This window comes from Rhodobacter aestuarii (assembly GCF_900156655.1).
Taxonomy (GTDB): domain Bacteria; phylum Pseudomonadota; class Alphaproteobacteria; order Rhodobacterales; family Rhodobacteraceae; genus Rhodobacter; species Rhodobacter aestuarii.
In genome coordinates, this window is sequence record NZ_FTOG01000002.1 from 1 (window position 1) to 54,812 (window position 54,812).

Sequence of the window (54,812 nt, forward strand, 5' to 3'; positions counted from 1 at the left end):
AAGTGGCGGATGACGTCGGTGACGTCCTGATAGTTCCGCCCCAGCCTGTCGACCCAGCGCACCACCAGCACATCGCCCCGGTGTAACATGTCGAAGAGGCGTTTGCCCTCGGGGCGTTCCGCCAGCGGCACCGAGACACCGGAGACGCCATGATCGACCACCACCTTATCGAAGGTGAAGCCTGCGGCCTCGGCCTGGGCCAATTGGTGGCTGCTGTTCTGGTCCTCGGTGGAGACACGGGCGTAAAGAATGGTGCGGGACATAGTGGCCTCAGGCTGTACGGAAAGGTATTGCCCGATAGAAGACCTGTACGAAAGCAAAAGTCAACCCTTACGGACAGACTTTTCGGGCATTTCTGAGGTGTACGCTACGGTATAGCCTAGCGGTCACCGATGCGCTGGGCAGGGAGAGGCCCCCGAAGGATGACAAAGCGGGGCCGTTGGCGGGCACGGCGATGACCACGGCGACCGCCGCCGCCCCTGAGCAAGGCTTTGACCGCCTCGGCCTGGGTCATCCACCCCCACCGGGGGATAGGCGCGGGCAGCAGGTATCTATCTTGAGGTCGCAGATTTTTGCGAAAATCTAAATGGCATATCCATTATTTTCTTCATGCCACTCCGAATGGCATTCCAAATTCGAAGTTATTAAACGTGTCGATAGGTGAGATGCACATTCTGTCAGTCACTAATTTTCACGCGTGTGGTTTCGAATGCCACGCGCCACGGATGTTATGCGTCTAGCGAAAACAAAATGCGACTAAGAACTGATCTTATTCTCTCGGTAGACATGTTAATGCACGCTTCACTGAAAGCGGCCTTGCAATTGTCATCAACACCTCTCGAGTAAAACCAATCGATATTACCCTTGTTCAAACCTGTGATCTTTCGACTTAAAGCTTGGTTGCTTTTTACACCATCCCATATATCACCTTGAATCGTGTCATCCAATGCTAGTCCCGGAATTTTATTTTGGGCATTTAGTATGCTTTCGTACGCTGCTGCAGCTTCATGCGCAGGAAACATGAATTCCATTGGATGAAACGCATTGCTTTCACTCAGATTCCATCTAGCGAGGAATTCCCGATAATCATCGTCTAGTGGCAAAATCCAGGTCCAGACATCTTTCGCGAATTGAACCGGCTCGATAAGTGCCTTGGCATTTTGGTTGCTTATTTTTTCCGCGGCACCTCGACCCGCCTTATCATTATCAAATAAAAAGAAAATTGGGGTGCCGGGAGTGATGCCACCGCCACGCAAGACGGATGTTATTATCGCATGCGCAGTTTTCGGCGTCCCTCCTAACGTGGAAACATTTACTGCATCCTTCTTATTCATGGCGTCGAGGATTTTCTCAACCACATATTTATCATGTATTCCCTCTGTGTAGAGCGTTGGACGCTCGAGATTTTCAATCTGCGCCTTCATAGCCGTAATTTCTTCTGCAAGCGCTTCGGTGCGAGCTTGCTCGCTGGCAATCATTTCGTTAAGTTCAGCAACGTGTTTGATGATGTAAGGAAGTCGGAGCAAGCCCGCGCCTTCCATGACTTTCTCAGTTTGCATGATGTCATCTATCGGCGTTATGGCATCTTCAGGGTACACGTTTCCGTCGTCATTGGACTCCTGCTTTGTAACAAAAAATCTCTTTACGCTTTCCCCATGGAGCTCGTCTGCTTCTGCGAGATAAAATGCGGGCGAATGGCTTGTGATGAAAACCTGAGTATCCTCTCTAGTGGAGAACGCTTTAAATCTTCTAGCCTCTGATGATGCGGCCTCCAAGTCCAGTGAATTCTCGGGCTCCTCAAACCCCCAAACGAATAACTTTTTCCTGCTTTCCGACTCATTTATGAAGCGTAGAATTTCAGGAATATATCGTGCCTTTATGCCATCACCCTTTTGGCGAAGCAGAGAATGCTGCCCAATGCCAACAGAAAAGTCGAGATTTCGGAAAAGCCTCTCCATATCAGTTGGAGGAGATAGCACGGCATTTCCCGGAATGACATTTGATATGCTGTTGGTTAAATTTGCAGCCTCCTCCCCTATCGCGGAAATAAAATGGTTTGTTTTCTGGATGAACTTTGCATTTTGCGAGATGGCGCCGTACATTCGCTCAATTAGACGTGCAAATGAGTCCCGATCTTTGATGGCCGGAATGTACGCGAAATCTATGTCATTGAGAAACCGAGTCAATTGCGTCTTTTTGCTAGAAGTGAAGTCCGCTTTTCCTATCAACTCTTTTCCATTTATTATCCAGGCTTCATCCGGTATCTTGCCTGTAGAGTTCCACTGACGTTTTATTACCACCTTTTCTCCGAGGGTGCCTGCATATTTGGGAGGGGTATTGAAGGTGACCTTGATCCAAACAAATTTTTTGGCTGATGTTTTTCTGGCGTCTGATAAGTTCATTGAGAAATCAAAGTGAGTTCGGTATTCGGCATCGCCATCATCAACTTTGTTGTTGAAAAATAAATTTAGCGCTTTTAGTAAATTTGACTTCCCGCTATCATTGCGCCCGAATATTATATTGAGATCTTTTGTTTGATCTAGCTGCGCAGAAAATAGAGATCTAAAATAGTGAACTTCAATCTTATCTATTATGCGCATGGCAACCTCAAACGATAACGAAATTCGTGTTGACCTATAAATGCACCCAATGTGTTCATTGGGCAATAGCGATCTAACCTACGGCGAAGACGTGCGCTGAGGTATCGTTGTCAACTCGCACGGATTGCTAGAGACACATTCAACACCTTCCAGCTTCCAGCTTCCAGCTTCCAATTATAATCACGCTTCGACGAAGACAGTCTACTGCGCTATCGATCATCCCCGTAGTGACAACGCACCGTAAGATCGTTTTATACCGCAAAGTTGTAAATTTCATGCGGCGTGTAAGATGTAGCCAACACATATTTTGTATTTAGAACAGATCAAATCGGAGGCCGTGAAGGAGGGGCAAAGCTACCACTATGCTTTTTCACGAACCCGCAAAGAAGGCGTTCAAAGCAAAACTTTGCCTGTTTGGGAGGCTATCTTCTTCGTACGGTGCCGCACCCAGAGGTAGTTATCACTTGCCCCAGGCACGCCCCACCGAGTTTCTACACAAAGCTTGACGGGCTGAAAATTTTTCCGTTATATATCAACAGCAAAGCCGCAAAAAACTGGAATTCAATCCTCTCTTGCAGCACCATATTTTCTTATTATATGTCAAGAAGTTGACCTCTATCAGAGGCTTAAGTTGAATTCGGTTCTACACCGAGGTTCTATACAATGCTCCTTCCGATGAGTCGTCCGCACAAGAACCCTCAGACTGGGGTCTCATCTCGGCACCCTAGATATCGTCATTAGCGCCGCGCGCTACTCGCGATCATTTGGCGCGGCATTGCTGCCGCGCCGGAAGTTTCCCCTTAAAGCGCGCGGGTGGAGAAATACCAATCGACCGTGTTGTAACCTTCCGAGGCGCGGGCTTCGGCGGCTTCGGGCGTGGCAGGGGGCGGCACGATCACCGCGTCGCCCGGACGCCAATTTTCCGGCATCGCGCATTGATGCTCTTGAGCCGTTTGCAGCGCGATCAGCAGGCGCAGGATTTCGTCGATCTGGCGGCCCGTCACCATCGGATAGTAGAGCATCGCGCGCAGATTGCCCTGCGGGTCGATGATGAAGGTTGCGCGCACCGCCGAGGTGTCGGAGGCGCCGGGCTGGATCATGCCATAGGCCTGCGCCACCTTCATCGACAGATCGGCGATGATCGGGAAGGTGATCTCGACGCCGAATTTCTCCTTGATGTTGCGCATCCAGGCGATGTGCGAATAGTGGCTGTCGATCGAGAGGCCCAGAAGCGCGCAGTTGCGCGCCTCGAATTCGGGCTGAAGCTTCGCGAAGGCGATGAATTCGGTGGTGCAGACCGGTGTGAAATCGGCCGGATGCGAGAACAGGATCAGCCATTTTCCGGCATAATCGGAAAGCTTGCGCTGGCCATGCGTGGTGGGCGCGTCGAAGGCGGGCGCCGGGGCGTTGAGTTGCGGCATCGGCAGGGCGGTGGGGGTGTCGGTCGTCATCGGAGATCCTCCTGGGTTGCGTTGCGGAAGATCTAGCCTCGGGTACATCATAGTTGAAATTGATTGTGCGGCGATCTGTGATAGATAAAGCCAATGTATATGCCGCATCTCACCCTGCGCCAGTTGCGCTTTCTGGTCGCGCTGGCCGATACGCTCAGTTTCTCGCGCGCGGCCGAGATCTGCGCTGTGACGCAGCCGACGCTTTCGACCGCTTTGGCAGAGCTTGAGGCGCGGCTTGGCGTGGCCCTAGCCGAGCGCACCCGGCGCAGCGTGATCCTGACGCCTCTGGGCAGCGAGATCGCGGCGCGGGCGCGGGCTCTGTTGCTGGCGGCGCAGGAGATCGAAGACCTTGCCCGCGCGCAGGCCGCGCCAGAGGGCGGCGATCTGCGGCTTGGCGCCATTCCCACCATCGGTCCCTATCTGATCCCGCGCGCGCTGCCCGGCCTGCGCGCGCGCTTTCCCGATCTGCGGCTGTTCCTGCGCGAGGAAATGACCGAAAGCCTGATTGCCGGGCTGACGGCGGGGCGACTCGATCTGATCTTGTTCGCGCTGCCCTTCGAGGCCGAGGGGATCGAGGTGATGGACCTGTTCGACGACGGCTATCACCTTGCTGCGCCGCCCGGCACTTTAGGACCCGGCTCTTTAGGCGCGGGCGAGGTGCGGGCCGAGGCGCTGGAGGGGGCGCGGCTGATGCTGCTCGAGCGCGGCCACTGCCTGCAACGCCATGCGCTTTCGGCCTTTCCCGACCGCAACATCGCGCAAGACGACAGTTTCGCGGCAACCTCGCTGCCGACCCTGATCGCGATGGTCGGCGAGGGGCTCGGGATCACGCTTCTGCCCGATCTTGCGATCGCGGCCGGGGGGGGGGCGGGGGCAGAGATCGACACCGCGCCGCTGCCCGAGGCCTGCCCGCGCCGGGTGGTGCTGGGCTGGCGCAAGACCTCGGCGAAAGCTCCGCTTTACCGCCGCATCGGGGCGGAGCTGATCGAAGCGCGCAAGATCATGAGCGAAATGCCTTAAAGCATCGTGGCAACCTGGGGCAAAAGCCAAACCCCGTCTTTGGGGGCGGTGTTCATGCAAAGCTGGCAGCGATAGGCGCGCGACAGAAGTGGCGCGGTCATCACCTCGGCGGGCGAACCGGCGGCTGAAATCTTGCCCGCCTCCATCAACACCATCTGTTCGGCATGCATCGCTGTGAGGTTGAGATCATGCATCACGGCAATCACCCCGCCGCCCGCATCGGCAAAGCGGCGCAGCACGGCCATCACCTGTAGTTGGTGACCAATGTCGAGCGCGGCCACCGGCTCATCGACGAAAAGCCAAGCAGGGCGCCCTTCATACACAGGGGCCCAGACCTGTGCGCGGACCCGAGCCAGATGCCCGCGTGCCTGCTCACCGCCGGACATATCATGGAAGAAGCCGTCGATTTTATCTGCAAGACCAACCTCTTCAAGCGCGGCTTCGACCACACCGGGCAGATGCGCGGCATTGCCAGACGCATGGCCCATCGCCACCACTTCGCGCAGCGTGAAAGGAAAGCCGACCGAAACCGATTGCGGCAGCACGGCGCGACGTCGTGCAAGCGCGCGCGCAGAGAGCGTGGTGAGCGAAACACCTTCGAGCCGCACCACCCCCGCGCCCGCCAGATCCCCCGTCAGGCGGCGCAAAAGCGTGGTCTTGCCAGAGCCGTTTGGCCCGACGATGGCGGTGATTTCTCCCGGTCGCGCCCGCAGATGCACCGCCTGCAACACCGCGCGCCCGCCCAAAGTTGCGCCAAGCTGTTCGGCCTCCAGCATCTCAAATCTCCAGATGCGCGCGGCGCGCGAGCAATATCCACAAAAACACCGGCGCGCCGATCAGTGCCATCAAAATGCCAATGGGCAGTTCGGCAGGGGCCACCAAAAGCCGTGCGGCAGTATCCGCCGCGACCAGCAGCGCGGCCCCAAAAAGCGCCGAAAGCGGCAAGAGCAACCGATGCCCCGGCCCAATCGCCAAGCGTAGGATATGCGGCACAACAATGCCAAGAAATCCAATGCCGCCTGAAACCGCGACCGAGGCCCCCGTCATCGCCGCCACGGCAAGGATCGCCCCGCGTTTGACGCGCTCAACCGGCACCCCCATATGCCGCGCGACGGGCTCGCCAAGAGCCATTGCATCCAGCCCGCGCGCCAATAGCGGGGTGCTCAAAAGCCCCAAAATCAAAATCGGCGCGGCGGCAGCAAGCTTGGGCCAATTCGCCCCCGCCAGCGAGCCAAGCCCCCAAAAGGTCAGATCGCGCAACTGCGCATCATCGGCGGCAAAGATCAAAAGCCCCGTCACGGCCCCCGCAAGAGCCCCCAGCACGATACCCGCCAAAAGCATGGTGGCAATCGAGGTTTGGCCGCGCGCGCTGGCGACACGGTAAAGGATCAACGTCGCCGCCCAGCCCCCCGCAAAAGCGAAGATCGGCACCAAATAAATGCCCGTTGCCGCGCGCAGCGCGGCGGGCAGCGCGCCCCCCAAGACGATGGCAATCACCGCGCCAAGCCCCGCGCCAGCACCCACGCCGACAAGACCCGGATCGGCCAAAGGATTGCGAAAGAGCCCCTGCATCAAAGCGCCGGAAACCGCGAGCCCCGCCCCCACCAGCGCGCCCAAAAGCAGGCGCGGGAGCCGGATGTCAAACAAGATCGCCCGCTCCGTTGGTGAAATCTCTCGCCAAAGCGGCTCCCAAGGCAAAAGCCCAGAGGCCCCAAGGCTCAGGCTGGCCACCGTTGCCGCACCAAGCAACACCCCAAGGGCGCCGCCAACCACCGGAACGGGCAGACGATGCGCCGCCATTTTAACGCAGCTCCGGATAAAGCGCGCCATGAAGCGCCGCAATCGCTTGCCCAGTGCGCGGGCCAAAGCCCAAAAGGAACATCCCCTCCATCTGCACCACGCGGCCCGCCTGCCCCGCCGGGGTCGCCGCAATCGCGGGATGGCTCCGATAATCGGTCTTGGCCTGTGGCCCTGCGGCACCACGTTCCATCACCAACAAAACATCGGGGGCGGCGCTCGCAATCGCCTCATCTGTCAGCGCCTTGTACCCAGCAAAGCCCGTCAACGCGTTTTCACCGCCCGCCAGCGCGATGATCGCTTGGGCCGCAGTGTCGGAGCCTGAACCGGTGAGCCGCCCCCCAGAATTGCTTAGAAGAAACAGCACACGCGGTTTTGGCCCCGGCGCTTGGACCGCAGCAGCCCGCGCCGCAGCGATCTCATCTGCCACGCGGGCGGCCAAGATCTCCCCGTCCTGTGCCACGCCCAGCGCCTGCGCAACCGCACGGATTTTCGCAACCACCGCCTCTGGGCTATGCCCTTCTGCCACGGTGACGAGATCCACGCCTGCGCTGCGCAAGGTGGCAAGCGTTTCAGGCGGCCCCGCCCCTTCGGTGAGCAAGATCAGATCGGGGCGCACCGACAGCACGCCCTCGGGCGAAAGCTGGCGCATATAGCCCACATCGGGCAGGTCTGTGACCGTTTCGGGATAGGTTGAGGTGGTGTCGCGCCCAACAAGCCGCGCCTCTTGCCCAAGCGCGACAACGACTTCGGTCAGGCTTCCGCCGATTGAAAGCACGCGCTCCTGCGCGGCAACCGTAAGCGGCGCGAATGCGAGCAAAAGCGCAAGGAAAAGGCGGGTCATTGCGCCGCCTCCACCTGCCGAGCCCCCGGCAAATCGGCCACAAGGCTGTTCCAGCCCGTGACCGCCGCTTCACCCGCACGCAGCACGCCAAAGATTTGCGCGATCAGCCCCCCCTCGGCGTCAAAAAACTCCACCGAATGGGCCGGGCCGCGGGCAGTGTTTTTGACCACCGCATAGGTTTCGGCAATGTGGTCGCGCCGCAAATGCAGATCGAACCCCGGATCAAGCACATTGATCCACGGCCCGGTTTCCACCACGCGCCGGATCGGCCCGGTGTGAATTTCGATGCAGCCCGCATTGCCAACAAAGACCATGATCGGCACCGCTTGCTCTGCGGCTTGGTGCAGCAACTGTTCCACCGCCTCATTGGCCAAGGGTCGCACGAAAGGCGCGCCCGCAAGCCGATAGGCCCCCAGCCGGTTCATTTTCAGCTTGGAACACAGCCGCAGGAATTGATGCGTATCCTCAAGCGCCTCCCAACCCGCCACCAAATCGGCCAGTTTCTCGGGGTTGAGCTTTGCCGCCTCGGTCGGTTTACGAGGCGCAAAAGACAAGACGGGGTCTTGATCGGGCAGGCGCAGCGCATCCACCAGCCCCGCCCACTGCGATACCTCGCTTTCTTCGCGCAAATGGATCTTGTGGATCGCATCGCCTGCCGCGTCGAAGATTTGCACAGAACGTTTCACGCCGCGTTCGGTTTCTTCTTCGAGCGCGAAGCCATACACCCAATGCGCGGGGAAGAGCCGCAGATCAATCTCTTCGTTCACCACCAACGCGGCATGCGCCCCCGAGCGGTAATCGTCATAAACCCCGACCTTCTCGATCACGCAGCTTTCGTTGCGGGTCAGCGCCATCACCGGGCCCAGCGCGGTGAGGCGCGGGATCAGCGCATCGGGCGTGACATTGATGCGGGTCGCCCCCTGCCCAATCCGCGCCGCACAAAGCGCCGCTTCAGGAATACCCAGATCGCGCGCCAACTCCCGCGGGCGCGCTTTGGGGGCGGCCTGTTTCGCGGCGCGGATCTCTTCAATGGAAAGCGTCATAGGATATCCTTTCAGGATCAAAAGCGCAGCGAGGTGCCGATGTGGAGGGTGCGGCCTTGGCCGTTTTCGGTGGCCGAGGCCGAAAGCCACGGCACGTAGACCGTGTCAAAAACGTTGGTGACCTTGGCATAGAGCACCGCATCGTCTGTCAGCGCGTAGCTCGCAAACAGATCGACCAATTCGTAGCTGTCGTCTTTTTGGTAGGCGGTGGTGGTGTAGGTATCGGTGAACAGCCCGCCCGAGACATAGCTATACTGCGCCCCAAGCGTCAGCCGCTCCTCAAGCAAATCCCGCGAGAGCCGCAAAGACAGCGTGTCATCAGGCAGATATTGCCCCGCGCCAAGGCCCGGCATCTGGCTTGGCAGATGCGCGCTGTTGTGGGTGTAGCTCAGCCCAAGATCAAAGCCGGGATGTTCATAGATCAGTTCAACCTCTACCCCTTCGGTGCGCGAGGTCCCCGGCAAATTGGCAAAGGCATAGCCCGTTTGGCCCCAGCTATTGGTGGTGAACCGGGCCACCACGTAATTCTCCACATCCATGTGGTAGTAGTTCACCCGCCCGGTCAGCCGGTCGCCCGTGGCAAACACGCCCTCCCGGTTGAGGTTAAACCCGATCTCATAGCCTTGCTCGGTTTCGGGTTCGAGGTTCGGGTTCGCCACCATCCCAACGCCGCCGCCCGGATGGCTGCCGCCGAGCATGGTTTCTTGCAGCGTCGGCGCGCGCATCCCCTTCGACAGTGTCACATAGGGCTGGAACCAGTCGGTCAGTTGATAGGCAACCGTCAGCTTTGGGTCGAGCGACTGATCCGAGATGTCGATATCGCCCAAGGAGGCCGTGCCTTTCAGGCTGTAGTAATTCGCCCGCAATCCCGCAGTCACTTCCCACGGACCATTGGCAAACACGTTTTCTGAAAAGAGCGCGGCGCGTTTGGCGGTGCCCGTGGTCGGGTTCACCCCGCCCGCCGTGCCGCCCAAACGGTCTTGCGAAGCCTCGATCCCGTTCGCGCTCGTCAGCGTCCAAGCGCCAAGCGCGATGTCCGAGGTATTGGTCACATCAAAACCGGTGGTGCGGGTCGAAAGCGTGCGGCCAACGTAAGCACCGGTGCCAGACACCCAATCGGTCTCGGTCTTTCCGGTATAGACATTTGCCCGCAGATCAATGAGCGCGGAGCCCGGCGTGTAGCGCAGCCCCAATTTCGCAATGTCATTCGTCAGGCTCTGCCCATAGCCCGTGGCGAAGAAATCGCTTTCATAATGCATCAGCGAAAAGCTGATCCGGGTGCTGTCCGACAGGTCATAGCCAAGCTTGAAAAGCTGCGAGGAAATATCCTGATAGGTGTTGGCAACCGTTGCCCCCGCGCCATCGGCATAATCATCACCCGTATGGCGCGACGCAGCAAAAAGCATGTCAAACCGCCCCGCCTGCAGCGCCGCGGCCGCCATGCCAGAGGTCGCATGGCCATTATCGGTCTGCTCAAGCCGCACCATACCGCCTTGCATGGCCCCGTCTTTGAGCACATCGCCCGCCTCAAGCGTGCGGAAATCCGCAGAGCCCGCAAAACCGGAGCCGCCAAGCGCGGTGACCGGGCCGCGTGTCACATCCACCCCCGCCAGCAGGTTTTCATCCACGAAAACATAACCCTGCGCGGCGTGCCCGGTAAGCCTGTAGGTCTGCGGCACGCCATCAACCGACATCGCCACCCGGCCCGAGCCCTCAAAGCCGCGAATGTTCACGGAAACGCCCGGATTGCCGGGATCTTTTTGTGTGAAGACCGACGTTTGCTGCCGCAAAAGCCCATCCAGATCAGTGGTGGAGGCTGCGCCGCGCAGATCATCAGACCCAAGATGGGTCGCGTTTTCCCCCGCAAAGATCGGCGTGCCATCTTCGGCATAGCCAATCACGATCTGCCCAAGATAGGTGATATCGCTCGCGTCTTGTGCCGCAGCCGGCACGGCAAGAGCCGTGGAACAAAGCAAAAAGGCGGCCAAATGCCGCGATGCATGGCGCATAGGTGTCTCCAGAAAAAAGCGGAAATTGGCTTTGCTGGCACGGCGCTGGCATGGCGGTTTTGCCTTCAATTAAAAATCTGACCAATAAAGTCAAGATTTGAAATTCATCTTTTTTCGGCGCAGGATGACGCGGAATCGTCCCTTTCGAAAGCATGCCCATGTTCCTTGCCATGAACCGTTTCACCGTGCCGCTGGAAAATGCCGAAGCCTTTGAGGCGCTTTGGCTGGGGCGCGACTCTCGCCTGCATGAATTGCCCGGATTTGTTGAATTCAACATGCTACGCGGGCCGGAGGCAGAGGATGGCACGCGGCTCTATGCCTCCCACACGGTTTGGGAGAGTGAGGCCGATTTCCGCAACGGGACCACATCGGAACAATTCCGCGCGGCCCATGCCCGTGCCGGTGATACGCGCAAACTGCACGCGGGTAGCCCGCAATTTGAGGCTTTCACCTCGATCCAGCGCAAGACCCCTGCGGGCTGAGCGGCCTATACTTGACTCTTTCACTTTAATCCGAAACACGCCTTGATCGCCAGCCCGTCGCCAGCGCCTTTCCCAGCCCCAGCCTGCGAGGTTTGCCATGACGCCCGGCGACGATCCCTTGATCCTGTTTCTTGACCGCCTTGGGGCGACAGAGCTTGCGCAAACATTGCGCGACGCTGCCGCCTCAGAGGCGCTGACACCGCTTGCCATGTTCATGGCCGCCGATTGGGTTGTGAAAGCGGTGATGCTTGGACTGGTGGCCGCCTCGATTCTGGCTTGGGCGATCTGGGCGGGTAAGCTTTGGCAGCTGTCGCGCGCACAACACCGCTTGCGGCGGGACTATCGCCAGCTTGCCGCACGAGGGCAACTTGGCCCAGAGGAAGACGCGCCGGGGCTGATCGCACGCATGACACAAGCCGCCCGCGCGGAAATCCGTGCCTCTGCGGGCCTGCCGGATGCCGGGGTAAAAGAACGCGTCGCGATTGAGCTGGCACGGATCGAGGCGGGCGCCGCCCGGATCATGCAAGCTGGGGTCACGGTGATTGGCTCAATTGGCGCGACGGCACCGTTCATTGGGCTGTTTGGCACCGTTTGGGGCATTATGAACGCCTTTGTTGGCATTGCGCAAAGTGGATCGTCGAGCCTTGCCGTGGTCGCTCCGGGGATTGCCGAAGCCTTGATGGCCACGGCGCTCGGCTTGGTTGCCGCGATCCCGGCGGTACTGCTTTACAACCATCTGACGCGTGCGTTGGGTGGCTATCGCACCGCTTTGGCCGATGCCGCCGCGCTTGTCGAGCGCACGCTTTCGCGCGACCTTGACCGCGCGCGCCATGCGCCCCCACAGGCTTTGCATCTGGTGGCCGAATAATGGCGGGGCGGCTTTTTGCAGAAGACGACCTCGCCCCCGAGGCCGCGATCAACATCACCCCCTTTATTGATGTGATGCTGGTGCTTTTGATCATCTTCATGGTGGCGGCACCGCTTTCGACCGTGGATGTGCCGGTCGATTTGCCCGTAGCCTCTGCCGCGCCTGAAGCCCGCCCCAAAGACCCGGTGATCGTGACACTTCAGGCCGATGGGGTGCTCCTTTTGGGTCGTGACACGCTCACCGCAGAAGCGCTTGGCCCCGCGCTTGAAAGCGCGACCGAAGGCGACCGTTCGGCACGGATTTTCCTCTCCGCCGATCAAGCCGTGGCCTATGGGGAGATCATGGCGCTCTTTGATCAGATGCGCGCAGCGGGCTATCTGAAAATCGGCCTTGTTGGCGCAGAAAAGGCTGCGCCATGAGCCTTGCTTTTGAGCGTGCGCCCTTGCCGTTCCCTGCGCGGGCCCTTGCTGCGGGGCTCGTGGTTTCGCTTGCGTTGCATGGCGCGGCGTTGGCCCTGATCACACGCGAAGACGGCGGCGGGCCAGAGGTTTCTGCGGGCGATGGCGGGCAAGAGTTGGAAACGCTTGCCGCCATTGAGGCGCAGTTTATCGAGCTTGCGCCCCCCGCCATAACCTTGCCCGCCCCGGAAATGACGCTGCCGCTCAGCGCACCGAAAATAGATATTCCGCAGGTCGCCCTGCCCGATCCGATCTTGCTGCCGCCGGAAATACGCCCCGATCCCCCAGCCCCGAAAACACGCCCGCAGCCGAAACCAGAACCGAAGGCCGCGCGACGTGAGCCCGCGCCAACACCAAGCGAAAGCCGCGCGGCAACGCGGGCTTCTGGTGCTGGGAGGGCCGAGCTTGCTGGGGCCGCGGGCCAAGCCGCGCTCCCTGCCCTCTCGCCCGGCCAAACGCAAAACCTGTTGAACCGTTGGGGCGCGCAAATCCGCAGCCGGATCGAGCGTAGCAAACGCTACCCAGCAAGTGCGGGCCGCGCCTCTGGCACAGCCATCGTCAACCTGACCGTCAGCCAAACGGGCCAGTTGTTGGCAGCCACGGTCGCGCGTTCATCGGGGCATGGGGCGCTGGACAACGCCGCGCTGGCGGCCGTGCGCAAAGCCGGGCGCTTCTCCGCCGCGCCAAAGGGGCTCAATACCCCCTCGCACACCTTTGCCCTCGCGCTGCAATTCCGGCGCTGATCAAGCCTTCGCGTCTAGCTGGCTTTGGCAACCGAAACAGTGCTTTGCTCGCGGATCTGGTGCGCATTGCGGATCCCGAGCTTTTGCTTGATCTCGGCCCAAATATCGAAGGCGCGCGACCGTTTAACCCCAATCACCTCACCCGCCTGCGCCACCGTCGCCCCGGCCCGCACTGCATCGAAAAGGCGCCGCTCTTGCGCGGTCAGGGCGACTTCATGCAGCGGCAACGGGCAAGGGACGCCATCACGTTTCTTGCCAAAGGTCACGATCCAACTCGGGGCACGCTGGTCCCGGTAAAGCGGATCAGGTGAGAAAGGCGTCGCCCAGACATCAAGCGGTTCTTTGGCCTCGATTGTGTCACTCGCCGCCGACGCCAGCCAACTGGCGGCACCGTGCTGTTGCGCGGCACGCGGCACAAGAAGCCGCCGCTTCGGCCCACATGTGCCCACTTGCCCCTCGGACAACAGCACATCAAAAAGTGCGTTGCTGCGCTCCACCTCGCCATTCGGCCCGGTGATACAGGCGGCAATCGACATACGCGCCAATTGATCGAAGGCGGCGTGGCGCGCCTGTTCAACATGCACCATATTCTGCGCTGTCTGCCATGCCTTGCGCAAAAAGCAATAATTGTCAGCGGCATAGTCAAGAGCGGCTTGTTTTTCCGCAGCCGATTGCGGCCCAAGGAACAGATTGCACGCCGTCCAATAGCCCGGCATCCGCTCAAGCTCGAAGACCGCCGTATCCGTGACACCTGCGGCATTTACCCACTCAAAGAAGCTTTGATCCGGCGCGGAGGCGGGGTCGAACACGCGCGACATCAACATCGGCCGCTCCGGATAATGCGTGCATTGCACATCTGCCCAAGTGTCACGCGTGCGAAGGTTTTGCATATAATGGGCGATCGCTTGGATCGAAAAGCCACAAACCAAGGGCGAGTGATACTCGGTAAGCAAGGCTTCATCATCAACGATCTGGCAGGTTTTACCGTCGCGCAAGGTGATGATCGCCGCCTTTGCGCCGGTTGCCGTCATCATATGGGCCAACACTTGCGACCATTTTTGCGAATCGTTGATCGCCTCCATCGCAAGGAGGACCAGTTTCTCGTCCATGTCACGCTCTCATACACTTCGCCGACAATCGGCGCACCACACCCTAACGAAAGCCAAAGGACCGTCATTCACCCAAGCGACGCCTCTAACACGATAGCGACCGAACACAAGACCGGAGTCGAGTCCGTTGAGCGAAGGATTCGGCCCGCCTAAGCCTTTTGCTTAGAAGGTGGGTACAACGACTATGACGGCGCTTGAACATAGCTATTTGACGGCATTCAAACGGGAAGTGGCCCTGCCCCCCAAGCTTGCCGATCTACGCGAATCGCTGATTAAGGCGCGCGATCCTTTTGCCGCCTTTGGTAAGTTTTTGCACAGCCATGAGGTTTTGGGGTTCCATTATCTGCGGCTTTGGCGCCCCGGTGAATTGAAGGAAGCACCGCCCGCAAGCGCGCTTTTTCAGCGCCACAGCTATTGTGCGGACTGGTCATCGCAGATCGCGGAAACGGCAGCTTTCACCTACGATCCGACCGTCACGCTGTTGCGCCGTGGAGAGCGTGCCATCGTTTGGCAATCGCGGATCACAACAACCCCGGAAGCGGCGGCCTATCGTGAACAAGCGCATGAGCTCGGGCTTGTGTCGGGAATCTCTTTGCACCTGTATGAGGGACGCGATGGGGCGGCGGGTCTTGGCCTATGGTGCGCGCCACAGCCAAACGCGGAGAGTTTCGCGACCTATTGGCAGGGTGTCGGCCCCATACTCACGCAGGCGGCGTGGCTTTTGGATCATGTGCTCCGTGACCAGCGGCCCAATGCTTTGATCGGGTTGACGCCCCGCGAAGTCGATTGCCTCGCAGGCCTTATGACCGGGCACCGATCGGGCGAGATTTGTTGGCAGTTGAACCTGTCAGAGCGCACGTTTGAAAAACACATCAGCAGCGCAAAGACAAAACTCAAGGCACGGACCCGCGATCAAGCGCTGGCGAAAGCAATGATGCTCAACCTGCTGCCGATGTAAGGCAAGAACTGGGCGGGGCCGCATAGGCCCCGCGTGTTCACTTAGTCCGCCAGACGCACCCAAACCGAGCCAGCCTGCGCAGACTTCAAGCAAGCCTCCACAAACGACAGCCCCGCCACGCCATCAGGCGCACCGGGCACGGTGCTCGGACCAGTTTCGCCGATAATCGCCTTGGCTGCATCCCGGTAAAGATTGGCGAATGCCTCCAGATAGCCTTCTGGATGGGCCGCAGGCACACGGCTGCCTGAAACGGCGGCGGGCGTGGCCCCGGCGCCATTTCGACGCAGCAGTTGGCGCGGCGCACCAAGGCGGGTGAAATACAACTCCTCGGGGGCCTCTTGGCGCCATTCGAGCCCGGCCTTATCGCCATAGACCCGCAGCGACAGGTTGTTGCCATTGCCCGGAAGGACTTGGCTCGCCAAAATCGAGCCCTTCGCACCGTCTTGGTAGCGCAGCAAGATCGCCGCATCATCATCGACCCGGCGACCCTTCACGAAGGAACTAAGCTCCGCCAAAAGTTCGACCGGCTCCTGCCCCGTCACAAAGGCGGCGAGGTTGTAGGCATGGGTTCCCACATCGCCAATCGCCCCGCCCGCGCCCGCCTTTTTCGGATCGGTGCGCCAAACAGCCCCTTCTGCGCCCGTGTCTTCCACAGCATCGGCAAGCCAATCTTGCAGATATTCCGCCTCGACCCTGCGCAGCGTGCCAATTTCGCCAGCGGCGATCATCTCGCGCATCTGCCGCACCATCGGATAACCGGTGTAGGTATGGGTCAGGAAGAATTGCTTGCCGCTCGACGCCACCAGCGCCGCCAGTTCTTCGGCCTCTTCAAGCGTGACCGTCATCGGCTTTTCACAGATCACATGGATCCCGGCTTCAAGCGCCGCTTTCGCCACCGGAAAATGCAAGAAGTTCGGCGTAACGATGGAAACGGCCTCAATCCCGTCGGGACGCGCCGCCTCTGCCGCGAACATATCCAGATAGCTGTCATAGGCGCGGTCTGCGGCAATCCCAAGCGTCGCGGCAAAGGACCGCCCACGCGCGGCATCGGCATCCAGCGCGCCGGCAACCAAGTCGAACTGGTCGTCGATGCGCATCGCAATACGGTGCACCCCGCCGATAAAGGCGGTTTCGCCCCCGCCGACCATGCCAATACGAATACGAGATTTGCTCATGGTCTTATCCTTAGTTCAGGCCCAGAAGTTTCAGATTTGCCGCGTGATCCACGCCGCTTTGGGCAAAATCATCAAAGGCATGTTCGGTCACGCGAATGATATGGTCGCGGATGAAGGCAGCCCCTTCAGCCGCGCCTTGCTCTGGGTGTTTGAGCGCACATTCCCACTCAAGCACGGCCCAACCATCGAAATCGTATTGCGCGAGTTTCGAGAAGATGCCTTTGAAATCGACCGTGCCATCGCCCAGCGAGCGGAACCGACCGGGGCGATCGACCCAGCCTTGATAACCGCCGTAAACACCCGAGCGGCCCGAGACCTGCAACTCTGCATCCTTCACATGGAAGGCGCGAATACGATCGTGATAGATGTCGATGAATTGCAGATAGTCGAGCGCCTGCAACACAAAATGCGACGGGTCATAAAGGATATTGGCGCGGGCATGGTTGCCTGTGGCCTCCAAGAACCGCTCAAAGGTTACGCCATCATGCAGATCTTCGCCGGGGTGCAGCTCAAAACAAAGATCGACACCGGCCTCTTCATAGGCATCCAAAATCGGTGTCCAGCGTTTCGCCAATTCTTCAAACGCAGTCTCCACCAACCCCGCGGGGCGTTGCGGCCACGGATAGACATAGGGCCAAGCCAAAGCGCCCGAGAAGCTGGCATGCGCCTTTAGCCCCAAATTGCGCGAGGCTTGCGCGGCCAGTTTCAGTTGCTCGGTCGCCCAAGCGGTGCGCGCAGTCGGGTTGCCCCGGACCTCAGCGGGAGCAAAACCGTCAAAAAGCGCGTCATAGGCCGGATGCACGGCAACGAGCTGGCCTTGCAGGTGGGTGGAAAGTTCGGTGATCACCACGCCTTTTTCGGCCAAACGCCCTGTCAGCTCATCGGCATAGGTTTTCGAGGTCGCGGCCTTTTCCAGATCAAAAAGGCCTGCCGTGGTGGGCAGTTGTAGCCCCTTATAACCAAGATCAGCCGCCCAGCTTGCCAACCCATCCAGGTTGTCAAACGGCGCGGTCGTCCCCACGAATTGAGCCAAAAACAGGCCCGGTCCCTTGAGCGTTTTCATCTGGATCCCCTTTCATGGCGAGGGTGTATCGACAGGCCGCGCGCGGGTAGACCCCCGCACCACAAGCTCTGTCGGGAAAATTTGATCGGGTGGGGTCATGGTGCCGTTCAGCCGCGCGATCATCATCTGCATGGCGGCAAAGCCAATATCGCGGCGCGGCTGGTGCACCGTGGTCAGCGCCGGATCGACCATCGAGGCAATCAACGTATCGTCAAAGCCAATCACCGAAACGTCTTTGGGCACCTGCAAGCCGTGCTGGCGCAGCGCGGTGATGGCCCCAATCGCCATCTGGTCGCTCGCGGCAAAAATCGCACTGAATTCTGCGCCGCGCACAAGCAGCCCGTCGATCAGATCACGCCCCGCCACCAAAGAGAAATCGCCCGAGAGAACAAGGCCTGGATCATAGGCGATCCCGGCGGCTTCTAATGCGGCGCGGTAGCCCTCAAGCCGGGCGGTGCCCAGATAATCATCCACCGGCCCCGCAAGATGAATGATCCGGTGATGCCCGCTGGCGATAAGATATTCCACCGCGCCCTGCGCGGCGGCGACGTTGTCCACCTTGACCGTAGGCAGGTCCATTTCTTGGATCGCCTCAGAGGCCACCACAACCGGCGGCAGGCGGGCCGGGTCTTCCAGAAAACGGGCGGGAAGCCGCCCGATCATCAAAATCAACCCATCGGCATGGCGCTCGCGCACCGCATCAATGTAATGGCTGATACGCTCGTCATCATCGCGCGCATCGCCCATCAAAACCTTATACCCTGCGGCAAAGGCCGCCTCTTCGACGCCTTTGTAAATATCGAGGTAGAACGGGTTGGAGATATCGCGCACCAGCAAAATGACGGTTTTGCTTGTTTGGCGACGCAACACCCGCGCCCGGTCATTTGGCACGAACCCGAGCGCCTCAACCGCTTCCATCACCTTTTGGCGGGTATCTTCGCGCACCTTATCGGGTTGCGCCAAGGTGCGCGACACCGTCGCCGTTGACACGCCCGCCCGGCGCGCAACATCGCGGATATTTGGTGACGCGCCGACCATCTTAAACCCGAGGGGCTTGCTGGCGTCCGTACATGCCCAGCAAGACAAGGAGCGTGGCGCCAAAGATCAATTGCCGTCCCCAAACCTCCAGATGCAGCGTGGTCAGCAGGCTTTGCAGCAGCACCAAGGCAATCGCCCCCGCGACCGTGCCCACATAACCACCGCTGCCCCCCGCAAGCGAAGTACCACCGATGACCACGGCGATGATCGTGGGAAGCATGTATTGATCGCCCACCGAGATGAAAGAGTTGCCGGTATAGCCGATCACCATCACCCCAGTCAGGCCTGCAAGCGCACCCGAAAGCCCAAAGACCAACACCCGCACCGTTTTGACCGGAAGCCCAACCAAGCGCGCCGCTTGCTCATTCGCGCCAATCGCATAGATCGCAAAACCAAGCGAGGTGCGGCGCAGCAAAATCACCATGGCGATGCTGAGCGCAAGCCAGGCAAACAAAATCCCCGGCAGGCCAAACAGCATCGGCTTGTTGATGAAGTTCATCAGCGCGGGCGCGGCATTACCCGAGGGGATGCCTTGCGAAAAGACCACCAGACCGCCTTGAACTACCGCCATCATTCCAAGCGTCATCACGATGGGCGGGATACGGATTACCGTCACACCGATCCCGTTCACGCAGCCAAACAGGAAGGTCACGGCGATTGCGGCCAGAATTGCAGGCAAGATCGCGGCATCCGCGCCGTTCATCACATTGCCCGCAACCACCGCGCCGAAAGAGATCAGCGCACCGACGGAAAGGTCGATCCCCGCACCGCCGGACAAGATCACAAGGTTTTGCCCAGCCGCCGCGATGCCCAAAAGCGCAGCCACGGTCAAAAGCCGAACGATTTGATCGCCGCGCGCAAAGCCCGGAGACAGCGCCTCGCCGATACCGAGCATCACGACAATCGCCAACAGCGCCAGTGTCAGCGGATCGCGCAGTAATGTGAGCGCTTTTGTTTGCCAAGGGCGCGCGTTGATATCAGAGGTAAGGCCATCGCTCATCTCACACTCTCCTTACCGACGCGCCAGAACCACGCCGCCCGCGAGGGCCGCCAAAACGATCAAACCCTGCACCAGCGTTTGATATTCATAGGGCAGCCCGGCGAAGTAGATCACATTGCCGATCATCCCCAAAAGCAGCGCCCCAAGGATAGAGCCCATCGCACCGCCAACGCCGCCAGACAAAAGCGTGCCGCCCAGCGCAACAGCGGAGATTGAGCCCATACCAAGGCTTTGCCCCATCAGCGGGTCACCGGTCGCGGTTTCCCCCGTCAGGCATAGTGCGGCCAAGCCGGCGAAGATCGCACTCAGCACGAAAGCCTTGATGCGGATCCCCGTAAGCGGCAGGCCGCTTTGAAACGCGCCAGAGCGGTTTCCGCCCACGGCTTTGAGCCAGCTTTGAAACGGCAACCGCGCCAGCACAAAGACGAACAGCCCGGCGAGCAGCAAAATCCACAGGACCGTTGGCACGTCAAGGATCGCGCCACCATAAGTGCTCCAATAGGCATCTGGCACCACGAGCCCCGCTTGCGGCAACACCCAAAGCGCAAGCGCAGAAAAGATGATCCCGGTGCCAAAGGTCGTCACCATCGGTTGAAGCCGCAGCACTGCGATAAGCAAACCATTAAGGAGCCCGCAAGCAACCGCGACCAAAATTCCCGCGGCCATGCCCGCAGCAATCGCGCCAGCACTTCCGCCCAAAGCGGCCATGACGCTGACGGTGATCACATTCACAAGCGCCGCAACCGCCCCCACCGAAAGATCAATGTCTCCCGCCAAGATCACATAGGTCTGGCCAATCGCCACCAGCACCAGCGGCAAGAAGGTGGTCAGGTTTGATTGCAACACCATAGGCGCAAAGAAGCCCTTCTGCACCAGCCCGTTGATCACCACCAAAACGACAAGCGCGGCAGCGGCCAAAAGCCATGCAGGACGTTCCATTTTCAAAAGAGCGCGCATCATGACTCTCCAAAAGCGGCACGGGTCAGATGGAAGGAATCGAGCGTCGCGCCAGACAATTCGGTGACCACCGCACCGCCATTGAAGACAGCGATCCGGTCACAATTGTCCAGAAGTTCGGATTCCTCTGACGAATAGAGAATGATGCCCACGCCCTTGTCGGCCAGATCGCGGATCAAGGCAAAAAGATCCGCTTTCGCGCCAAGGTCGATGCCTTTGGTCGGGTCATCCAGCAACAAGATACGCGGCTGCGTGGCCAGCCAACGCGCGATAAACACCTTTTGCTGGTTGCCGCCAGAGAGCGTGTTGATCGCATCAGACAGCTGGGCATATTTGGTTTTCAGGCTTGCGGCTTCGGCGCTTAGACGCGGCGCCATCTGACGCGGCGAGAGCCAAAGCTTGCCTTCGCGCATCACCAATGCCGCCAGCAGGTTTTCATAGATCGAGCGCCCCTGCAGAACGGAATCCGAGACCCGGTCGCCCGAAACATAGGCCAGCCCCTCTGCCATCGCTTGCGCGGGGCGGCGCATGCGGCAGGCCCGCCCCTCAAGATGCAATGTGCCCGCAGTGAGCGGCGTGATCCCAAAGAGACCGCGCAAAAGCGCCGATTGCCCCTGCCCTTGCAAGCCGCCAAGGCCAAGAATTTCTCCGGGCGCAAGGCTCAGCGACACATCGTGGAAACGTGCGCCCGTTATGTTCCGCACCTCAAAGATCGGCGTCGCCGTGCCGGTTTTCGCCGCACGTTTTTGCGGGCGGTGAATATCGCCCACCATCATCCGCACGACCTCTTCTTGCGTCGTATCGGCGACCGTCATTTCCGCCACGGTTTCGCCATTGCGCATCACCGTGATCCGGTCGCAAATCGCAAATACCTCAGCCAGCCGATGCGAGATAAAAACGGTCGAGACCCCCTCGCCACGTTTTTCACGCAGGAAATCAAAGAATACCGCCACCTGACGGCTATCCAGCGCTGCCGTCGCCTCATCCATGATCACGATGCGCGGGTTCTTTGCATAGACTTTGAGAATTTCGACGATCTGCCGTTCTCCCGGTTGCAGATCGCTCACCCGTGCTTCGGGGCGCAGCCCCGGCCCGACGGCTTCCCCAAATCGGTCAATCAGCTTTTGCGCCATGGCGCGCATCGCCTTGCGGTCAATCGCGCCCACTGCGGTGCGCGGCTCCCGACCCAAGAAGATATTCGCTTCCACAGAAAGCTGCGGGATCAGGCTCAGCTCCTGATAGAAGAGCGCGACGCCCGCGTCTTCTGCGGCGCGGGGCGAGGCAAAGCTCACCTCTTGCCCATTGATCCGCAGGCTGCCCGAGCTTGGTGCATGGGTGCCCGCGATAATCTTTGACAAGGTGCTCTTGCCGCATCCATTCGCCCCTAAAAGCGCGTGGATTTCCCCTTCGGCGACCCGTAGCCGCCCCTCTGTCAGGGCACGCACCGAGCCAAATGTCTTGGTTAGGCTTTTCGCCTCGATGGCCATATTCATGGCGGCCCCCATTTTGCTGGTCGGATACCCGCGCATTGAAGCGCGGGCACCCCAAGAGCATGGATTATTTGAAGAAAGCGGCCGCTTCTTCCGGCGAAATCGCGGCGGTCACCGACCAATAGCCGGGCTTGCCTTCGGCTTCAGAGAGTTTCTCCGCCAGGTTCTCGTTCGAGACGAACGGGATCGGCAGATAGATCGCATTGCCATAGGTGCCGGTGAAGATATCGTCTTTGAACTCGCGGCCTTGCAGCTTCAGCACCGCCACGTTGAGCGCGCTCGCCATAACGCCGGGCGGGTTCACCGAGGCGCCAGAGGTCAGGTTTTCTTCGCTCCACACGGTCATGAAGTCCTTACGGATTTCCCCTGTGGCGGCGATATCGTCTTTTTTCTCGGCGGCCATGATCGCGCGCCAAGCGCCTGCGGCCATCCCGTCTTGCACCCAAACGCCTTGCAGATCCGGGTAGGTGGCGAGCAGGTTTTGCATCACCTGTTGGCCCTGCGCCTGATCCCAGTTCGCATTGGCTTCATTCAGAACGTGGATATCGGGGTATTCGGCAAACACCTCACGATAGCCCGCAACGCGCATTTCGTTTGCCGGGTGCCCCGCAACACCGTTGATCGCAACGATATTGCCTTTGCCTTCGAGCGTCTCGGCGAGCCATTTCGCCGATTGCATCGCCCATTCTTTATGGTCGATGCCAACATAGATCGCGTCTTGCGAAGACACTTCCGCATCGGTGGCAATCACCAAAATCCCGCGCGCCGCAGCTTGTGCGAAGATCGGGCTAAAGGCGGTCGGGCTGTTGGCGTTGATGATGATCGCGTCCACGCCTTGGTTGATGAAGTTGCGCACCTGACCAATTTGGCCCTGCGCATCGACGTTGGCGCTTTGCACCACCACTTCCACAGTGGTCCCTTCATCCGCCCAAGCGGCGGCGGCGGCTTGCGCCTCTTCAATCATCTGGGTGCGCCATTCGCTCCCGACCCAGCCATTCGAAAGGCCAATCTTGAACGTATCGGCGCAGGCGCCCGTCGCCACTGTGCCCAGTGCCGTTGCCGTCACCGCGGCGATGAACCATTTGGATTGCATTTTTCCTCCTTTTGCCCGGAACAGCCGGACCTTTGACGAGATCGTCAGATGCTGCTGCGCCGGACCCGTCTCCCCCAACGGTGTAAGAACGATCTCCCGCCCTCTGCGTCCAGACTCAGTGTTTAGCACCCTGATTCATTGACGACAGCGTGATGTAATCGGTTACATTTGTCAATTGCCGACGAAGAAGGGGTTCCGCGCCGTCAACGGATGCGCATAGCCAACACGCCGCGAAACTGCGCGTTGCCTCAGAAAAGACAGTGAAAAACGTCTCCGAAGCGGCCTCACATCAGGCCGCGTCAAAGCGCAGACCGCTGCGCCCACCACAGATCGGCTTAACCCGCCCCTAAACCACCGCATGTCGCATGCGGCATCGCGCCGTTTTGACCCCGCGCGGCCAACGCGCAATTTTATAAATTCAATTGAACTAAGGTGTCCGGAATGTCGGAATACGAGCGCCGTCTTGCTGCAGCAAAGGCCGAATTAGACTCAGTCGGCCTGAAGGCACCCCGCATGATTCCGGGGATGCCATTTTTGCTGCGCATGTTGGGCGAGTCGCCGCGCCCTTGGCCCTATCTGCCGCTGCATCTGCGGCTTTTGGCCTATGGCATTCCCTTCGCTTTGATCAATTTCGTGGTCAATGTGCTGTGGCACTGGACCTCGTTCAGGCAAGACCCAACCATTATTTTGGCGATGTCGCTGATTGCGATTCCGCTTTTCACCTTGCTGATGGGCTTTCTGGAGCGGATGCGCTGGTGCCGTAAGGGGCTGAGCCGCTGGGAAGAACTCTGACCCCCTTGCCGAAGCGGGGCGTGCATCCTATCTCTGCCCGTGACGGTTACTGCTCTTCGCGTAAACGGGGCCTTTTTCCAGTGGCCGATAACCATTCCTGAGGGAGCTGGCTCTTCCATGGCCCTGGCCTTGGTACCTGGCGCCCACCTGACTCGTCAGGCTCTCGGGAAATTTCGCCCCCACGGTCGCTGCGGTTTCCGTCACCCCTCCCCCCTCCGCCAACAACTTTGAGCACGGGCCTTCTTCGGCCCGACGTTGCGCGGCAGTCGGCCATAAAAAAGCCGCCCGGGCCAATGACCCGGGCGACAAGTAACCCGAACAGACGCAGGGACGCGATGCCGGGGCCCAACGGCGCGATACACGCCGCCGGAAGCTTGCATCACTCGCCGCGCGCGCGGCGGTCCTCTTGCAGTTCAAACCACATCGCGTTGATCACACCGAACATCACCGCGACCGGCAGACCCAGAAGCCAGGCAAAATACCACATGTTTCAGACCTCTTAGTAAGCGTTGGGGTTGGAGGTGACGTCTTCTTGCGTGACCTTGCCCCAGAGCACTTTGTAGACCCAGGAGGTGTAGGCAAGGATGATCGGCATGAAGATCACCGCGCAAACGAGCATGATGAACAGCGTCATATGCGACGACGAGCTATCCCACACCGTAAGCGAAGCGGTCGGGTTCAGCGACGAGGGCAGGATGAAGGGGAACATCGTCAGACCCACCGTCGAGATGATGCCAAAGATACCCACTTTGCCCGCAACGACCGACCAACCACTCCACAGCCGCATCAAGATCACCTGCGCCGCCATGCCCACGAAGCCCATGATCGGAGCGATCATGATCCACGGGCGGGTGGTGTAGGCGTCAAGCCACGAACCACCGCGCACCACTTCCGACAAAAGCGGGTTCGACGGGCCGAAGTGATCGGGCTCGCTTACGAAGCGATAGCCCTCGACCCCGAAGGCCAACCACACGCCAGCCAGCGCAAAGGTCACGATCGCGGCAAGGCCGGCAAAGGTCCCAAAGCGACGCGCCCGCGCTTGCACAGCGCCTTCGGTCTTGAGAACGAGCCAAGATGCGCCATGGCTGAGGTGCATCGTCAAAGACACCACACCCACAAAAAGCGCGAACGGGTTCAGAAGGCCCAGAAGCTTCATGATGAAGTTGCCCGGATAGACCGAAAGCAGGTTATCTTCGAGCGTGAAAGGCACACCTTGCAACACGTTGCCGACCGCGACACCAAAGATCAGCGCAGGCACAGCCCCACCGATAAAGAGCGCCCAGTCCCAGCGCGTGCGCCACGTGAAGCTGTCGCGCTTGTTGCGATACTTGAAGCCCACAGGCCGCAAGATCAGCGCTGCCAGCACCAAGAACATGGCAAGGTAAAAGCCCGAGAAGCTGACCGCATAAAGCGGCGGCCAAGCGGCGAAGATCGCCCCACCGCCCAAAATCAGCCAGACTTGGTTGCCTTCCCACACAGGGCCAACGGTGTTGATCACCACGCGGCGCTCGGCGTCGCTGGTGCCGACGAAGGGCAAAAGCGCCGCCACGCCCATGTCAAAGCCATCGGTGGCGGCAAGGCCAATAAGCAACACGCCCAGCAAGCCCCACCAGATCACGCGCAGGATTTCGTAGTTTAGAAGTTCATGCAAGATCATGGTCTTACTCCGCAGGTTGGGCGGCGACAGGGGCGTGCTTGGCGTTCCAGGCCGCAACGACCTCGACGTCTTGCACCGGGCCCTTGCGGATCGCGGCCAGCATCAGCTTCATCTCGATGATCAAAAGCGTGGTATAAAGCGCCACGAAACCACCAAGCGTCACCGCCAGATCCCACACCGAAAGGTGCGAAGCCGACAGCGCGGTGGGCAAAAGCCCGTCCACGGTCCAAGGTTGGCGACCGAACTCGGCCACGAACCAGCCCATTTCAGCGGCCAACCACGGCATCGGAATGATGAAGACCGCCGTTTTCAGCGCAAGCTGCGGATAGTTTCCGCCCCGGAAGTTGGTGACGTAGAACATGTAGGTCAGCAGCGCCAACATGAAGAAGCCAAAGCCCACCATCAAACGGAAGGTCCAGAACATCGGCGCCACGCCGGGCACCGTTTTCCACGCCGCCGCCTCGATTTGTTCATCGGTGGCGGTCATCGGATCTTCGACCATCGACGACAGAAGCATCGCATAGCCAAGGTCATCCGAATGCGCTTCAAAGGCCGCCGTCACCTCGGGGGCGACATCGCCTTTATTGGCGCGGATCTGCATCAGCGCGTCATAGGCAATGAGACCATCACGAATGCGCACCTCGGCACCTTCGACCAACTCTTTGATGCCGGGCATTTCTTCGGTCAACGAACGCGTGCCGATCAGACCCATCACGTAAGGGATTTTGATCGCATATTTGGTTTCACGCGCTTCTTGATCGGGGATGCCGAACAGGTTGAAGGAAGCAGGCGCTTCTTCAGTTTCCCACATGCCCTCGATCGCGGCGAGCTTCATTTTTTGGTTGTGGGTCGCTTCATAGCCCGACTCGTCGCCCAGCACGATCACCGAGAGAGAGGCGGCCAGACCAAAGGCCGAAGCCACGGCGATGGAGCGGCGCGCAAGCTCGATATGGCGGCCACGCAGCAGATACCAAGACGACACACCAACCACGAAGATCGCCGCCGTCACATAGCCCGCCGACACGGTGTGCACAAATTTGGCCTGCGCCACCGGATTGAAGAGCACCGCATAGAAATCAACAAGTTCCATGCGCATGGTCATCGGATTGAACTCAGCCCCCACCGGGTTCTGCATCCAGCCATTGGCGATCAAAATCCACAGCGCGGAGAAGTTCGAGCCGATAGCCACACACCAGCCGACAAACATATGCGCGCGCGGGCGCAGCTTTTCCCAGCCAAAGAACCAAAGCCCCACAAAGGTGGCTTCCAAGAAGAAGGCCATCAGGCCCTCAATCGCGAGCGGCGCCCCGAAAATGTCGCCCACGTAGTTGCTGTAATAGCTCCAGTTCATGCCGAACTGGAATTCCATCGTGATCCCCGTCGACACGCCCAGCACAAAGTTAATGCCAAAAAGCGTGCCCCAGAACTTCGTCATTTGCCGCCAGATCGGACGACGGGTCATGACATAGACCGTCTCCATCGTAGCGAGCATGATCGAAAGCCCAAGTGTTAGGGGCACGAATAAGAAGTGATACATTGCTGTCGCTGCAAACTGGAGCCGCGACAGCTCCACAAGTCCGAACTCCATTGTCGTCCTCTCCAACTGGTTCGTCCGCCCTGTCCCGTACAGGCGGTCTTTTGAGCTATGGACCCTGCGGCGGGCTGTCGCGCCTGCGCGGGCTGTCGCACTTGGGCAAAATGTCCCACTTTAAAAATTGACGTAGATCAATTGCTTAGCTGACGACTCACGCGTGTGACTGTGTCACTTTGGCGAGAGAACCCCCTGAAAGATAGTTATTTTATTCAGGTTTTCGCATGCGTTTCGCGCCAAAACCGCACCATCGCGCCAAAAAATATTTTTTAACTCCGCAAATTTGTCGCAGGCGCCTGCGCGGTTTTTCGCGCGTCAAACGACTGCGCCGCGGCACGGGGCCGCGGCGCTAGGCGAGGTGAGTCTCTCGTTTTGGGCGCTTGATTAGTGTGCTTCGGCCCAGCTTGCGCCCTGCCCAGCATCCACGACCAGCGGCAGCGAGAGCTTCACGGCAGGTTCTGCCGCACCCTCCATCACGCTGCGGGCGGCCGCGATCAGCGTATCAACAGCGCCCTCTTCGACCTCAAAGATCAATTCGTCATGCACCTGCAACAGCATCCGCGCGGGCAGATCTGCAATCGCTTGCGGCATACGGATCATCGCGCGGCGAATGATATCGGCCGCCGCCCCTTGGATTGGTGCGTTGATCGCGGCGCGTTTGGCAAAGCCCGCGCCGGGGCCTTTGGCATTGATCTCGGGTGTGTGGATTTTGCGGCCAAAGAGCGTTTGCACAAAGCCATGCTCTTTCGCAAAGGCAACCGTCTCATCCATATAGGTGCGAATGCCGGGGAAACGCTCAAAGTAGCGGTCAATGAAGCCCTGCGCCTCGGCGCGCGGAATGCGCAGATTGCGCGCAAGCCCAAAGCCGGAAATGCCGTAGATGACGCCAAAGTTGATCGCCTTGGCTTGGCGGCGGATCATCGGGTCCATCCCCTCCACCGGCACGCCAAACATTTCCGACGCCGTCATCGCGTGAATGTCGATCCCTTGGCGGAAGGCTTCCTTCATCTCGGGCAGGTCCGCCACATGGGCCAAGATGCGCAACTCGATCTGACTATAATCGAGCGACACGATCTTTTGTCCCTCGGGCGCGATGAATGCTTCGCGGATACGACGGCCTTCATCTGACCGCACGGGAATGTTTTGCAAGTTCGGATCGGTGGAGGCAAGCCGCCCGGTGTTGGCCCCCGCAATGCTATAAGAGGTATGCACGCGGCCCGTATCGGGGTTCACATGGGTTTGCAGAGCGTCGGTATAGGTCGATTTCAGCTTCGAGATTTGCCGCCAATCCAAAACCTTAGACGCCAGTTCCGCCGCCTGCTTGTGATCTTCCATCGTGGTGATGTCTTCCAGCACATCCGCCCCGGTGGCATAGGCGCCGGTTTTGCCCTTTTTGCCGCCTGGCACGCCGAGCACATCAAAGAGCACCTCCCCCAATTGCTTGGGGGACCCCACGTTAAAAGGCTGACCCGCGAGGCTGTGAATCTCTTCCTCCAGCCCCACCATGCGCTGCGCAAACACGTTCGACATGCGCGACAGAACTGAAGTATCGACCTTCACGCCCGCCATTTCCATTTCCGCCAAAACCGGCACCAGCGGGCGTTCCAGCGTTTCGTAAACCGTGGTCACCTGCGCGCGCGACAGTTGCGGCTTGAAGGCGCGCCAAAGCCGCAAGGTGATATCGGCATCTTCGGCAGCGTAAGGCGTGGCTTTATCGAGCGCGACCTTGTCAAAGGTGATTTGCGATTTGCCAGAGCCGATCAGATCTTTGATCGGGATCGGGCGATGGCCAAGATATTCCTCCGACAGCGCATCCATCCCGTGGCCATGCAGGCCCGAAAACATCGCGTAAGACATCAGCATCGTGTCATCAAAAGGCGCGACGCGGATGCCGTAGCGGGCAAAAATCTTCCAGTCATATTTCATGTTCTGGCCGATTTTCAGGATCGCATCATCTTCGAGCACGGACTTAAGGAGCGCGAGCGCCGTGTCAAAGTCCATCTGCCCGGCGACCTTTTCGGCTCCGCCAAAAAGATCATCTCCCCCCGAACTATGGGCCAGCGGAATATAGCAGGCCTTGCCCGGCGCGGTGGCCAGCGACACGCCCACCAAATCTGCCTGCATTTCATCAAGGCCGGTCGTTTCCGTATCTACCGCCACAACGCCCGTCGCGCGTGCCTCGGCAAGCCAAGCCTCCAGCGTTTCGGCATCGCTGATCATCACGTAGCTGGCCGGATCAATCGGCGCATCGGGCACGGCTTGCGGGTCAAGCCGCGGTTGCGGGGCCGCGCCATCGGCCCAAGCGGAGGCGGCTTTATCACTGGAGCCTGGGGCGGGAACAGGTGCTTCGCGCCCGAACTTATCCGCCACCCGCTTCGTCAGCGTGCGGAATTCCATCTCGTTGAGGAAGCTCAGCAGCGTATCCGGGTCGGGATCTTTGACCTCCAGCGTATCAAGCCCAAACTCAAGCGGCACGGTATCGCACAAAGTCACCAACTGCTTCGAGATGCGAATTTGATCGGCGAAATTGATCAGCGTTTCGCGGCGCTTGGGCTGTTTGATCTCGCTTGCGCGCTCCAAAAGCGTTTCAAGGTCGCCATAATCCGCAATCAGTTGCGCGGCAGTTTTGATGCCGATCCCCGGCGCGCCGGGCACGTTATCGACCGAATCCCCCGCCAATGCCTGCACATCCACCACCTTCTCAGGTCGAACGCCGAATTTGGCCTCCACCTCATCGGGGCCGATCACAAGGTTTTTCATCGCGTCGAGCATGCCAACGCCATTGCCGACCAATTGCATCAGGTCTTTGTCAGACGAGATGATGGTCACACGCCCCCCCGCCTCGCGCGCTTGGCGCGCCAAAGTGGCAATGATGTCATCGGCCTCGAACCCTTCGATCTCAAGGCAGGCGAGGTTGAACGCCCTCGTGGCCTCCCGCGTGAGCGGAAATTGCGGGCGCAAATCCTCGGGCGCGGGCGGGCGGTTTTCTTTGTAGGCGGGGTAAATCTCGTTGCGGAAGGTCTTGGAGCTATAGTCAAAGATCACCGCCGCATGGGTGGGCGCATCATCGCCCTTCGCCTCTTCAATGTAGCGGTAGATCATATTGGTGAAGCCCGCGACGGCCCCCACCGGCAGCCCGTCAGACTTGCGCGTCAGCGGCGGCAGCGCGTGATAGGCACGGAAGATGAAAGCCGAGCCGTCGATCAAATGCAGATGGCATCCCTTGCCGAAACCGCCGCCCATATGCTTATCTCCCGTCAGTCCATTTATAGCAGGTATTGCCATGTTACGGCCCCTCATTCCAGCGCTCGCCGCCCTTGGCCTGTTCGCAACCTCGGTTCCCGCGCAAGAGTTGCGCCCGGTCCAGCCCAAACCCGCCGATGATCGCACGGCCGCCACAGAACTCCACGCCCCCTGCGAAATGACCGAGGATAGCGAAAGCTGCTCCCGCGTTCTGGCTTGCGTTGGAGAAAGCGGCCTGTGGTTTGCCGGTCGCGCGATCGGGCGCGGCACAGGCGTTCTGCGCGGCGCCTTATCAAATGGGGTGACCTGCGGCGGAACTTGGACCGAAAGCAATTGGTTTGGCGCAGGACAAGCCGATGTCACCTGTTCAAACGGCGAAACCGGGCGTGTCTATTTTACCTATCAAGATCGCTGGACCGGGACCGCAACGGGCAATGGAAGCATGAGCGGGGGAAACCGGATTGAAATCTGGTCGGGCAATCGCGTTCCAGAATTCCTGCAAAACACCACTGGCCAACCTGCCCTTCCCTGCGGAGGGGCCGCCATCCCGATCAGCTAAACCACGTCGACGGGATGGCCGCTTGATCTCAGTGGTCGTCGTGCGCGTGTTCGCGGTCAATCACGAAGGTTTTGCCGCAATAGGGGCAAACCGTTTGGCCTTCATCTTGCGGGATCGTCAGCCAAACGCGCGGGTGCCCACCTTCGCCCCCATCACAGGCCACTTTCCAGCTGGTCACGGTCTGGGTCTCGGGGGTGTTGGTCATGGCAAGCTCCCTGCATGCTGGGCCGAAATGGGTTGTCCGTGATTTACGCGAAAAGACCGCCGCCGAGCAAGCACTCCTGCGGCGCTCTGCCTCAGTCTTCGGAAAGGATCATCGGGCCAATGTTGCGGCCGGCCAGAATGTGCAGGTGGAAATGCGGCACTTCTTGCACGCCATGCTCCCCCGCATTGGTGATCGCACGGAAGCCTTTGCCGCCCGAATGTGCCTCGGCACCCACCAGTTTCACCACCTCAGCCACAGCACGCGAGAAATCGACGATCTCTTCTGCGCTCGCTGCCGCACAGAAGTGATCATAGGTGACATAGGGCCCCTTCGGGATCACCAGCACATGCGCGGGTGCTTTGGGCGCGATATCGGCGAAGGCCAGCGTATGCTCGGTTTCATAGACCGTTTTATTAGGGATCTCCCCGCGCAGGATGCGGGCAAAGATATTCGTATCGTCATAGACATAGGCCAAAGTCGTGCCTCCTTAATCGACGAACAGATAATCGGTGGCCGCGATCTGCTGCGCAAGCTCTGTCTTGATGCCAAGGAATTGCGCCAAGGCATGGGCGTTTTCCTCGGGGCTAGCCGCCTCGCGCATGCGCGAAAAGTTCGGGAATTGCGCGTCGCGCATTTGATCGCTTTCGTGCTGAAGGTCATAGCGGATCGTCGGCAAGAGTCGGTCCAGCACCTCGCGTGAGGTATGTTCCCCGGCCAAGCCCACCCGCCGGGCGTGACCGATGAGATACTCATCCGAGAAGTCGCATTCGACCTCAAGCACCCGCGTGGTGCATTTGTCCGAAGTGAAATCCTGCATCAGTTCGAGCCCCGCCGGGTCGAGGCAAATCACCAGCCGGTCGCTTTCATAATAGTCAAACAACATCCGCAGCAACGCGCGGCGGTGTCGGTTGCGCTTATCGACCGTGCGCTCGATCCCGCCCAAATCAGGCAAACCGCCCTCTTCGTTGAACAGATATTCGATCACCGGAAGCCCGGCATGATGGCGCACCTGCTCCACGAGCCGTTTGGCGACATGCCACTTCTTGCACACGACCATCATCAGTGTGCGTTCACGCCCAAGGGTGGATTCGCGCTCCCAAAAACGCGGCGCAAACCGCCGCCCGATCCGCCCGCGCCCGGTCAAAAAGGCAAAAAGCGCCCGGCCTTCGTTTGAAATGTCGAAACTCACCCCTTCGGCCTGCCACAACGCGCCGAGCCGTTCCTTCAGTTCAACCGCATCGGGGCTGATTTTGCGGGCAAACAAATAGTCTTGCCCCAAAAGAAGATCATAGTGGTCGTTGTAAAACGTCACCGGCATACCGTAATCGGTGAACATCAAGAAGGTGAGCGTCCGATTGCGGATTTCCTTTTCCGGCACGACATGGCGCACGATGGTCTGGAAAAAGGTCTCGTCCGGGATCCATGTGGTGCGGAAAAACCGCATCACATCGGGGCGTTCGCGGCAGAAATCGAGCACCCATTCAATCGTGCGCCGCCGCAGGCACCACCATTGCGAGCCGATCATCATCTGGATGTCATCGGGGATCTTGCGGGTCAGATTGAACTTCTTTTGCAGATCAAACGCAGCATAGAACCGCTTCGGCTGGGTGCGTTCATTGAACCAGTGCCGATAGACTAGCCGCTCCTCCTTGAAGCCGGTCTTGATCCAGTCTGAGGCGAAGAAATCGAAGCTCTCGATATAATCCACATCCTCGGCATCCAGGAAACGATGCGCGAATTCCGCACTTTTGATCTGCATGCAATCGCCTGACAGCATGTAGAAATGCGTGGCTTTGGGGAAGGCTTCAACCGCTGCCCGCACCGCTTCAAGCGTTGCCCCCACAAGGCTCCATTCGCCCCAACCGCATTTGCGCCGCTTGCGCGCAAAGGTCACCGACGGGTTGGTTTCCAGCGCCGATTTGATGCGCTCAAAGTCTTCTGGCTTGGCGCGTGCATCAAAGTGGATGGAGACATAGTCACCCGCCGAGGTCAGCCGCTCGGCCTGAGCAATGATCCCTTCGGGATCTTTGTGAGTGAGCAGGATGAAGGCGATTTTTGCCATTTGGGAAACAGCTCGTCCGCGGTTTTGGGTTTATCTGTGGTAATAGCGCCAAAGGGCATTGAAAAAACAGAGCTTCTTTGCTTCATGGGAAGGAATTCTCAAAAGATCGGTGCGAAAGGTCATCGCATCGAAGTTGGAGGCTGAGTTTATGGGGTTTCCCGGAACCTGGATGACCGAAAGCGAAAGCGTCGTCTATCGCGTCGTTCCCAAATGCGCCTGCTCGTCGATCGGGCAGATCATGTTCTACTCCGACCATGGCCGCTTCTTTGATGGCGACATCCACGACAGCACCTCGGGGCTGCATAAATGGAGCCAAGACGAGAGCCAAAAGGCGATTGAGCGCAATGTGAAGGGGCACCAAAGCTACGCCTTCACCTGCGTGCGCAACCCCTATGCGCGGATTCTGAGCTCGTTCTTTGACAAGATCGCGGGCATTCAAAGGAACGGCAAACGCTACCGGGGCAACCTTGTACCGCAACTGATCCAGAAATACGGCATCGAGGTCGGCAGCCCGGAAGACAATTTCGATTTCGATCAGGTGAAGTCGTTCCGCCGCTTCTTGCTATTCGCGCGCGATACCATCCGCTGGCGTCGCCCTATGGAACCCGACATCCACTGGTCCGCCATGTCGGGGCATATCTCGACCTTCATCGTCAACGGTGGCCAATACGACCACATCTTCTTCACCGAGAAGTTCAACGAGGGGATGCAAGTCGTGCTCGACAATATCGAGACCGCGCATCCGATCGACCTCGCCACGATCCCGCGCTTCAACGAAAGCGAGGGCCACGGGCCGAAACGCGTGCATAAGGTGAGCGACTATTTCGACGACCTGTCGCGCCATCTGGTGTGGGAAATCTACAAGAAGGATTTCCAGCTGTTCAAATATGACTTCGACGACCCAGACAATAAGATGCCAATCGGCGAGGTTGATCTCGCCGAGGTTCACGCGAAGCTTGGAGATTAAGTAACGGGCGCCCTAGGGCGCCCGTTACAACTTTGAGCGGAAACCCCAAAGCGACACACACGAAAAATGAAACCTAACTATTTTTGCGAGGGCTGATTGCGTCTCTTGATCGGCCCTTCGAACGCCGGAAAATCGACTTGGATTGAACGCACCGCGCCCACGAACGTGTGTTACGCATTTCAATTCGTTTATGGAGGCTTCCCAAGCCAAGACTCGGTGCTTCACTACAACCTGCTGTTTCTTGCGCTCGCCCGGCAAAAGAACAGCCTTTCGCTCGAGTCATGGGATCTTCTTGAGGACCCCTTCTTAGACAGATGCCTCAGCGATGGCTTTACCCATGAAGCGACCGTGATCGTCGCGCCAATTGGCGACCTTCTCTCTCGGGCGAAACGGCGCCGGAGGATCGAGAAGAGCTTGCCCCGAACGGGCGCATATCCAAAAAACACTTGGTTGCCGATCTTGGAGGTCGTCAACATTCACGCGATGTACCAAACGCTCTTCGACATTCTGGAGAGCCGAGCGATCCCATACCAAATTCTGTTCAACGGGAACCGGCGAAAACCGCAGATGCACGAAATCACCCGTTCCGACGTGCCTGCCGCACTTAGCGGGACTTACGTTGGCCTGTCCGATGGTGAAGCGGATGCGGGATGGGACCGACCGCTCAGAACAGTTTGTTGTCGTTCCATGAGCGTTGTTCGCGATGACCTTCGTCAGTTCCTGCTGGCCCCGACAAAGCGACTGTGGCTGAAGGCCGGAGCGCTTTTCTCCAATGTCTCCACGCCCAAACCCTAACATTTCACGCAGACAGCACATCTCACCTAGATTGCTTACCCGACTGCGCCACGCAAAATCTCAGCGCTCCGTTTTTCGACATGCGCTCAAGTGATCGCTTGGCATAAAGACGAAGGGCGCCACAACGGCGCCCTTTCTCATGGATCACCTTATGACGAGGACCGTTACACGAGCCCCTCAGCGCGGAACATGTCCAAGATATCCGCTTCAGGGCGTGCGCCGTAATGGCTGATGACTTCGGCGGCCGCGACGCAGCCCATACGGCCCGCAACCTCAAGCGGTTTCACGGTGGCATAGCCATAAAGGAAGCCCGCCGCGAATTGGTCGCCCGCACCGGTCGCATCTACCGGCACCACGCGGTGCACCGGCACTTCGACCCGCTCCTCACCACGGATCAACACCACATCGGCGCCTGAACGGGTGCAAACCACCAAGCCACATTCCGTCGCCGCTTGTTTCAGCGCGCTCTCGAGATCGGTCTGGTAGAGCGAGGCCCATTCGTGCTCGTTCCCGAGCGCGAAATCCATCTCCTCTTTCACCAAGCGACGGAAGCTGTCGCGGTGGCGATCGACACAGAACGGGTCGGAAAGCGAAATGCCCGCACGCCCGCCGCCCCGATGGCAGCCCTGCGCCGCCTTGAGGAACCCGGCCTTGCCGTGGTCTTTGTCAAAAAGATACCCCTCGAGGAACAGGATCTCGGTGCTTTCCACCACCTCAAGCGGCACGTCCTCGGTGGAGAGCTCTGCCGAAATGCCCAAATAGGTATTCATCGAGCGCTCGCCATCCGGGGTCACGAAGATCATCGACCGCGAGGAGGGCAGATCGGCCCCTTTCACCGGCGGATTCGGAAAATCGGTGCCTTCCGCTTTCAGTGCGGCCTCATAAAAGTGACCAAGCCCATCGTCTGCCACCCGGCCAATGAAGGCGGTTTTCAAACCAAGGTTGCCCAGCCCCGCGATGGTGTTGCCGACAGAGCCGCCGGGCGCCTCGGTCCGCTCTGACATCGCATCATAAAGCGTTTCGGCCCGATCCTGCTCGATCAGTTGCATCACGCCCTTGTCGATGCCGTTCACATCCAAAAACGCGTCTTCACATTGCGCAATCACATCGACAATCGCGTTGCCGATCCCGACAACCTGATATTTCTTCATTCGGTTTTCTCCTCAAAGCCGCACAGATCGCGGATCAGGCAATCGGCGCAGCGGGGTTTGCGGGCGGTGCAAATGTAGCGCCCATGCAAAATCAGCCAGTGATGCGCATGGCGCTGCCACTCCACCGGCACATTGTCTTCAATCGCGCGCTCCACCACATCGACATCTTTGCCGGGGCAAATGCCGCTGCGGTTGCCGACGCGGAAAATATGGGTATCGACCGCCTGTGCCGGATGCCCCCACCACATGTTGAGCACGACATTGGCGGTTTTGCGCCCCACCCCGGGCAAGCTGATCAGCGCCGCACGCGACGAGGGCACCTCGCCACCATATTGCTCGACCAAAATCCGGCTGAGCTTGATCACATTCTTGGCCTTGTTGCGGTAAAGCCCGATCGACTTGATATGCTCGATCAGCCCTTCCTCGCCCAGTTCCAACATCTTTTGCGGGGTATCGGCCACGGGCCACAGCGCGCGGGTCGCTTTGTTCACGCCCACATCGGTCGCTTGGGCAGAAAGCGCCACCGCCACCAAAAGCGTAAAGGCGTTGGTATGCTCCAATTCGCCTTTGGGATGCGGTTCCGCCGCCGAAAATCGACGAAAAACCTCTTGCATGCGGGGATAATCAAGCTGCGCGACCATAGACCTCTTCTGCCCGGCAGATCGAAAACGGGCAAGAGGGCGCGCCACCTCTTAACCAGATTTGGTGAAATGGAGACGTTTCGTCACTGCTGTTAACGCTTCATTTGCCGTGATCAGGGAAAACTGGACGTCGAGTCGGGGTGCAGCACGGCAGGAGGTGTTATGGAATACGGCTATCCGGTTTCGGTTCTCAATTTTGATGCCGAACGCAAGCTGTGGTCGCTTGCCCATGACTTTGATGCCGCCACGATGATGTGGACCGTCTTGCACAGCGAAGAAGGTGCCCAGTTGCATGATGCCTTGGGCGCCACGGTGATGCAGGGCACGATGACCGCCGATGTGCCGCTGATCCTTGAAAAGCCCGAGGGTGGCACACTGCGGCTCGACCGGATCGAGATTGATGGCGTATTGTGCCTTTACATGCCCTCTGATCATCTGACGCCGGGCACCGAATACCCCGAGGCGGAGCCTTTCGCCCTGCCCGCGCGCGCCGCCAGCCCCGAAGAAATTGCCGTGATCCCCTCGCTTGGCACCGGCGCGATGATTGCGACCGCCGAGGGCCCCACCCCCATTGATTGGCTGCGCCCGGGAGACCGCGTGCTAACGCGCGACAATGGCTATCAATCGCTTCTTTGGGTCGGTGTGCATACGATGCCGCGCCGCGCCCCCGAAGAAACCCGCCCGCTGGTTCTGGCCGCCAATTGCTTTGGCGAAGCACTGCCTGAACGCGATGTGCTGCTCTCTCCGGGCACCGGGGTTTTGCTGGCAGGCCATGAATTGGAACTCTGGTTTGGTGAAAGCGAGATGTTCGCAAAGGCCAAACATGCGCTGCCCAAAGCCGAAGCCGGGCCGGGGCGCCAACAGCTTTACTCCATGCTGTTCCCAACGCCAGAGGTGGTGCTCGCAGATGGGATGTGGGTCTCGACCGTGCATGCCGATGCGCCCTACCTGTCCCTTCTGCCTGACCGGATGCGCGGCGCGCTATCGGCCCGTGTGGTGGCTGGGCATAAAGATGCTGCGCGCGCTTGGCTTGAAGATTGGGAAGTGGCCATGTTCCGCCGCGAGCGCATTGCGCGGGCGCGCCGTTTGGCCGCTTAAAGCGCCTCGAAATCACAGCTTTCGGGTCGCTATGCTGTCCCACGCGGGCTAGTCTTCAGGCAAGGAGACCCCCATGCCCGCGCCAGCCCCCACCAACACCTCGCTTGAAGACAGCTATCACTACCGGGTGATAGCCCGCGCGATTGCCGAAATCGATGCCGCACAGGCCGAGGCTTTGGCGGCAGGGCTGCCGGCACAAATCTCCCTCACCGATCTGGCCGCGCGACTTGGCTTTTCGGCGGCGCATTTCCAAAAGCTCTTCACCGCTTGGGCAGGCGTCTCCCCCAAGCGCTACACACAATATTTGTCGCTTTCGCTTGCACGCGACCTCTTGGCTGGGCAGTTGCCGCTTGAGCAGGTGGCCGCCGCTGCAGGGCTTTCCACCGCCTCGCGGCTGCATGATCTGATCCTGCGATGGGAAGCGATGACACCGGGGGAATTTGCCGCTGGGGCGGCGGGGCAAGTGATCCGCTGGGGGCGTTTTGCCTCCCCATTTGGCGAAGCGCTGATCTTTGCAACAGAGCGCGGCATTTGCGGGTTGGCCTTCACCGCGGAACTTGGCTTTGACGCGGCCTTCATCGACATGATCCGCCGGTGGCCCGGGGCTGAATTGCGCGAAGACCCTGTAACGCTCGCCCCCTTGGCCACGGCAGCCCTCGGGGGGCAAGGGGAGGTCGCGCTTTCCCTGATTGGCGCGCCTTTCCAACTCAAGGTCTGGGAGGCCCTCTTGGCGCTGCCGCCCGGCGCCGTCACCACCTATTCGGCGCTGGCAAGCCAAATCAACGCGCCGAAAGCGGCGCGGGCTGTTGGCACGGCCGTTGGCCGCAATCCGATTGCGCTTTTGATCCCCTGCCACCGGGTTTTGCGGCAATCGGGAGGCCTTGGCGGCTACCATTGGGGCTTACCGGTCAAACGCGCGATCTTGGCGCGTGAGGCGGCGCGGCGTGACGCTCAAGCCCCTCTATCACAAACGCTCGCCCAGAAGTGATGCGCGGAAACCTGCCCGAAATCTGCACAGGCATGGAACATAATCCGCTTTCTGGCGTATGGTAAAAGCAATGGCCGAAAGGCTGCGCAAAGACAGGGCAGATCATGACGAAATCACCGCTTCTCCTCGGCTCCGCCGTGGCTCTTCTGGCGCTTGGCGCCTGCACCGATCCTTATAGCCAAGGCTATAATGGGAACGCTGACCCGAATGCCAATACGCGCGGAGGCGCCATCACCGGGGCCTTGATTGGCGGCGCGATTGGGGCCAGCAGCGGCGGCGACGAGCGGCTGACGAAAGCGGCTGCGGGCGCCATTGTCGGCGGGCTGATTGGTGGCGCCATCGGCAACCAACTCGACCGACAAGCGCAAGAGCTGCGCCGCGATCTGGACACCAATGGCGTCTCTGTCGTCAACACCGGCAACCAGCTCGTTGTGACGATGCCGCAAGACGTGCTTTTCGCGACCGATAGTTCCAGCGTGCGGCCTGACCTGCAACGCGATCTCTACACGCTCGCAGGCAGCCTGAACCGCTACCCCGACACGACGGTTGAAGTGATCGGCCATACCGATGCCGATGGCGATGCCTCGTATAACCAGCGCCTGTCTGAGGCGCGCGCGCGCTCGGTTGCCGATATTCTTGTGGGTGCTGGCGTGCCGCGTCAGCGCGTGGTGGCCTATGGCCGGGGCGAAGATCAGCCTGTGGCCTCGAACTACACCCCCGAGGGTAAAGCGCAAAACCGCCGCGTCGAATTTATCATCCGCCCGAACCAATAAGGGCGTAAACCTTCCTTCAAAAGCCGGGCCAGCTACACCGCTGGCCCGGCTTTCTTTTCTTGCCCGCCCTTTGGATTGGTCATAGTTTCTGACCGCGAGGGGGAGAGCATGCCATTTCAGAAGATTGAATCCGAAAAGCTGGCTTCGGCCGTTGTGCGTCAGATCGAAAATCTGATCTTGCAAGGCGTGCTACGCCCCGGCGAACGGCTGCCCTCAGAGCGGGAATTGTCTGAGCGCTTGGCCGTATCGCGCCCCAGCCTGCGCGAAGCGGTGGCCGAGCTGCAAGAAGCGGGGCTGCTGACCACCCGCGCGGGTTCGGGCATCTTCGTTGCCGAAGTGCTGGGCCATGCGTTCTCACCCGCGTTGATCCGGCTTTTTGCTCGCAACGATCAAGCGGTGTTCGACTATCTCACCTTCCGCCGCGACCTCGAAGGCATGGCCGCGGAGCGCGCCGCCAAACTGGGCTCCGACACCGATTTGAAGGTGATCGACACGCTTTTTGCCCGCATGGAAGCGGCGCATAGCAAACGCAATCCCGCCGATGAAGCCAGCCTTGATGCGCAGTTTCATATGGCGATTGTAGAGGCCGGGCATAACATCATCATGCTGCATATGATGCGCTCGATGTTCGACCTGCTGGCCGAAGGCGTTTTCTACAATCGGCAGATCATGTTCCGCAATCGCTCCACCCGCGACGCGCTTTTGGAACAGCACCGCGGCATCAACGCCGCCATTCAGGCACGCGATGGCGTCGCCGCACGCGCCGCGGTGGCCGCGCATATGGAATTCGTGGAAAAGGCCTTGGCCGAGCAACGCAAGACCGAGCGGCATGAGGCGCTGGCGCGTCTACGCCTGCAACACCAAAACGAGAAAAGCGCAAAGCCCGAGGGGTGAGAGCAACCCCCTCCCCGAAACACAAAAAACCCGGCCAATGGCCGGGTTTTTCAATTCTGCCGTCGTTTGGCTTAGTGCAGCCGGGTTTCCACTTCGGCAATCGCCGAGTCGATAAGCCCCGCTTTGTCGGCCGCCGACATTTGCTTCGCCAGAACCTCGCCCGCAGCAGCAACAGCCACTTGCACGGCGCGGTCTTTGACTTCTTTCACCGCCGCAGCTTCCGCCGAGGTGATGCGATCTTCGGCCGCCTTCAGACGGCGCTCAATCGCCACCTTCAGGTCTTCTTTCGCTTGCTCAGCAGCCAGTTGCGCATCGCGCTTGGCAGCCACAACAATCTCTTCGGCCTGGCTCGTCACTTCGCGCGCTTTGCGCTCGTAAGACGCAAGGATCGTCTGCGCTTCTTCACGCAGCGCCCGGGCTTCTTCCAACTCGGCCTTGATGCCTTCGGCACGCTTATCAAGCATACCCATCAGCATCGACGGAACCTTGAACTTCAGCAGCACGCCGATGAAGATCAAGAACGCGACCAAGATCACGAAATGCGCGTTGCGCAGCGAGAAGAACGGGCCCTCCGACGCGAACGCCGGAGAGGCGGAGAGCGTCACGAGCAGGAACATAAGTTTCTTCATCGTGTTACCCTTTCACCCGCGCATCCACAGCCGCAGAGAGCGCGGCCGCATCGGCTTTGCCACCCAGCGCCGCAACGATTTCGGCTGCGGTCTCAGAAGCCACCGTTTGCACGGCTTCCAGAGCACCGGCCCGGATCTCCCCGATCGCGGCTTCCGATTGCGCCAGACGCCCGGCGATTTCCGCATCGGCTTTGGCCGTCGCGGCGTCGAGCTCTTTTTGAATCTCGGCCCGGGTCTCGGCGATGATCTTTTGCGCTTGCGCGCGAGCATCGGCGAGCGCCTTGTCATAGGCGGCCTCGGCTTCTTTCGCCTTCAGCTTGTATTCTTCAGCTGCAGCGATATCACCCGAGATCGTGCCTTGACGATCTGCCAGCACCGAAGCGATGCGCGGAAGCGCAATTCGCGTCAAAAGCCAGTAGATCACGACCAGGGTCACCAGCAACCAGAAGATCTGGTTCGGGAAGGTCGAAAAGTCGAGCTGCGGCATTCCGCCTTTTTCTGCGGCTTCGGCGGCATGACCGGCGACAGCGGCAGCGGCGTCGACCGCGTGTGTTTCGTTTGCCATGTCGTCCCCCTGGACCCCTCAGTTACCGGGTGGGCACGTCGCGCCCACCCGACCGCAAGGATGAGGTAGTGGGATCAGACGGCGAACATCAGCAGAAGCGCGACGAGGAACGAGAAGATCCCCAGCGCTTCGGCGAACGCGATACCGATGAACATGGTGGCGGTTTGCGAAGCAGCCGCCGAGGGGTTGCGCAGCGCGCCCGAGATGAAGTTGCCCACAACGTGGCCCACACCGACGGCAGCGCCGCCCATGCCGGTGCACGCGAGGCCAGCACCGATGTAGGCACCCATTTGAACGATATCGCCTTCCATGATCGACACTCCTTGAGGTTGGAATTGGCTAGATAGGTTGAAGACTTGCGTTTTACGCTGCGGGCCTTAGTGGCCCGGGTGCAGCGCGTCTTTGAGGTAAACGCAGGTCAGGATGGTGAAAACGTAGGCCTGAACGAAGGCCACCAGCATTTCGAGCGCATACATCGCAACGATTGCCAGAACAGAAAGCGGGGTCACGGCAACGCCGATCGCCGACACGAGGATCAGGGGCGCGAAGGCCGCGAACACTTCCATAACCGCGTGGCCAGCCATCATATTGCCCGCAAGCCGGATGGAGTGGCTCACCGGGCGCACGAAGTAGGAAATCACTTCGATCACAGCCAGAAGCGGGCGCAGCGCGAGCGGCGCCGACGAGACCCAGAAAAGACCCAAGAAACCAGCGCCGTTCTTCATGAAGCCCAGCACGGTCACAGAGATAAACACCGCCATCGCCATCAGGCCCGTCACAGCGATATGCGAGGTGGGCGTGAAGGCCATCGGGATCAGGCCAAGGAAGTTGGCGAACACGATGAAGAGGAACAGCGTGAAGATGTAGGGGAAGTATTTCAGGCCGTCTTTGCCAGCCACATCTTCCACCATCTTGTGCACGAAGCCATAGGCGAGTTCCGCCACCGACTGCACGCGGCTCGGAACGATCGCGCGGCCACGGGTGCCGACGATGAACAGAAGCGAGATCGCAAGGATGCCAATGAACATCCACAGCGTCGCGTTGGTGGGGGTGTACCAGTGAATTTCGCCGCCAAACAGCGAGTGAATTTTGAACGGTTCCATCGGGTGGAACACAAGGCCGGTGCCAGCTTCTTCTGCCACGACTATTTCCCCTCTTTGCCGGCTGCCTGCGCAGCCGCCTGTGCCTTTGCCATGTCATTGGCGGACCGGAGCATGACTTTCACGCCCGCCGCCAGACCGAAGAAAACGAAGATCAGCATCAACCAAGGCTTCGTGCCCAGAAGGGCGTCTAGTCCGTAGCCGATACCGAAGCCGATCCCCAGCCCCGCAACCAATTCGATGACCATGCGCCACGCCATATCGGCCATACGCAAATTGCCATCCACCGCAGGTTTGGGCGCCAATTCCTCCTTGCGCAGTTTCGCAAGTCGTTTTTCGAGCGCCGCAAGACGCTCGGGATCGGGTTCTTCCAATGATGGATCCGACATGAGACGCCCCCCGCAGGTTGAGGTTTGTCTAACCATGCTGAGACAATGAGTCAACGCTGTTGGCGCGGCACTTGGCACATCATAAGCCATTGCTTTTACTTGCATTCACTTTTTCAGCGAGCACATTGGCAGCACTGTTAGCGCAAGCCCCACCCCTGCGCGATATTCAACCGATCGGTTGACGTTTTCCCGCGCGGCTTCCAAAGTCGCGCCATGACCACAGCCCCGACCGCCTCGCTTGATGCTATTTTTGCCGCGCTTGCCGACCCGACCCGGCGCGCCATTCTTACAATGCTACTGGAAGACGATATGGCCGTGACCGATGTCGCTGAGCCGTTTCAAATGTCGCTGACCGCGATTTCGAAGCATCTGACGATCTTGGCAGACGCGGGGCTCATCAGCCAAGAGAAACGCGGCCGGGTGAAATGGTGCAAGCTCGAGCCGCTTTCGATGGAAGGGGCGATCACCTGGATCCAAAGCTTCGGCCAATTTGAACCGCTCGACCTCGATGCATTCGAGCGGTTCTTGGAAGTCGAGTTGCGCGATGATTTGGAGGGGGACGAGCCCCCTGCCCTTCACCCGCAGCCATGAGTCCTGTCATAGCGATTTGGCGCGGGCGAAATCCAGCCATCTGGCGTGGCTTGCGGGCGGTAAATTTCGACCTTGAGCGGATAACAAGCCGCCGTGTCTGAGCTATGTTCAGAGGAACAATCCCCACCGGGGCAGGCCGAAAGCGCGCCCAAAAGGTCAATCTCGGCAAAGAACTCAAGGTAGTCGCCGGGGCGCACCGGGCTTGCCTTCATGAAATACTGCCCGGTGTCGCGGGTAAAGCCGGTGCACATGAAGACATTGAGCACATCATGCACCTGCATCTCGGCATCAAGCTTTGTTCGCCCCGTCGCCTGCATCACCGCGCGGGTCAGATTGGAGTGGCAGCAGTGGTGATAATGATCGCCGTGCGAGAGCAAATTATGCGTGTAAGGGTCGCAACGCGTGCCGATCACATCATGAACCGAGCCGCCAAAGGCATCAAAGCCATACCAGTCCAGCGTGTCGTCGGTGATCGTCGCCAATGGGCGCAAATAGGGCAAGCAAGACCAAAGCCTGTCGCCGGTCGAGACATGCGTGCCATGCAGCGCGCGGGTTTTGCCTGAAAAGAACCGCTCTTGCAGATTGCCTTGCGCCCAAAGGTTCAGGTCGCCCACCTGCGGGCCCTCAACAGACACGATGCGAAAAAAGCATCCGGCAGGCACGGTGAAGGCCCCTGCCTCGCGCGGCGGCACAATCAGCTCGTCGATCTTTTCCCACCCTGCCCGCGCAGCGCGATAGGCGGCAAGATCGGGGCGCGGCAGGGTTTCGACGGGATAGCAGATCACCGGCGCCAGCGCCTTGCGCGCCTCGGCATCGGCGGGCGCAGTGTGTTCGGGCAGATCAAGTTTCATGGCGCGGCTCCTACGTGTCGCGCCACTTTGGCTTGGCCCCTTAGCAAACAAAAGCCCTATCAGGCCGCGTAGTAATCGAACATTTGTTCGAGTTCGGTCTCGTGGACCTCTTCGGCCTCACCACGCTCGGGAGTGTAATAGGCCCAAGCGGCTTCGAGGATGCGCAGCGCTTCGGCGGCGGCTTCGCTTTCGGAATTCTTCCGGAAGGTGACGATCTTCGACATGGAACTCTCCTATAGACTCGAGTTCCTCCCTGCCGCGCTTATACGCGACATCCCGCCGCAGATGTCATGCTAATGTTGCAACTGGGACATGCATTTTCTGCACTGCGGCGTTATCGATATCATAACTTCTTTAAGCGCCAAAACAAAAGGCCCCGGCAAACCGAGGCCTTTCGGGAATGTAAGCAGCCTTAGACGTGGCGGCTGACCATGAGCTTTTTGATCTCGGCAATCGCTTTCGCCGGGTTCAGCCCTTTCGGGCAGGTTTTGGTGCAGTTCATGATCGTATGGCAACGATAAAGCTTGAACGGGTCTTCCAGCGCATCCAGACGCTCCGCCGTGGCTTCATCGCGGCTGTCCACGATCCAGCGATAAGCGTGCAACAGCGCCGCCGGGCCAAGATAGCGGTCAGAGTTCCACCAGTAGCTCGGGCACGAGGTCGAGCAGGAGGCGCACATCACGCATTCATAAAGACCATCAAGCTTCTTGCGGTCTTCAATCGTCTGACGCCATTCTTTCTCGGGCTCGTTCGTCGCGGTTTGCAAGAACGGCATGATCGAGGCGTGCTGGGCGTAGAAATGCGTCAGATCGGGCACAAGGTCCTTCACCACCGGCATGTGCGGCAGCGGGTAGATCTTCACATCGCCCTTCACCTCATCCAAGCCGTAGATACAGGCGAGCGTATTGATCCCGTCGATGTTCATCGCGCAGGAGCCGCAAATCCCTTCGCGGCAAGAGCGGCGGAAGGTCAGCGTCGGGTCGATCTCGTTTTTGATCTTGATGAGCGCATCAAGGATCATCGGCCCGCATTTATCCATATCGAGGAAATAGGTATCCACCCGCGGGTTTTCCCCGGTGTCCGGGTCCCAGCGATAGATCATGAACTTGCGGACGTTCTTCGCGCCCTCAGGCCGCGGCCAGGTCTTGCCGACGCGGATCTTCGAATTCTTGGGAAGCGTGAACTGAACCATGGTTTATCCCTTCCAGTCGGTTCGGGCATAGAGCGGCCGCGTCGGCATGCGGCCGGATTTGCGTTTGACACAGGCGTTATAGCGGGCCGAGGGGTCGCCCTGGCCGCCCGAGCCGAGGGTGAAGGTGAGTTCCATCTTCGAGCGGAAGCCCTCAGACGTCACCCCCATCGCCCCTTCCCCCGAAACCGGGGCAACGGGGCGCACCTCGTTCAGGCATTGCCGTTCGGCCACCTCGACGGGCACAGGGCCACAGGCGGCAAGGGTCACCCCGGCCACCGTGAACCCATATGCCCAGCCGCGCGCCATTAGAACGTGCGGGCCTTCGGCGCGATCGTGGAAAGCGCGATCCCGCCTTCGGCCTCGGTGGTCAGCGGATCGGTGATCACCGGGCGATAGCTCAGATCGACCTTGTTGCCATCCACCCGCATAATCGAGTGCTTGCGCCAGTTTTCGTCGTCGCGCGTGGTGTGGTCTTCCGAGGCGTGGGCGCCCCGGCTTTCCTTACGCGCCTCGGCGCCGACGATGGTGGCAAGCGCGTTCGGCATCAGGTTGGTGAGCTCGAGCGTTTCCATCAGGTCGCTGTTCCAAACAAGCGAACGGTCGGTGACTTTGAGATCGCCCATCTTGCCAGCGATCTTGGTCATGTTCTCGACGCCTTCGGCCAGCGTCTTGTCGGTGCGGAACACCGCCGCATCGGCCTGCATGGTGCGCTGCATCTCAAGACGCAGTTCCGCCGTCGGGATACCGCCCTTGGCGTTGCGCAGCGCATCGAAGCGATCAAAGCACTTGTCGACCGAGGCTTTGTTGTATTCCGCCGGACGCGCTTTCGGGTCGACCACTTCACCGGCCCGAATAGCGGCGGCACGGCCAAACACCACAAGGTCAATCAGCGAGTTGGAGCCCAAACGGTTCGCCCCGTGCACCGAAGCACAGCCCGCTTCGCCCACGGCCATCAGGCCCGGCACGATCGCGGTCGGGTTCTCGGCGGTCGGGTTGAGCGCTTCGCCCCAGTAGTTCGTCGGAATACCGCCCATGTTGTAGTGCACGGTCGGCAGCACCGGGATCGGTTCCTTGGTCACATCGACGCCGGCAAAGATTTTTGCCGATTCCGAGATGCCCGGCAGACGTTCGGCCAGCGCTTCTTTGGGAAGGTGCGAGAGGTTGAGGAAGATGTGGTCTTTGTGTTCGCCCACACCACGGCCTTCGCGGATTTCCAGCGTCATGCAGCGCGACACATAATCCCGCGGCGCAAGGTCTTTGTAATGCGGCGCGTAACGTTCCATGAAACGCTCGCCTTCGGCGTTGGTAAGGTAACCACCCTCGCCGCGCACGCCTTCGGTGATCAGACAGCCCGAGCCGTAAATCCCGGTCGGGTGGAACTGCACGAATTCCATGTCTTGCAGCGGCAGGCCTGCGCGCGCTACCATCCCGCCACCGTCGCCGGTGCAGGTATGCGCCGAGGTCGCCGAGAAATAGGCCCGGCCATAGCCGCCCGTCGCCAACACGACCATTTTCGCGTTGAAGACATGCATCGTGCCGTCATCAAGCTTCCAGCAGACCACGCCTTGGCAGACGCCATCATCGGACATGATCAGATCAAGCGCGAAATATTCGATGAAGAATTCCGCGTTGTTCTTGAGCGATTGACCGTAAAGCGTGTGCAAGATCGCGTGGCCGGTGCGGTCGGCGGCAGCACAGGTGCGTTGCACCGGCGGGCCTTCGCCGAATTCGGTGGTGTGGCCACCGAACGGGCGCTGGTAAATTTTGCCTTCTTCGGTGCGCGAGAACGGCACACCGTAATGTTCCAACTCATAGACCGCCGCCGGGGCGGAGCGGGCCAGATATTCCATCGCATCCGTGTCGCCGAGCCAGTCAGAGCCCTTGACGGTGTCATACATATGCCACTGCCAGCTATCGGGGCCCATGTTGCCAAGCGAAGCGGCGATACCGCCTTGGGCGGCAACGGTGTGCGAGCGGGTCGGGAACACCTTGGTCACGCAAGCGGTGCGCAGACCTTGTTCGGCCATGCCCAGCGTGGCGCGCAGGCCCGCGCCACCGGCACCGACCACCACCACGTCATAGTTGTGGGTTTCGTAAGTGTAGGAAGCCATCTGTCCTGCCTCTTATTGGTTCAGCATCTGCGCGGCGGTGTCCATGAACACCATTTTCCCCAGCGCATAGAGCACAATCGCAGTCAACAGATAGGACAGCGAATAGACGAAGATGACGAGCCCTTTGCGCAGGCTGCCAGCGGTGTAATCTTCCAGCATCACCTGCGCGCCTTTGGCGAAGTGGCGCATCCCCACCAGCGTCACAAGCGCGGTCAAGATAGCCGGGAACGGGCGCGCGAAATGGGCAACGACTTCTTCTTGGGTGCCGCCAATGGCGGAGCCGAAGGTGAAGATAAAGGTCGGCACGAGGAAGGCGAGCGCAACCGAGGACATCGTCATCCACCAGAAATGCTCAGTCCCGGAGCCCGAAGCCCCTTTGCCCACGGCGCGTTTGCGATCGGTCAGATAGCGCATGGGAATCCCCTTAGATGATCCAAAGAATGATGAGCGAGACAAACGTCAGCCCGGTGGCGCCAATCAGCGCGCCCCAGCCAAGTTTCTCGGCGATCTCGATGTCGAGGCCTTTGCCCGTATCCCACAGCAGGTGCCGCAGGCCGGTCAGGTAGTGGTACCACATCGACCACAGCATGGCGGTGAAGAACAGCCAGCCGATCCATGAGGTCACGATCCAATCGACGACAGCGAAATAGGAAGGGCTCGACACGGCGGCAATCAGCCACCACGCGCCGAGGAAAAAGCCCGCAATAAGCGCATTGCCCGTGATCCGCGTCAGGATGGAGCTCATCGAGGTCATCTGCGGGCGGTAATAGGGGCCGATCATGAAGGGGGAAAGGGGTCGCTCGACCCGTTTCGTTTCAGCCATTGGAGAAACCCTCTGTGCTGGGCCGCCAGCGCGGAGCCTTGGGAGTGGAAGCGCGGGCGGGTTGGCCGGAATTATGTGTTTTCCTTAAGACGATCCGGCGCTCAAGTCACGCATCCAGATCAAATAATCCTTTCGCAAGTGCAAAAAAATCGGTGAAAGGCGGCTTTGTGATCACAAAACCGGAGGCGCGACACAATGTTACGCGCAAACATTCAAACGCGACCTTTTGCCTTAGCAAGACGACACCCGCCCAAAGCATGGGCGGGTGGCAGGATCGTGGGTCGAAGCGGTTTGAAGCGGCGCCTGAGTCGGATCAGAGCGGCATCAGCGCCCAATAGTCGAGATCAAGCAGCACTTCGGGAGCATATTTGCCATCTTCGCCCTTGAGCGCGAAAGGCGCGGCCCCTTGCTTCACGGCAACCAACCGCAACCGGATTGCGCCGATGCCCGGCGCATCGGTTTCGGCCTTATCCAGCACTTCAGACCATGCCTTGACGGTATCCCCCGCAAAACAGGGGTTCGCATGCGCCCCGCCATTCAGCGCGACAATCATTTGCGCATTCGCCAACCCGTTGAAGGAAAGCGCGCGCGCCATGCTGATGATGTGGCCACCGTAAATCAGGCGCTTGCCATCTTCGCGGAAGGTGGCGTCGAAATGCACTTTGGCGGTGTTTTGCCACAAACGCGTGGCCAGCATATGCTCGGCCTCCTCGATCGTCACGCCATCGACGTGGTCGATCTTCTCGCCAATCTCGTAATCGCCCCAGCGGTGCGGCTCGCCTGCTTGCGTGAAATCATATTCCTCAAAGCTGAGCCCCTCGGGGATCACCAGATCCTCGGCGGGCACCACTTTGCGCAATTCGGGCAGCACGGTTTCCGGCGCAGGGGCATCCAGATCGCGTTTGCGCACCATCACCCAGCGCACATATTCCAGCACGACCTCGTCGTTTTGGTTCAGCCCGCGGGTGCGGACATAAACCACCCCCGATTTGCCGTTGGAGTTTTGCTTGAGCCCGATCACTTCGGAGACCGACCGCAACGTGTCGCCGGGATACACCGGCAAGAGCCAGCGCCCCTCGCCATAGCCAAGGTTCGCCACGGCGTTCAAAGACACATCCGGGACCGTTTTGCCAAAGACCACATGGAAGGCGATCAGATCATCAAGCGGCGAACCATCCAGCCCGCAATCCGCCGCGAAGGCATCGCTCGAATAAAGCGCATGCCGCGCGGGATAAAGCGCATGATAAAGCGCGCGCTCCCCCTCGGCCACGGTACGCGGCACGGCATGGGCGATGACCTGCCCCACCTTGTAATCCTCAAAGAAACGGCCCGGATTCGTCTTCGTCGCCATGTTTACTGCTCTCCCAGTTTCAGATCGGGGTGGTAGTCTCCCTCTACCTCCTTCACGACCGCCTGCGCACAGCGCATCACCCCACGTGCGGCATCAAAGGCATAGGTCGGGTCGCCGTAAAGCGACCACCCCTTTGACAGCGCAAGCGAGACTTTGTGGCAAAAGGCGGAAGTATCATCCTCGGTCAGCAGGCGATAAAGTTGCATCAGTAGCTTCCCAAGAACGGATTGTGGCCCAAGAGGCTGTGGATCCAAGTGATCACACCATAGACCAGCGCCGTGCCGATCAGGTTTTTCAGATCGCCCAAAAGCTTGCCCGGTTTCGGGCGTTTCCACGGGCCAGCGCGGTTAATCAGCACCATCTCCCCCACGGCCCAAAGGCCGAGCGCGCCAAAGAGCACGATTGAGGACAGATCGCCGTTCACCAACAGGTGCGACACCGACCAAATCACCATCCCCCAAAGCATCGGATGGCGGATCTTATCAATCAGAACCGAGCGCGCGCCGCTGACGCCAAACAGGTAGATCGAGATCAACATCAGCGTGTTATTGGCGTGCCCCATACCCGGCAGCGGGCTGTAAATCGGCACCACATCCGCCATGCGATAGCCGATCACCATCAGCACTACGCCCACAAGCACGAAGCCCGCGACCATCGCCTTGATCTGCGGCATCATCATCAGATGGCGGCGCGGTGCGAGGCGTTTGAACAAATGCGGCAGCACCCAAAGCAGGATGCCGAGGATAAGAATTGACATAGCCGGTCCCCTAGTTGGCGAGCGCGGCAATCGCCTCCGCTTTCGCAAGGACCTGCCGCGCGGTCACGATATGCAGGTTTTCGACAATCTTTCCATCCACAACCGCAACGCCAAGCCCCTCGGCTTGCGCCGCGTCAAAAGCGGCAATCTGACGGCGGGCAAGGTCCGTTTCGGCTTCCGAGGGTGCGAAGGCGGCATTGGCCACATCAAGCTGCGCCGGGTGGATCAATGTCTTGCCATCAAAGCCCATATCGCGCCCCTGATCGCATTCGACCTTCAGCCCCTCGTCGTCTTTGAAGGCGTTATAGACGCCATCGACAATGATCCGGCCATAGGTCTTGGCAGCCAAAAGACACAGCCCCAACCCCGTCACCAACGGCAGACGGTCGGCGCGGAACCGGCTTTGCAGTTCCTTCGCCAAGTCATTCGTGCCCATCACCATGCCCTCAAGGCGCGGATGCGCGGCAATCTCGGCGGCGTTGAGCATCCCCATCGCGGTTTCCATCATCGCCCAAAGCGGCATGCCGTTGATCAGGTTTGCGACGGCGTCGAGATCCCCTTTCATCGACACTTTCGGGATCAAGATCGCGTCGATCTTGGCCCCATTATGCACGGCTTCGGCCATCGCCAGCACGTCATCGCGGCCCCATTCGGTATCGAGCCCGTTGATCCGCACAATCCGCGCGCGCGCCCCGTAATCGGCTTCTGTCAGCGCTTTGATCAGCGTGGCGCGGGCGTTGACTTTTTCATCCACAGCCACCGCGTCTTCGAGGTCGAAAATGATCGCGTCGCAGGCCAGCGTGGTGGCTTTTTCCAACGCGCGCTCTTTCGAGCCGGGGATGTAAAGCACCGAGCGATAGGGGCGGGCAGCGGCGTCCGTCATGATTCTCTCCTCGCAACAATCTTGCGCCAAGAAACACATCGCAGACACTTTCAGCAAGCAGAGATTTGCCGCAGCGCAGAATTTAGAAGGGTAACCGCTACAGAAACACGTCCCAAAGCAGCTTGAGCGAAATCAGCAACAGCGCCCAAGTGACGATTTTATAGAAGGTGTCATGCGGGATGATCCGCACCAGTTTCACCCCGCCCCAAACGGCCAGCGCCGCAAAAGGCGCGAGCTTCAACGCCAAGCCAATGCTGGAAAAGTTCAACTGCCCCAGCGCCGCATAGGGCACGAGCTTGATCGCATTGACCCAAGCAAACAAGATCGTAGAGGTGCCCGCAAAAACCGTGCGCGGCATCCCGAGCGGGATCGTGTAAGCCTGATAGGGCGGCCCGCCCGAATGGCTTACAAAGCTCGTGAACCCGGTCAGCGTGCCCCAAAATATCCCCGGTGCTACACGTGCCCGCTGCGACATGCCCAAATGCGGGCGGATCAACGCATTCAGCGCGAAAACCACGCCAATGACCCCCACAAGCGCCGTGACCGCGACCTCGGGCACCACGCTCGCCGTCGCCCAACCCACGCCCACACCAATCGCCGTCGCAGGCACCATGATCTTGAGCACGCGCGCATCAAACTCGCGTCGATAGGCAATCAGCCCGAACACATCAGAAATAATATAGACAGGCAGCAGCAAGCCCGCTGCCGCAACAGGGTTCATCACCCCCGCCAGAAGCGGCACCGAAAGCGACGACGCCATCGGCAAACCGCCCTTGGCAATCCCCACACTGATCGCTGCCGCGATTGCCATTGCCCAGCCAAAGGCATCAAGTTCCATGCGCCGCTCCGAGAATCAGGGGCGGCCCGGCTGCGCCCCGCCTTGCGAGCCCCTCGGATGGACCATCGCCTTCTCGGCTGCAAGGAATTGTTTAGCGCAAACATCCCCCAAATTCGGCATGCCGTTGCATACAATTTATCTGTAGAGCCGATGCGGCGGCGCAGCACTATGGACAGACGCGCCCCAAAACGCTAACCCTTCGGCCAACCATCATAACAGAACGACCTTTGGAGGAACCCATGGCCCGACCCAAGATCGCCCTTATCGGCGCTGGTCAAATCGGTGGCACGCTTGCCCATCTCGCCGCGATCAAAGAACTGGGCGACGTCGTCCTTTTCGACATCGCCGAGGGCACGCCGCAGGGCAAAGCGCTCGACATCGCCGAATCCGGCCCGTCGGAAGGCTTTGACGGCTGCTTCAAAGGCACCAATGACTATGCTGATATCGCGGGCGCCGATGTGTGCATCGTGACCGCTGGCGTGCCGCGCAAGCCGGGCATGTCGCGTGATGACCTTCTGGGCATCAACCTCAAAGTCATGAAATCGGTTGGCGAAGGCATTGCCGCCCACGCGCCGAACGCTTTCGTGATCTGCATCACCAACCCGCTCGACGCGATGGTTTGGGCGCTGCAACAATTCTCCGGCCTGCCGGCCGAAAAAGTTGTGGGCATGGCTGGCGTGCTCGACTCGGCGCGTTTCCGTCACTTCCTGTCGGTTGAATTCGGTGTGTCGATGAAAGACGTCACCGCCTTCGTGCTCGGCGGCCACGGCGACACGATGGTGCCGCTCGCGCGTTACTCGACCGTTGCGGGCATCCCGCTGCCGGATCTGGTGGCGATGGGCTGGACCACGCAAGAAAAACTCGACGGCATCATCCAGCGCACCCGTGACGGCGGCGCTGAGATCGTTGGCCTGTTGAAAACCGGCTCGGCCTTCTATGCCCCGGCCACCTCGGCCATCGAAATGGCGGAAGCCTATTTGAAAGACCAAAAACGCCTGCTGCCCTGCGCGGCTTGGGTGGATGGCGCCTTCGGCCTTGATGGCATGTATGTCGGCGTGCCGACGATCATCGGTGCTGGCGGCATCGAAAAAGTCGTCGACATCAAACTGAACGCCGACGAGCAAGCGATGTTCGACAAGTCGGTTGATGCGGTCAAAGGCCTCGTCACCGCCTGCAAAGGCATCGACCCGACGCTGGCCTAAGACGTGCCATTGTCAAAGTTTTGAAAGGGCGGGGATTTCCCCGCCCTTTTTATTGGCCGCTATGCGGGACGGGATCGAAACCCAGCTTAAGCCGCAAAGCCTCCAAGAGCGCCGCCTCCCGCGCCATTAAATCCGCGTCAAAGGCCACAGGCGTCAAATCCGGCAGATTGGGGATCACCGTCGCAGCCCGCGCGCCAATCTCGGGCGCCCAGCGGCGCAGCAAGATACGCTCGGCCAAGCCCTGCGCCTGCGCGGGCGTGATGGTTTTGGCCGCCATATGGATCAACTCCAGCCGTTCAGGCGCTTGCACATCGTCCAAAACCGCAGAAATCTGCCGCCAGCGCGGCCCCGCATGCGGGTCGGGTTTGCCGAAATGCGGATCGAGCCCGTAACGCAGCATCTTCAGCAGATAATGCAATTCGGTCAGTCCATCGAAATGCAGCACCCGCAACCCTGCTGCGGGCACAAGATTTGGATCGCGCTCCGGGGGATCATAGCGCGTCAGCGCATGATGCACGCCGATACAAAGGCCCCGCCCCGCCCGCACCATCGCCTTGCCCATATGATGCCCGCTCAGGCCATGATGCAGCAATTCCCCCGCCTCGGCGCCATATAGCGCCGCGCCCTCCGTCTCAAACCGCTCCCACGGCAGCCGAAACACGCCCGAAAAGATGTCTTGCACCGGGCGACCGCGCACCCGCACCCGCTCCGCCACCAAGGCCTGCACCCATGTCTTCTCGGGTTCGATACGCGCAAGGATCCTCTCAACCGTTTCGCCCACCGGGGTCGGGAACAGGAATTCATCGGCATCACAATGCAAAAGCCAATCGGCCCGCGTCTGCGCCAAGATGCGGCTCGCATGGTACTTCTGCCGCCCGTTTTGGGTTTTGGGCCGCCGCCCGATGCTACGAAAGGC

General features: G+C 59.8%; 59 protein-coding genes and 1 other RNA gene (1 of these 60 running past the window's edge). 17 read left to right on the forward strand and 43 right to left on the reverse strand.

All coding sequences use genetic code 11. The features are described from left to right. The 3 genes from BW967_RS03175 to BW967_RS03185 all read right to left on the reverse strand — a co-directional run. Nucleotides 1-263 (reverse strand): recombinase family protein (locus BW967_RS03175; protein ID WP_139327785.1); only part of this gene is annotated, 263 nt, incomplete at its 3' end. A 465-nt stretch (nucleotides 264-728) separates the two neighbouring features. Beyond that, entirely contained in the window at nucleotides 729-2,600 is a 1,872-nt protein-coding gene (locus BW967_RS03180) for an ATP-dependent nuclease (RefSeq protein WP_076483617.1), read from the reverse strand. 800 nt (nucleotides 2,601-3,400) lie between these two features. Beyond that, nucleotides 3,401-4,051 (reverse strand): peroxiredoxin, encoded by a 651-nt coding sequence (locus BW967_RS03185; protein ID WP_076483618.1) that lies wholly within the window; start codon nucleotides 4,049-4,051, stop codon nucleotides 3,401-3,403. Between the two features lie 93 nt (nucleotides 4,052-4,144). On the opposite strand from BW967_RS03185, the gene BW967_RS03190 reads away from it, so the two are divergent. Next, nucleotides 4,145-5,071, forward strand: coding sequence for a hydrogen peroxide-inducible genes activator (locus BW967_RS03190; RefSeq protein WP_083951908.1), 927 nt, complete (start codon nucleotides 4,145-4,147; stop codon nucleotides 5,069-5,071). On the opposite strand, the gene BW967_RS03195 is transcribed toward BW967_RS03190, so the two are convergent. From BW967_RS03195 to BW967_RS03215, 5 genes are read right to left on the reverse strand one after another with little or no spacing between them, the layout of a single operon-like run. After that, nucleotides 5,068-5,847, reverse strand: coding sequence for a heme ABC transporter ATP-binding protein (locus BW967_RS03195; protein ID WP_076483619.1), 780 nt, complete (start codon nucleotides 5,845-5,847; stop codon nucleotides 5,068-5,070). The genes BW967_RS03190 and BW967_RS03195 overlap by 4 nt on opposite strands. Nucleotide 5,848: 1 nt before the next feature. Continuing rightward, a complete protein-coding gene (locus BW967_RS03200) occupies nucleotides 5,849-6,871 on the reverse strand; it encodes a FecCD family ABC transporter permease (protein WP_245826418.1) in 1,023 nt (340 codons plus the stop codon). Between the two features lies 1 nt (nucleotide 6,872). Then, nucleotides 6,873-7,712, reverse strand: a complete 840-nt coding sequence (locus BW967_RS03205; protein WP_076483621.1) for a heme/hemin ABC transporter substrate-binding protein — start codon at nucleotides 7,710-7,712, stop codon at nucleotides 6,873-6,875. After that, nucleotides 7,709-8,755, reverse strand: coding sequence for a hemin-degrading factor (locus BW967_RS03210; RefSeq protein WP_076483622.1), 1,047 nt, complete (start codon nucleotides 8,753-8,755; stop codon nucleotides 7,709-7,711). Before BW967_RS03210 ends, BW967_RS03205 begins: the two co-directional genes overlap by 4 nt. 17 nt (nucleotides 8,756-8,772) lie before the next feature. After that, a complete protein-coding gene (locus BW967_RS03215; RefSeq protein WP_076483623.1) occupies nucleotides 8,773-10,764 on the reverse strand; it encodes a TonB-dependent receptor domain-containing protein in 1,992 nt (663 codons plus the stop codon). A 158-nt stretch (nucleotides 10,765-10,922) separates the two neighbouring features. On the opposite strand from BW967_RS03215, the gene BW967_RS03220 reads away from it, so the two are divergent. The 4 genes from BW967_RS03220 to BW967_RS03235 all read left to right on the forward strand — a co-directional run bounded on the left by BW967_RS03220 (nucleotide 10,923) and on the right by BW967_RS03235 (nucleotide 13,315). Then, a complete protein-coding gene (locus BW967_RS03220) occupies nucleotides 10,923-11,246 on the forward strand; it encodes a heme-degrading protein HmuQ (protein WP_076483624.1) in 324 nt (107 codons plus the stop codon). A gap of 97 nt (nucleotides 11,247-11,343) precedes the next feature. Continuing rightward, a complete protein-coding gene (gene exbB / locus BW967_RS03225; RefSeq protein WP_076483625.1) occupies nucleotides 11,344-12,114 on the forward strand; it encodes a tonB-system energizer ExbB in 771 nt (256 codons plus the stop codon). Continuing rightward, nucleotides 12,114-12,533 (forward strand): TonB system transport protein ExbD, encoded by a 420-nt coding sequence (gene exbD / locus BW967_RS03230; protein ID WP_076483626.1) that lies wholly within the window; start codon nucleotides 12,114-12,116, stop codon nucleotides 12,531-12,533. Before exbB ends, exbD begins: the two co-directional genes overlap by 1 nt. Next, complete coding sequence (locus tag BW967_RS03235; protein WP_076483627.1) at nucleotides 12,530-13,315, forward strand: energy transducer TonB family protein; 786 nt, start codon at nucleotides 12,530-12,532, stop codon at nucleotides 13,313-13,315. The genes exbD and BW967_RS03235 overlap by 4 nt, the downstream gene beginning before the upstream one ends. A 14-nt stretch (nucleotides 13,316-13,329) precedes the next feature. On the opposite strand, the gene BW967_RS03240 is transcribed toward BW967_RS03235, so the two are convergent. After that, nucleotides 13,330-14,424: a hypothetical protein gene (locus BW967_RS03240; RefSeq protein WP_076483628.1), complete on the reverse strand. Its 1,095-nt coding sequence runs from the start codon at nucleotides 14,422-14,424 to the stop codon at nucleotides 13,330-13,332. A 184-nt stretch (nucleotides 14,425-14,608) separates the two neighbouring features. Between BW967_RS03240 and BW967_RS03245 the strand changes: the two genes are divergently transcribed. Further along, complete coding sequence (locus BW967_RS03245) at nucleotides 14,609-15,382, forward strand: helix-turn-helix transcriptional regulator (protein ID WP_076483629.1); 774 nt, start codon at nucleotides 14,609-14,611, stop codon at nucleotides 15,380-15,382. Between the two features lie 41 nt (nucleotides 15,383-15,423). Here BW967_RS03245 and BW967_RS03250 read toward each other — a convergent pair whose 3' ends face one another. The 7 genes from BW967_RS03250 to BW967_RS03280 form a co-directional block, all read right to left on the reverse strand. Next, a complete protein-coding gene (locus tag BW967_RS03250; protein WP_076483630.1) occupies nucleotides 15,424-16,557 on the reverse strand; it encodes a Gfo/Idh/MocA family protein in 1,134 nt (377 codons plus the stop codon). A gap of 10 nt (nucleotides 16,558-16,567) precedes the next feature. Next, nucleotides 16,568-17,620 (reverse strand): sugar phosphate isomerase/epimerase family protein, encoded by a 1,053-nt coding sequence (locus BW967_RS03255; protein ID WP_076483631.1) that lies wholly within the window; start codon nucleotides 17,618-17,620, stop codon nucleotides 16,568-16,570. 12 nt (nucleotides 17,621-17,632) lie between these two features. Then, the gene (locus BW967_RS03260) at nucleotides 17,633-18,658 is read right to left on the reverse strand and encodes a LacI family DNA-binding transcriptional regulator (RefSeq protein ID WP_076483632.1); all 1,026 of its coding nucleotides are present in this window, start codon (nucleotides 18,656-18,658) and stop codon (nucleotides 17,633-17,635) included. Nucleotide 18,659: 1 nt separating this feature from the next. Then, nucleotides 18,660-19,658: an ABC transporter permease gene (locus tag BW967_RS03265; protein ID WP_076483633.1), complete on the reverse strand. Its 999-nt coding sequence runs from the start codon at nucleotides 19,656-19,658 to the stop codon at nucleotides 18,660-18,662. A 12-nt stretch (nucleotides 19,659-19,670) separates the two neighbouring features. Continuing rightward, nucleotides 19,671-20,615, reverse strand: a complete 945-nt coding sequence (locus tag BW967_RS03270; protein WP_076483634.1) for an ABC transporter permease — start codon at nucleotides 20,613-20,615, stop codon at nucleotides 19,671-19,673. Further along, a complete protein-coding gene (locus tag BW967_RS03275) occupies nucleotides 20,615-22,108 on the reverse strand; it encodes a sugar ABC transporter ATP-binding protein (RefSeq protein WP_076483635.1) in 1,494 nt (497 codons plus the stop codon). The genes BW967_RS03270 and BW967_RS03275 overlap by 1 nt, the downstream gene beginning before the upstream one ends. A 64-nt stretch (nucleotides 22,109-22,172) precedes the next feature. Continuing rightward, nucleotides 22,173-23,198 (reverse strand): substrate-binding domain-containing protein, encoded by a 1,026-nt coding sequence (locus BW967_RS03280; RefSeq protein ID WP_076483636.1) that lies wholly within the window; start codon nucleotides 23,196-23,198, stop codon nucleotides 22,173-22,175. 441 nt (nucleotides 23,199-23,639) lie between these two features. Here BW967_RS03280 and BW967_RS03285 point away from each other — a divergent pair, with 441 nt between their 5' ends. Further along, nucleotides 23,640-23,990: a DUF6404 family protein gene (locus BW967_RS03285; protein WP_219907867.1), complete on the forward strand. Its 351-nt coding sequence runs from the start codon at nucleotides 23,640-23,642 to the stop codon at nucleotides 23,988-23,990. Between the two features lie 43 nt (nucleotides 23,991-24,033). Beyond that, a non-coding RNA gene (ssrS, locus tag BW967_RS19135) (6S RNA) lies at nucleotides 24,034-24,191 on the forward strand. 178 nt (nucleotides 24,192-24,369) lie between these two features. On the opposite strand, the gene cydX is transcribed toward ssrS, so the two are convergent. The 4 genes from cydX to polA all read right to left on the reverse strand — a co-directional run bounded on the left by cydX (nucleotide 24,370) and on the right by polA (nucleotide 30,481). Beyond that, nucleotides 24,370-24,477, reverse strand: a complete 108-nt coding sequence (gene cydX, locus BW967_RS03290; RefSeq protein ID WP_076483638.1) for a cytochrome bd-I oxidase subunit CydX — start codon at nucleotides 24,475-24,477, stop codon at nucleotides 24,370-24,372. A 12-nt stretch (nucleotides 24,478-24,489) separates the two neighbouring features. After that, nucleotides 24,490-25,647: a cytochrome d ubiquinol oxidase subunit II gene (cydB, locus tag BW967_RS03295; RefSeq protein WP_076483639.1), complete on the reverse strand. Its 1,158-nt coding sequence runs from the start codon at nucleotides 25,645-25,647 to the stop codon at nucleotides 24,490-24,492. A 4-nt stretch (nucleotides 25,648-25,651) separates the two neighbouring features. Continuing rightward, the gene (locus BW967_RS03300; protein ID WP_076483640.1) at nucleotides 25,652-27,235 is read right to left on the reverse strand and encodes a cytochrome ubiquinol oxidase subunit I; all 1,584 of its coding nucleotides are present in this window, start codon (nucleotides 27,233-27,235) and stop codon (nucleotides 25,652-25,654) included. Between the two features lie 387 nt (nucleotides 27,236-27,622). Continuing rightward, on the reverse strand, nucleotides 27,623-30,481 hold the full coding sequence (gene polA, locus BW967_RS03305) for a DNA polymerase I (protein ID WP_076483641.1): 2,859 nt from the start codon (nucleotides 30,479-30,481) through the stop codon (nucleotides 27,623-27,625). 40 nt (nucleotides 30,482-30,521) lie between these two features. Between polA and BW967_RS03310 the strand changes: the two genes are divergently transcribed. Further along, nucleotides 30,522-31,040 carry a hypothetical protein gene (locus BW967_RS03310; RefSeq protein ID WP_076483642.1) on the forward strand — a complete coding sequence of 173 codons (519 nt, stop codon included), beginning with the start codon at nucleotides 30,522-30,524 and terminating at the stop codon, nucleotides 31,038-31,040. A gap of 28 nt (nucleotides 31,041-31,068) precedes the next feature. On the opposite strand, the gene BW967_RS03315 is transcribed toward BW967_RS03310, so the two are convergent. The 3 genes from BW967_RS03315 to BW967_RS03325 form a co-directional block, all read right to left on the reverse strand. Continuing rightward, entirely contained in the window at nucleotides 31,069-31,245 is a 177-nt protein-coding gene (locus BW967_RS03315) for a zinc-finger domain-containing protein (protein WP_076483643.1), read from the reverse strand. Nucleotides 31,246-31,336: 91 nt separating this feature from the next. Continuing rightward, entirely contained in the window at nucleotides 31,337-31,720 is a 384-nt protein-coding gene (locus BW967_RS03320) for an HIT domain-containing protein (RefSeq protein WP_076483644.1), read from the reverse strand. A 12-nt stretch (nucleotides 31,721-31,732) separates the two neighbouring features. Further along, the gene (locus BW967_RS03325; RefSeq protein ID WP_076483645.1) at nucleotides 31,733-33,307 is read right to left on the reverse strand and encodes a DUF5928 domain-containing protein; all 1,575 of its coding nucleotides are present in this window, start codon (nucleotides 33,305-33,307) and stop codon (nucleotides 31,733-31,735) included. Between the two features lie 148 nt (nucleotides 33,308-33,455). On the opposite strand from BW967_RS03325, the gene BW967_RS03330 reads away from it, so the two are divergent. Together BW967_RS03330 and BW967_RS03335 are read left to right on the forward strand one after the other, a co-directional pair. Then, a complete protein-coding gene (locus BW967_RS03330) occupies nucleotides 33,456-34,274 on the forward strand; it encodes a sulfotransferase family protein (protein ID WP_076483646.1) in 819 nt (272 codons plus the stop codon). 96 nt (nucleotides 34,275-34,370) lie between these two features. Continuing rightward, nucleotides 34,371-35,069 (forward strand): hypothetical protein, encoded by a 699-nt coding sequence (locus BW967_RS03335; protein WP_139327787.1) that lies wholly within the window; start codon nucleotides 34,371-34,373, stop codon nucleotides 35,067-35,069. Nucleotides 35,070-35,233: 164 nt separating this feature from the next. On the opposite strand, the gene BW967_RS03340 is transcribed toward BW967_RS03335, so the two are convergent. Together BW967_RS03340 and nth are read right to left on the reverse strand one after the other, a co-directional pair. Next, nucleotides 35,234-36,220, reverse strand: coding sequence for an adenosine kinase (locus BW967_RS03340; RefSeq protein WP_076483648.1), 987 nt, complete (start codon nucleotides 36,218-36,220; stop codon nucleotides 35,234-35,236). Then, nucleotides 36,217-36,861, reverse strand: coding sequence for an endonuclease III (gene nth / locus BW967_RS03345; RefSeq protein ID WP_076483649.1), 645 nt, complete (start codon nucleotides 36,859-36,861; stop codon nucleotides 36,217-36,219). Before nth ends, BW967_RS03340 begins: the two co-directional genes overlap by 4 nt. A gap of 162 nt (nucleotides 36,862-37,023) precedes the next feature. On the opposite strand from nth, the gene BW967_RS03350 reads away from it, so the two are divergent. The 4 genes from BW967_RS03350 (at nucleotide 37,024) to BW967_RS03365 (ending at nucleotide 40,614) form a co-directional block, all read left to right on the forward strand. After that, on the forward strand, nucleotides 37,024-37,959 hold the full coding sequence (locus tag BW967_RS03350; protein ID WP_076483650.1) for a Hint domain-containing protein: 936 nt from the start codon (nucleotides 37,024-37,026) through the stop codon (nucleotides 37,957-37,959). A gap of 73 nt (nucleotides 37,960-38,032) precedes the next feature. Continuing rightward, nucleotides 38,033-38,947, forward strand: coding sequence for a methylated-DNA--[protein]-cysteine S-methyltransferase (locus BW967_RS03355; RefSeq protein WP_076483651.1), 915 nt, complete (start codon nucleotides 38,033-38,035; stop codon nucleotides 38,945-38,947). Between the two features lie 104 nt (nucleotides 38,948-39,051). Beyond that, nucleotides 39,052-39,720, forward strand: a complete 669-nt coding sequence (locus BW967_RS03360) for a YiaD family glycine zipper/OmpA-like lipoprotein (protein WP_076483652.1) — start codon at nucleotides 39,052-39,054, stop codon at nucleotides 39,718-39,720. Nucleotides 39,721-39,828: 108 nt separating this feature from the next. Next, complete coding sequence (locus BW967_RS03365) at nucleotides 39,829-40,614, forward strand: FadR/GntR family transcriptional regulator (RefSeq protein WP_076483653.1); 786 nt, start codon at nucleotides 39,829-39,831, stop codon at nucleotides 40,612-40,614. 71 nt (nucleotides 40,615-40,685) lie between these two features. Here BW967_RS03365 and BW967_RS03370 read toward each other — a convergent pair whose 3' ends face one another. The 5 genes from BW967_RS03370 to BW967_RS03390 form a co-directional block, all read right to left on the reverse strand. Then, nucleotides 40,686-41,243 (reverse strand): F0F1 ATP synthase subunit B, encoded by a 558-nt coding sequence (locus tag BW967_RS03370; RefSeq protein WP_076483654.1) that lies wholly within the window; start codon nucleotides 41,241-41,243, stop codon nucleotides 40,686-40,688. A 4-nt stretch (nucleotides 41,244-41,247) separates the two neighbouring features. Continuing rightward, on the reverse strand, nucleotides 41,248-41,808 hold the full coding sequence (locus BW967_RS03375; RefSeq protein ID WP_076483655.1) for a F0F1 ATP synthase subunit B': 561 nt from the start codon (nucleotides 41,806-41,808) through the stop codon (nucleotides 41,248-41,250). A 74-nt stretch (nucleotides 41,809-41,882) separates the two neighbouring features. Next, nucleotides 41,883-42,119, reverse strand: coding sequence for a F0F1 ATP synthase subunit C (locus BW967_RS03380; protein ID WP_013066486.1), 237 nt, complete (start codon nucleotides 42,117-42,119; stop codon nucleotides 41,883-41,885). 66 nt (nucleotides 42,120-42,185) lie between these two features. Continuing rightward, entirely contained in the window at nucleotides 42,186-42,950 is a 765-nt protein-coding gene (locus BW967_RS03385) for a F0F1 ATP synthase subunit A (RefSeq protein WP_170952644.1), read from the reverse strand. A 2-nt stretch (nucleotides 42,951-42,952) separates the two neighbouring features. Next, the gene (locus BW967_RS03390) at nucleotides 42,953-43,297 is read right to left on the reverse strand and encodes an AtpZ/AtpI family protein (protein WP_076483656.1); all 345 of its coding nucleotides are present in this window, start codon (nucleotides 43,295-43,297) and stop codon (nucleotides 42,953-42,955) included. Between the two features lie 213 nt (nucleotides 43,298-43,510). Between BW967_RS03390 and BW967_RS03395 the strand changes: the two genes are divergently transcribed. Next, the gene (locus tag BW967_RS03395) at nucleotides 43,511-43,888 is read left to right on the forward strand and encodes an ArsR/SmtB family transcription factor (RefSeq protein ID WP_076483657.1); all 378 of its coding nucleotides are present in this window, start codon (nucleotides 43,511-43,513) and stop codon (nucleotides 43,886-43,888) included. On the opposite strand, the gene BW967_RS03400 is transcribed toward BW967_RS03395, so the two are convergent. The 12 genes from BW967_RS03400 to BW967_RS03450 form a co-directional block, all read right to left on the reverse strand. Next, the gene (locus BW967_RS03400; RefSeq protein ID WP_076483658.1) at nucleotides 43,873-44,739 is read right to left on the reverse strand and encodes an urea carboxylase-associated family protein; all 867 of its coding nucleotides are present in this window, start codon (nucleotides 44,737-44,739) and stop codon (nucleotides 43,873-43,875) included. The two genes, BW967_RS03395 and BW967_RS03400, sit on opposite strands and share 16 nt — an antisense overlap. Nucleotides 44,740-44,798: 59 nt before the next feature. Further along, nucleotides 44,799-44,963: a hypothetical protein gene (locus tag BW967_RS18660; RefSeq protein WP_170952645.1), complete on the reverse strand. Its 165-nt coding sequence runs from the start codon at nucleotides 44,961-44,963 to the stop codon at nucleotides 44,799-44,801. 188 nt (nucleotides 44,964-45,151) lie between these two features. Next, entirely contained in the window at nucleotides 45,152-45,931 is a 780-nt protein-coding gene (locus BW967_RS03405) for a succinate dehydrogenase iron-sulfur subunit (RefSeq protein ID WP_076483659.1), read from the reverse strand. Between the two features lie 3 nt (nucleotides 45,932-45,934). Continuing rightward, nucleotides 45,935-46,237 carry a hypothetical protein gene (locus BW967_RS03410; RefSeq protein ID WP_076483660.1) on the reverse strand — a complete coding sequence of 101 codons (303 nt, stop codon included), beginning with the start codon at nucleotides 46,235-46,237 and terminating at the stop codon, nucleotides 45,935-45,937. After that, entirely contained in the window at nucleotides 46,237-48,042 is a 1,806-nt protein-coding gene (gene sdhA / locus BW967_RS03415) for a succinate dehydrogenase flavoprotein subunit (protein WP_076483661.1), read from the reverse strand. The genes BW967_RS03410 and sdhA overlap by 1 nt, the downstream gene beginning before the upstream one ends. 12 nt (nucleotides 48,043-48,054) lie before the next feature. Further along, a complete protein-coding gene (sdhD, locus tag BW967_RS03420) occupies nucleotides 48,055-48,456 on the reverse strand; it encodes a succinate dehydrogenase, hydrophobic membrane anchor protein (protein ID WP_076483662.1) in 402 nt (133 codons plus the stop codon). A 10-nt stretch (nucleotides 48,457-48,466) separates the two neighbouring features. Then, entirely contained in the window at nucleotides 48,467-48,865 is a 399-nt protein-coding gene (gene sdhC / locus BW967_RS03425) for a succinate dehydrogenase, cytochrome b556 subunit (protein ID WP_076483663.1), read from the reverse strand. A gap of 313 nt (nucleotides 48,866-49,178) precedes the next feature. Continuing rightward, nucleotides 49,179-50,216, reverse strand: a complete 1,038-nt coding sequence (locus tag BW967_RS03430; protein ID WP_076483664.1) for a MaoC family dehydratase — start codon at nucleotides 50,214-50,216, stop codon at nucleotides 49,179-49,181. A gap of 2 nt (nucleotides 50,217-50,218) precedes the next feature. Further along, complete coding sequence (locus BW967_RS03435; RefSeq protein ID WP_170952646.1) at nucleotides 50,219-50,422, reverse strand: DUF1737 domain-containing protein; 204 nt, start codon at nucleotides 50,420-50,422, stop codon at nucleotides 50,219-50,221. Further along, a complete protein-coding gene (locus BW967_RS03440; RefSeq protein ID WP_076483665.1) occupies nucleotides 50,422-50,973 on the reverse strand; it encodes an NnrU family protein in 552 nt (183 codons plus the stop codon). Before BW967_RS03440 ends, BW967_RS03435 begins: the two co-directional genes overlap by 1 nt. 10 nt (nucleotides 50,974-50,983) lie before the next feature. After that, nucleotides 50,984-51,856 (reverse strand): HpcH/HpaI aldolase/citrate lyase family protein, encoded by an 873-nt coding sequence (locus BW967_RS03445; RefSeq protein WP_076483666.1) that lies wholly within the window; start codon nucleotides 51,854-51,856, stop codon nucleotides 50,984-50,986. A gap of 97 nt (nucleotides 51,857-51,953) precedes the next feature. Beyond that, nucleotides 51,954-52,694 carry a sulfite exporter TauE/SafE family protein gene (locus BW967_RS03450; protein ID WP_076483667.1) on the reverse strand — a complete coding sequence of 247 codons (741 nt, stop codon included), beginning with the start codon at nucleotides 52,692-52,694 and terminating at the stop codon, nucleotides 51,954-51,956. A 239-nt stretch (nucleotides 52,695-52,933) separates the two neighbouring features. Here BW967_RS03450 and mdh point away from each other — a divergent pair, with 239 nt between their 5' ends. Beyond that, nucleotides 52,934-53,896, forward strand: coding sequence for a malate dehydrogenase (gene mdh / locus BW967_RS03455; protein ID WP_076483668.1), 963 nt, complete (start codon nucleotides 52,934-52,936; stop codon nucleotides 53,894-53,896). A gap of 49 nt (nucleotides 53,897-53,945) precedes the next feature. On the opposite strand, the gene BW967_RS03460 is transcribed toward mdh, so the two are convergent. Next, a protein-coding gene (locus tag BW967_RS03460) for a glycosyltransferase family 2 protein (RefSeq protein ID WP_076483669.1) crosses the window boundary here: on the reverse strand, nucleotides 53,946-54,812 show its 3' portion. It continues 189 nt past the right edge of the window; 867 of the gene's 1,056 nt are visible here — the last part of the coding sequence; its start codon lies beyond the right edge, outside the window — the gene reads right to left on this strand; the stop codon is at nucleotides 53,946-53,948.

Bases quoted from the DNA above. Each gene is read 5' to 3' on its own strand.
- BW967_RS03180 (WP_076483617.1), bottom strand. From the start codon at position 2,600: ATGCGCATAATAGATAAGATTGAAGTTCACTATTTTAGATCTCTATTT.
- BW967_RS03185 (WP_076483618.1), bottom strand. From the start codon at position 4,051: ATGACGACCGACACCCCCACCGCCCTGCCGATGCCGCAACTCAACGCC.
- BW967_RS03190 (WP_083951908.1), top strand. From the start codon at position 4,145: ATGTATATGCCGCATCTCACCCTGCGCCAGTTGCGCTTTCTGGTCGCG.
- BW967_RS03195 (WP_076483619.1), bottom strand. From the start codon at position 5,847: ATGCTGGAGGCCGAACAGCTTGGCGCAACTTTGGGCGGGCGCGCGGTG.
- BW967_RS03200 (WP_245826418.1), bottom strand. From the start codon at position 6,871: ATGGCGGCGCATCGTCTGCCCGTTCCGGTGGTTGGCGGCGCCCTTGGG.
- BW967_RS03205 (WP_076483621.1), bottom strand. From the start codon at position 7,712: ATGACCCGCCTTTTCCTTGCGCTTTTGCTCGCATTCGCGCCGCTTACG.
- BW967_RS03210 (WP_076483622.1), bottom strand. From the start codon at position 8,755: ATGACGCTTTCCATTGAAGAGATCCGCGCCGCGAAACAGGCCGCCCCC.
- BW967_RS03215 (WP_076483623.1), bottom strand. From the start codon at position 10,764: ATGCGCCATGCATCGCGGCATTTGGCCGCCTTTTTGCTTTGTTCCACG.
- BW967_RS03220 (WP_076483624.1), top strand. From the start codon at position 10,923: ATGTTCCTTGCCATGAACCGTTTCACCGTGCCGCTGGAAAATGCCGAA.
- exbB (WP_076483625.1), top strand. From the start codon at position 11,344: ATGACGCCCGGCGACGATCCCTTGATCCTGTTTCTTGACCGCCTTGGG.
- exbD (WP_076483626.1), top strand. From the start codon at position 12,114: ATGGCGGGGCGGCTTTTTGCAGAAGACGACCTCGCCCCCGAGGCCGCG.
- BW967_RS03235 (WP_076483627.1), top strand. From the start codon at position 12,530: ATGAGCCTTGCTTTTGAGCGTGCGCCCTTGCCGTTCCCTGCGCGGGCC.
- BW967_RS03240 (WP_076483628.1), bottom strand. From the start codon at position 14,424: ATGGACGAGAAACTGGTCCTCCTTGCGATGGAGGCGATCAACGATTCG.
- BW967_RS03245 (WP_076483629.1), top strand. From the start codon at position 14,609: ATGACGGCGCTTGAACATAGCTATTTGACGGCATTCAAACGGGAAGTG.
- BW967_RS03250 (WP_076483630.1), bottom strand. From the start codon at position 16,557: ATGAGCAAATCTCGTATTCGTATTGGCATGGTCGGCGGGGGCGAAACC.
- BW967_RS03255 (WP_076483631.1), bottom strand. From the start codon at position 17,620: ATGAAAACGCTCAAGGGACCGGGCCTGTTTTTGGCTCAATTCGTGGGG.
- BW967_RS03260 (WP_076483632.1), bottom strand. From the start codon at position 18,658: ATGGTCGGCGCGTCACCAAATATCCGCGATGTTGCGCGCCGGGCGGGC.
- BW967_RS03265 (WP_076483633.1), bottom strand. From the start codon at position 19,658: ATGAGCGATGGCCTTACCTCTGATATCAACGCGCGCCCTTGGCAAACA.
- BW967_RS03270 (WP_076483634.1), bottom strand. From the start codon at position 20,615: ATGCGCGCTCTTTTGAAAATGGAACGTCCTGCATGGCTTTTGGCCGCT.
- BW967_RS03275 (WP_076483635.1), bottom strand. From the start codon at position 22,108: ATGAATATGGCCATCGAGGCGAAAAGCCTAACCAAGACATTTGGCTCG.
- BW967_RS03280 (WP_076483636.1), bottom strand. From the start codon at position 23,198: ATGCAATCCAAATGGTTCATCGCCGCGGTGACGGCAACGGCACTGGGC.
- BW967_RS03285 (WP_219907867.1), top strand. From the start codon at position 23,640: ATGTCGGAATACGAGCGCCGTCTTGCTGCAGCAAAGGCCGAATTAGAC.
- cydX (WP_076483638.1), bottom strand. From the start codon at position 24,477: ATGTGGTATTTTGCCTGGCTTCTGGGTCTGCCGGTCGCGGTGATGTTC.
- cydB (WP_076483639.1), bottom strand. From the start codon at position 25,647: ATGATCTTGCATGAACTTCTAAACTACGAAATCCTGCGCGTGATCTGG.
- BW967_RS03300 (WP_076483640.1), bottom strand. From the start codon at position 27,235: ATGGAGTTCGGACTTGTGGAGCTGTCGCGGCTCCAGTTTGCAGCGACA.
- polA (WP_076483641.1), bottom strand. From the start codon at position 30,481: ATGGGCGGCGGTTTCGGCAAGGGATGCCATCTGCATTTGATCGACGGC.
- BW967_RS03310 (WP_076483642.1), top strand. From the start codon at position 30,522: ATGTTACGGCCCCTCATTCCAGCGCTCGCCGCCCTTGGCCTGTTCGCA.
- BW967_RS03315 (WP_076483643.1), bottom strand. From the start codon at position 31,245: ATGACCAACACCCCCGAGACCCAGACCGTGACCAGCTGGAAAGTGGCC.
- BW967_RS03325 (WP_076483645.1), bottom strand. From the start codon at position 33,307: ATGGCAAAAATCGCCTTCATCCTGCTCACTCACAAAGATCCCGAAGGG.
- BW967_RS03330 (WP_076483646.1), top strand. From the start codon at position 33,456: ATGGGGTTTCCCGGAACCTGGATGACCGAAAGCGAAAGCGTCGTCTAT.
- BW967_RS03340 (WP_076483648.1), bottom strand. From the start codon at position 36,220: ATGAAGAAATATCAGGTTGTCGGGATCGGCAACGCGATTGTCGATGTG.
- nth (WP_076483649.1), bottom strand. From the start codon at position 36,861: ATGGTCGCGCAGCTTGATTATCCCCGCATGCAAGAGGTTTTTCGTCGA.
- BW967_RS03350 (WP_076483650.1), top strand. From the start codon at position 37,024: ATGGAATACGGCTATCCGGTTTCGGTTCTCAATTTTGATGCCGAACGC.
- BW967_RS03355 (WP_076483651.1), top strand. From the start codon at position 38,033: ATGCCCGCGCCAGCCCCCACCAACACCTCGCTTGAAGACAGCTATCAC.
- BW967_RS03360 (WP_076483652.1), top strand. From the start codon at position 39,052: ATGACGAAATCACCGCTTCTCCTCGGCTCCGCCGTGGCTCTTCTGGCG.
- BW967_RS03365 (WP_076483653.1), top strand. From the start codon at position 39,829: ATGCCATTTCAGAAGATTGAATCCGAAAAGCTGGCTTCGGCCGTTGTG.
- BW967_RS03370 (WP_076483654.1), bottom strand. From the start codon at position 41,243: ATGAAGAAACTTATGTTCCTGCTCGTGACGCTCTCCGCCTCTCCGGCG.
- BW967_RS03375 (WP_076483655.1), bottom strand. From the start codon at position 41,808: ATGGCAAACGAAACACACGCGGTCGACGCCGCTGCCGCTGTCGCCGGT.
- BW967_RS03380 (WP_013066486.1), bottom strand. From the start codon at position 42,119: ATGGAAGGCGATATCGTTCAAATGGGTGCCTACATCGGTGCTGGCCTC.
- BW967_RS03390 (WP_076483656.1), bottom strand. From the start codon at position 43,297: ATGTCGGATCCATCATTGGAAGAACCCGATCCCGAGCGTCTTGCGGCG.
- BW967_RS03395 (WP_076483657.1), top strand. From the start codon at position 43,511: ATGACCACAGCCCCGACCGCCTCGCTTGATGCTATTTTTGCCGCGCTT.
- BW967_RS03400 (WP_076483658.1), bottom strand. From the start codon at position 44,739: ATGAAACTTGATCTGCCCGAACACACTGCGCCCGCCGATGCCGAGGCG.
- BW967_RS18660 (WP_170952645.1), bottom strand. From the start codon at position 44,963: ATGTCGAAGATCGTCACCTTCCGGAAGAATTCCGAAAGCGAAGCCGCC.
- BW967_RS03405 (WP_076483659.1), bottom strand. From the start codon at position 45,931: ATGGTTCAGTTCACGCTTCCCAAGAATTCGAAGATCCGCGTCGGCAAG.
- BW967_RS03410 (WP_076483660.1), bottom strand. From the start codon at position 46,237: ATGGCGCGCGGCTGGGCATATGGGTTCACGGTGGCCGGGGTGACCCTT.
- sdhA (WP_076483661.1), bottom strand. From the start codon at position 48,042: ATGGCTTCCTACACTTACGAAACCCACAACTATGACGTGGTGGTGGTC.
- sdhD (WP_076483662.1), bottom strand. From the start codon at position 48,456: ATGCGCTATCTGACCGATCGCAAACGCGCCGTGGGCAAAGGGGCTTCG.
- sdhC (WP_076483663.1), bottom strand. From the start codon at position 48,865: ATGGCTGAAACGAAACGGGTCGAGCGACCCCTTTCCCCCTTCATGATC.
- BW967_RS03430 (WP_076483664.1), bottom strand. From the start codon at position 50,216: ATGGCGACGAAGACGAATCCGGGCCGTTTCTTTGAGGATTACAAGGTG.
- BW967_RS03435 (WP_170952646.1), bottom strand. From the start codon at position 50,422: ATGCAACTTTATCGCCTGCTGACCGAGGATGATACTTCCGCCTTTTGC.
- BW967_RS03440 (WP_076483665.1), bottom strand. From the start codon at position 50,973: ATGTCAATTCTTATCCTCGGCATCCTGCTTTGGGTGCTGCCGCATTTG.
- BW967_RS03445 (WP_076483666.1), bottom strand. From the start codon at position 51,856: ATGACGGACGCCGCTGCCCGCCCCTATCGCTCGGTGCTTTACATCCCC.
- BW967_RS03450 (WP_076483667.1), bottom strand. From the start codon at position 52,694: ATGGAACTTGATGCCTTTGGCTGGGCAATGGCAATCGCGGCAGCGATC.
- mdh (WP_076483668.1), top strand. From the start codon at position 52,934: ATGGCCCGACCCAAGATCGCCCTTATCGGCGCTGGTCAAATCGGTGGC.